Origin of the sequence: Actinoplanes xinjiangensis, assembly GCF_003148685.1 — a bacterium.
Classification (GTDB): Bacteria; Actinomycetota; Actinomycetes; order Mycobacteriales; family Micromonosporaceae; genus Actinoplanes; species Actinoplanes xinjiangensis.
This window is the reverse complement of record NZ_QGGR01000017.1, coordinates 1-56,873: the sequence shown is the minus strand read 5'-3', so window position 1 is coordinate 56,873 and position 56,873 is coordinate 1. Positions and strand designations below refer to the sequence as shown.

53 protein-coding genes and 1 riboswitch (1 of these 54 running past the window's edge) are annotated in these 56,873 nt (G+C 72.0%); of the genes, 24 read left to right on the top strand and 29 right to left on the bottom strand.

All coding sequences use genetic code 11. From position 1 onward, the window contains the following. The 3 genes from BC793_RS31690 to BC793_RS31680 form a co-directional block, all read right to left on the bottom strand. Positions 1–478 carry the 5' portion of an ABC transporter ATP-binding protein gene (locus BC793_RS31690; protein WP_239170403.1) on the bottom strand. The gene continues 1,253 nt to the left of window position 1, outside the view, so only the first 478 of its 1,731 coding nucleotides appear in the window; it begins with the start codon at positions 476–478; its stop codon lies beyond the left edge, outside the window. Then, on the bottom strand, positions 475–2,088 hold the full coding sequence (locus BC793_RS31685) for an ABC transporter transmembrane domain-containing protein (protein ID WP_109599402.1): 1,614 nt from the start codon (positions 2,086–2,088) through the stop codon (positions 475–477). Before BC793_RS31685 ends, BC793_RS31690 begins: the two co-directional genes overlap by 4 nt. 112 nt (positions 2,089–2,200) lie before the next feature. Further along, positions 2,201–3,574 (bottom strand): MFS transporter, encoded by a 1,374-nt coding sequence (locus BC793_RS31680; protein ID WP_109599225.1) that lies wholly within the window; start codon positions 3,572–3,574, stop codon positions 2,201–2,203. Positions 3,575–3,661: 87 nt separating this feature from the next. On the opposite strand from BC793_RS31680, the gene BC793_RS31675 reads away from it, so the two are divergent. Then, a complete protein-coding gene (locus BC793_RS31675; protein WP_109599223.1) occupies positions 3,662–4,681 on the top strand; it encodes an Lrp/AsnC family transcriptional regulator in 1,020 nt (339 codons plus the stop codon). Between the two features lie 187 nt (positions 4,682–4,868). Here BC793_RS31675 and prfH read toward each other — a convergent pair whose 3' ends face one another. Further along, positions 4,869–5,462 (bottom strand): peptide chain release factor H, encoded by a 594-nt coding sequence (gene prfH / locus BC793_RS31670; protein ID WP_109599221.1) that lies wholly within the window; start codon positions 5,460–5,462, stop codon positions 4,869–4,871. A 474-nt stretch (positions 5,463–5,936) separates the two neighbouring features. Further along, on the bottom strand, positions 5,937–7,046 hold the full coding sequence (locus BC793_RS31660) for an RNA ligase RtcB family protein (protein WP_239170402.1): 1,110 nt from the start codon (positions 7,044–7,046) through the stop codon (positions 5,937–5,939). Between the two features lie 331 nt (positions 7,047–7,377). Between BC793_RS31660 and BC793_RS31655 the strand changes: the two genes are divergently transcribed. After that, entirely contained in the window at positions 7,378–8,250 is an 873-nt protein-coding gene (locus tag BC793_RS31655; RefSeq protein WP_109599215.1) for a poly(ethylene terephthalate) hydrolase family protein, read from the top strand. A 263-nt stretch (positions 8,251–8,513) separates the two neighbouring features. On the opposite strand, the gene BC793_RS31645 is transcribed toward BC793_RS31655, so the two are convergent. The 7 genes from BC793_RS31645 to BC793_RS31615 all read right to left on the bottom strand — a co-directional run bounded on the left by BC793_RS31645 (position 8,514) and on the right by BC793_RS31615 (position 14,373). Then, positions 8,514–8,990 carry a hypothetical protein gene (locus tag BC793_RS31645; RefSeq protein ID WP_109599213.1) on the bottom strand — a complete coding sequence of 159 codons (477 nt, stop codon included), beginning with the start codon at positions 8,988–8,990 and terminating at the stop codon, positions 8,514–8,516. 186 nt (positions 8,991–9,176) lie between these two features. Then, positions 9,177–9,590, bottom strand: a complete 414-nt coding sequence (locus tag BC793_RS31640; RefSeq protein ID WP_109599211.1) for a hypothetical protein — start codon at positions 9,588–9,590, stop codon at positions 9,177–9,179. A gap of 162 nt (positions 9,591–9,752) precedes the next feature. Next, positions 9,753–10,604, bottom strand: coding sequence for a DUF72 domain-containing protein (locus tag BC793_RS31635; RefSeq protein ID WP_109599400.1), 852 nt, complete (start codon positions 10,602–10,604; stop codon positions 9,753–9,755). Further along, positions 10,601–11,224, bottom strand: a complete 624-nt coding sequence (gene bluB, locus BC793_RS31630; protein WP_109599398.1) for a 5,6-dimethylbenzimidazole synthase — start codon at positions 11,222–11,224, stop codon at positions 10,601–10,603. The genes BC793_RS31635 and bluB overlap by 4 nt, the downstream gene beginning before the upstream one ends. A gap of 93 nt (positions 11,225–11,317) precedes the next feature. Further along, positions 11,318–12,361, bottom strand: coding sequence for a LacI family DNA-binding transcriptional regulator (locus tag BC793_RS31625; RefSeq protein ID WP_239170401.1), 1,044 nt, complete (start codon positions 12,359–12,361; stop codon positions 11,318–11,320). A gap of 501 nt (positions 12,362–12,862) precedes the next feature. Further along, positions 12,863–13,405 (bottom strand): hypothetical protein, encoded by a 543-nt coding sequence (locus BC793_RS50350; protein WP_170167300.1) that lies wholly within the window; start codon positions 13,403–13,405, stop codon positions 12,863–12,865. After that, the gene (locus tag BC793_RS31615) at positions 13,402–14,373 is read right to left on the bottom strand and encodes a hypothetical protein (protein ID WP_109599207.1); all 972 of its coding nucleotides are present in this window, start codon (positions 14,371–14,373) and stop codon (positions 13,402–13,404) included. Before BC793_RS31615 ends, BC793_RS50350 begins: the two co-directional genes overlap by 4 nt. 485 nt (positions 14,374–14,858) lie before the next feature. Here BC793_RS31615 and BC793_RS31605 point away from each other — a divergent pair, with 485 nt between their 5' ends. Next, positions 14,859–15,779, top strand: a complete 921-nt coding sequence (locus BC793_RS31605) for an aminoglycoside phosphotransferase family protein (RefSeq protein WP_203896420.1) — start codon at positions 14,859–14,861, stop codon at positions 15,777–15,779. Continuing rightward, on the top strand, positions 15,776–16,270 hold the full coding sequence (locus BC793_RS31600) for a GNAT family N-acetyltransferase (protein ID WP_109599201.1): 495 nt from the start codon (positions 15,776–15,778) through the stop codon (positions 16,268–16,270). Before BC793_RS31605 ends, BC793_RS31600 begins: the two co-directional genes overlap by 4 nt. Here the strand turns inward: BC793_RS31600 and BC793_RS31595 are convergent. After that, the gene (locus BC793_RS31595; protein WP_109599199.1) at positions 16,219–16,881 is read right to left on the bottom strand and encodes a spermine/spermidine synthase domain-containing protein; all 663 of its coding nucleotides are present in this window, start codon (positions 16,879–16,881) and stop codon (positions 16,219–16,221) included. The two genes, BC793_RS31600 and BC793_RS31595, sit on opposite strands and share 52 nt — an antisense overlap. A 56-nt stretch (positions 16,882–16,937) precedes the next feature. On the opposite strand from BC793_RS31595, the gene BC793_RS31590 reads away from it, so the two are divergent. Next, positions 16,938–17,405 (top strand): SHOCT domain-containing protein, encoded by a 468-nt coding sequence (locus BC793_RS31590; protein WP_109599197.1) that lies wholly within the window; start codon positions 16,938–16,940, stop codon positions 17,403–17,405. On the opposite strand, the gene BC793_RS31585 is transcribed toward BC793_RS31590, so the two are convergent. Beyond that, positions 17,402–18,223, bottom strand: a complete 822-nt coding sequence (locus tag BC793_RS31585) for an ATP-grasp domain-containing protein (protein ID WP_109599195.1) — start codon at positions 18,221–18,223, stop codon at positions 17,402–17,404. The two genes, BC793_RS31590 and BC793_RS31585, sit on opposite strands and share 4 nt — an antisense overlap. Before the next feature lie 41 nt (positions 18,224–18,264). Between BC793_RS31585 and BC793_RS31580 the strand changes: the two genes are divergently transcribed. Then, positions 18,265–19,008, top strand: coding sequence for a carbon-nitrogen hydrolase family protein (locus BC793_RS31580; RefSeq protein ID WP_109599193.1), 744 nt, complete (start codon positions 18,265–18,267; stop codon positions 19,006–19,008). A 450-nt stretch (positions 19,009–19,458) separates the two neighbouring features. Here the strand turns inward: BC793_RS31580 and BC793_RS31575 are convergent, their stop codons facing one another. Continuing rightward, positions 19,459–19,971, bottom strand: coding sequence for a hypothetical protein (locus BC793_RS31575; protein ID WP_146246515.1), 513 nt, complete (start codon positions 19,969–19,971; stop codon positions 19,459–19,461). Positions 19,972–21,390: 1,419 nt separating this feature from the next. Here BC793_RS31575 and BC793_RS31570 point away from each other — a divergent pair. From BC793_RS31570 to BC793_RS31555, 4 genes are all read left to right on the top strand, one after another. Further along, positions 21,391–22,443 carry a glutamate-cysteine ligase family protein gene (locus BC793_RS31570; RefSeq protein WP_239170400.1) on the top strand — a complete coding sequence of 351 codons (1,053 nt, stop codon included), beginning with the start codon at positions 21,391–21,393 and terminating at the stop codon, positions 22,441–22,443. Between the two features lie 916 nt (positions 22,444–23,359). Beyond that, positions 23,360–23,887: a hypothetical protein gene (locus tag BC793_RS31565; protein ID WP_146246514.1), complete on the top strand. Its 528-nt coding sequence runs from the start codon at positions 23,360–23,362 to the stop codon at positions 23,885–23,887. A 207-nt stretch (positions 23,888–24,094) separates the two neighbouring features. Next, positions 24,095–24,466: an ArsR/SmtB family transcription factor gene (locus BC793_RS31560; RefSeq protein WP_109599185.1), complete on the top strand. Its 372-nt coding sequence runs from the start codon at positions 24,095–24,097 to the stop codon at positions 24,464–24,466. Continuing rightward, the gene (locus BC793_RS31555; RefSeq protein ID WP_109599183.1) at positions 24,463–24,936 is read left to right on the top strand and encodes an SRPBCC domain-containing protein; all 474 of its coding nucleotides are present in this window, start codon (positions 24,463–24,465) and stop codon (positions 24,934–24,936) included. Before BC793_RS31560 ends, BC793_RS31555 begins: the two co-directional genes overlap by 4 nt. Positions 24,937–25,257: 321 nt before the next feature. Here the strand turns inward: BC793_RS31555 and BC793_RS31550 are convergent, their stop codons facing one another. Genes BC793_RS31550 through BC793_RS31535 form a run of 4 tightly spaced genes read right to left on the bottom strand, consistent with a single transcriptional unit; the run spans position 25,258 to position 32,323 of the window. Further along, positions 25,258–26,517: a glycosyltransferase gene (locus BC793_RS31550; protein ID WP_109599181.1), complete on the bottom strand. Its 1,260-nt coding sequence runs from the start codon at positions 26,515–26,517 to the stop codon at positions 25,258–25,260. After that, complete coding sequence (locus tag BC793_RS31545) at positions 26,514–28,748, bottom strand: glycoside hydrolase domain-containing protein (protein WP_109599180.1); 2,235 nt, start codon at positions 28,746–28,748, stop codon at positions 26,514–26,516. Before BC793_RS31545 ends, BC793_RS31550 begins: the two co-directional genes overlap by 4 nt. Positions 28,749–28,757: 9 nt before the next feature. After that, positions 28,758–31,049 carry a putative bifunctional diguanylate cyclase/phosphodiesterase gene (locus tag BC793_RS31540; RefSeq protein ID WP_239170397.1) on the bottom strand — a complete coding sequence of 764 codons (2,292 nt, stop codon included), beginning with the start codon at positions 31,047–31,049 and terminating at the stop codon, positions 28,758–28,760. A 53-nt stretch (positions 31,050–31,102) separates the two neighbouring features. Beyond that, a complete protein-coding gene (locus BC793_RS31535; protein WP_109599178.1) occupies positions 31,103–32,323 on the bottom strand; it encodes an aminotransferase class V-fold PLP-dependent enzyme in 1,221 nt (406 codons plus the stop codon). A gap of 16 nt (positions 32,324–32,339) precedes the next feature. Beyond that, a riboswitch (SAM riboswitch) is annotated at positions 32,340–32,453 on the bottom strand. 74 nt (positions 32,454–32,527) lie between these two features. Between BC793_RS31535 and BC793_RS31530 the strand changes: the two genes are divergently transcribed. Both BC793_RS31530 and BC793_RS31525 read left to right on the top strand, forming a co-directional pair. Further along, the gene (locus tag BC793_RS31530; protein ID WP_109599176.1) at positions 32,528–33,313 is read left to right on the top strand and encodes a DUF1684 domain-containing protein; all 786 of its coding nucleotides are present in this window, start codon (positions 32,528–32,530) and stop codon (positions 33,311–33,313) included. Between the two features lie 9 nt (positions 33,314–33,322). Further along, on the top strand, positions 33,323–34,429 hold the full coding sequence (locus tag BC793_RS31525) for a M20 family metallopeptidase (RefSeq protein ID WP_109599174.1): 1,107 nt from the start codon (positions 33,323–33,325) through the stop codon (positions 34,427–34,429). Here BC793_RS31525 and BC793_RS31520 read toward each other — a convergent pair. Both BC793_RS31520 and BC793_RS31515 read right to left on the bottom strand, forming a co-directional pair. Further along, the gene (locus BC793_RS31520; protein WP_109599172.1) at positions 34,385–34,939 is read right to left on the bottom strand and encodes an HD domain-containing protein; all 555 of its coding nucleotides are present in this window, start codon (positions 34,937–34,939) and stop codon (positions 34,385–34,387) included. The genes BC793_RS31525 and BC793_RS31520 overlap by 45 nt on opposite strands. Positions 34,940–35,004: 65 nt before the next feature. Then, positions 35,005–35,325 carry a hypothetical protein gene (locus BC793_RS31515; protein WP_109599170.1) on the bottom strand — a complete coding sequence of 107 codons (321 nt, stop codon included), beginning with the start codon at positions 35,323–35,325 and terminating at the stop codon, positions 35,005–35,007. A 205-nt stretch (positions 35,326–35,530) separates the two neighbouring features. On the opposite strand from BC793_RS31515, the gene BC793_RS31510 reads away from it, so the two are divergent. Beyond that, complete coding sequence (locus tag BC793_RS31510) at positions 35,531–37,129, top strand: glycoside hydrolase domain-containing protein (protein WP_109599169.1); 1,599 nt, start codon at positions 35,531–35,533, stop codon at positions 37,127–37,129. Here the strand turns inward: BC793_RS31510 and BC793_RS31505 are convergent. From BC793_RS31505 to BC793_RS31495, 3 genes are all read right to left on the bottom strand, one after another. Continuing rightward, positions 37,102–38,745, bottom strand: coding sequence for a sensor histidine kinase (locus tag BC793_RS31505; protein WP_239170396.1), 1,644 nt, complete (start codon positions 38,743–38,745; stop codon positions 37,102–37,104). The genes BC793_RS31510 and BC793_RS31505 overlap by 28 nt on opposite strands. 19 nt (positions 38,746–38,764) lie before the next feature. Then, positions 38,765–40,402 carry a sensor histidine kinase gene (locus BC793_RS31500; RefSeq protein ID WP_109599167.1) on the bottom strand — a complete coding sequence of 546 codons (1,638 nt, stop codon included), beginning with the start codon at positions 40,400–40,402 and terminating at the stop codon, positions 38,765–38,767. A 100-nt stretch (positions 40,403–40,502) separates the two neighbouring features. Then, positions 40,503–40,757: a hypothetical protein gene (locus BC793_RS31495; RefSeq protein WP_109599165.1), complete on the bottom strand. Its 255-nt coding sequence runs from the start codon at positions 40,755–40,757 to the stop codon at positions 40,503–40,505. A gap of 134 nt (positions 40,758–40,891) precedes the next feature. On the opposite strand from BC793_RS31495, the gene BC793_RS31490 reads away from it, so the two are divergent. After that, on the top strand, positions 40,892–41,332 hold the full coding sequence (locus BC793_RS31490; protein WP_109599163.1) for a DUF1877 family protein: 441 nt from the start codon (positions 40,892–40,894) through the stop codon (positions 41,330–41,332). Positions 41,333–41,339: 7 nt separating this feature from the next. On the opposite strand, the gene BC793_RS31485 is transcribed toward BC793_RS31490, so the two are convergent. Beyond that, positions 41,340–41,678 carry an L-rhamnose mutarotase gene (locus tag BC793_RS31485; protein WP_109599161.1) on the bottom strand — a complete coding sequence of 113 codons (339 nt, stop codon included), beginning with the start codon at positions 41,676–41,678 and terminating at the stop codon, positions 41,340–41,342. Between the two features lie 72 nt (positions 41,679–41,750). Continuing rightward, a complete protein-coding gene (locus tag BC793_RS31480; RefSeq protein ID WP_109599159.1) occupies positions 41,751–42,116 on the bottom strand; it encodes an Mth938-like domain-containing protein in 366 nt (121 codons plus the stop codon). Between the two features lie 83 nt (positions 42,117–42,199). Here BC793_RS31480 and BC793_RS31475 point away from each other — a divergent pair, with 83 nt between their 5' ends. From BC793_RS31475 to BC793_RS31460, 4 genes are all read left to right on the top strand, one after another. Next, positions 42,200–43,057: an alpha/beta hydrolase family protein gene (locus BC793_RS31475; RefSeq protein ID WP_109599157.1), complete on the top strand. Its 858-nt coding sequence runs from the start codon at positions 42,200–42,202 to the stop codon at positions 43,055–43,057. After that, a complete protein-coding gene (locus tag BC793_RS31470; RefSeq protein ID WP_203896418.1) occupies positions 43,054–43,470 on the top strand; it encodes a MarR family winged helix-turn-helix transcriptional regulator in 417 nt (138 codons plus the stop codon). Before BC793_RS31475 ends, BC793_RS31470 begins: the two co-directional genes overlap by 4 nt. A gap of 67 nt (positions 43,471–43,537) precedes the next feature. Beyond that, positions 43,538–44,890, top strand: coding sequence for an NAD(P)/FAD-dependent oxidoreductase (locus tag BC793_RS31465; protein ID WP_109599155.1), 1,353 nt, complete (start codon positions 43,538–43,540; stop codon positions 44,888–44,890). Positions 44,891–44,928: 38 nt separating this feature from the next. Next, the gene (locus BC793_RS31460) at positions 44,929–45,579 is read left to right on the top strand and encodes a thymidine kinase (RefSeq protein WP_109599154.1); all 651 of its coding nucleotides are present in this window, start codon (positions 44,929–44,931) and stop codon (positions 45,577–45,579) included. Here BC793_RS31460 and BC793_RS31455 read toward each other — a convergent pair. Continuing rightward, positions 45,576–46,526 carry a lamin tail domain-containing protein gene (locus BC793_RS31455; protein ID WP_109599152.1) on the bottom strand — a complete coding sequence of 317 codons (951 nt, stop codon included), beginning with the start codon at positions 46,524–46,526 and terminating at the stop codon, positions 45,576–45,578. The genes BC793_RS31460 and BC793_RS31455 overlap by 4 nt on opposite strands. Before the next feature lie 85 nt (positions 46,527–46,611). On the opposite strand from BC793_RS31455, the gene BC793_RS31450 reads away from it, so the two are divergent. From BC793_RS31450 to BC793_RS31430, 5 genes are all read left to right on the top strand, one after another. Next, complete coding sequence (locus tag BC793_RS31450; protein WP_109599150.1) at positions 46,612–48,378, top strand: ABC transporter ATP-binding protein; 1,767 nt, start codon at positions 46,612–46,614, stop codon at positions 48,376–48,378. Between the two features lie 2 nt (positions 48,379–48,380). Continuing rightward, positions 48,381–50,315 carry an ABC transporter ATP-binding protein gene (locus BC793_RS31445; RefSeq protein WP_239170398.1) on the top strand — a complete coding sequence of 645 codons (1,935 nt, stop codon included), beginning with the start codon at positions 48,381–48,383 and terminating at the stop codon, positions 50,313–50,315. A 48-nt stretch (positions 50,316–50,363) separates the two neighbouring features. Further along, the gene (locus BC793_RS31440) at positions 50,364–50,696 is read left to right on the top strand and encodes a PadR family transcriptional regulator (RefSeq protein ID WP_203896417.1); all 333 of its coding nucleotides are present in this window, start codon (positions 50,364–50,366) and stop codon (positions 50,694–50,696) included. Next, a complete protein-coding gene (locus tag BC793_RS31435; RefSeq protein WP_146246513.1) occupies positions 50,696–51,466 on the top strand; it encodes a hypothetical protein in 771 nt (256 codons plus the stop codon). Before BC793_RS31440 ends, BC793_RS31435 begins: the two co-directional genes overlap by 1 nt. Before the next feature lie 110 nt (positions 51,467–51,576). Then, the gene (locus tag BC793_RS31430; protein ID WP_203896416.1) at positions 51,577–54,108 is read left to right on the top strand and encodes a M14 family zinc carboxypeptidase; all 2,532 of its coding nucleotides are present in this window, start codon (positions 51,577–51,579) and stop codon (positions 54,106–54,108) included. 75 nt (positions 54,109–54,183) lie between these two features. Here the strand turns inward: BC793_RS31430 and BC793_RS31425 are convergent, their stop codons facing one another. Both BC793_RS31425 and BC793_RS31420 read right to left on the bottom strand, forming a co-directional pair. Next, on the bottom strand, positions 54,184–54,816 hold the full coding sequence (locus BC793_RS31425; RefSeq protein ID WP_109599143.1) for a DUF2461 domain-containing protein: 633 nt from the start codon (positions 54,814–54,816) through the stop codon (positions 54,184–54,186). After that, on the bottom strand, positions 54,813–55,679 hold the full coding sequence (locus tag BC793_RS31420; RefSeq protein WP_239170395.1) for an IclR family transcriptional regulator: 867 nt from the start codon (positions 55,677–55,679) through the stop codon (positions 54,813–54,815). Before BC793_RS31420 ends, BC793_RS31425 begins: the two co-directional genes overlap by 4 nt. 156 nt (positions 55,680–55,835) lie before the next feature. On the opposite strand from BC793_RS31420, the gene BC793_RS31415 reads away from it, so the two are divergent. After that, positions 55,836–56,711 (top strand): isocitrate lyase/PEP mutase family protein, encoded by an 876-nt coding sequence (locus tag BC793_RS31415; protein WP_109599141.1) that lies wholly within the window; start codon positions 55,836–55,838, stop codon positions 56,709–56,711. The last annotated feature ends 162 nt before the right edge of the window (positions 56,712–56,873 follow it).

Here is a 56,873-nt window from a genome sequence, read left to right as displayed (position 1 = left end):
CGACGATGAGGAACACCATCTGCACGAGCCCGACGAAGATCGGTGGCAGGAAGTCGCGCAGGGCGGTGGCGACGCCGTCGACGTCGGTGCTGCCGCGGGCGGCGAGGTCACCGGCGGGGGTGCGTTCGACGACGGAGGCGGGCAGGTTGAGCACCCGGTCGAGGAAGATCTCCCGGATCCGGGCGGCGGTGCGTTCCCCGAAGCGGTAGGCGGCCGACAGCGCGTACCGGGACAGCAGGGTCTGTGCGACGGCGCAGAGCAGGACGGCGGCGGCGAGCCGGTCGACGTCGCCGATCTGTCCGCCGGCGGCGACGGTGTCGATGATGCGGCCGAGCAGCCACGGTCCGCCGAGTCCGGCGAGGGCGGCCAGCGAACTGACGGTGAGCATGCCGGTGACGGCCCGGCCGTCGGCGGCGATCAGCCGGCGGGCGGCGAGGACGACCTCGCGGGGGCTCGCGACGGGAAGCAGCGTTGTCACAGGTCGCCTCCAGGGGTGTCGCCGGCGGGAACGTCGTCGCCGAACGCGCGGGCCACGAGGGCGCGGTAGCCGGGGACGGAGGCGAGCAGTTCGCGGTGGGTGCCGGTGGCGGCGACCCGGCCGCCGACCAGGTAGTGGACGGTGTCGGCACGGTCGAGAAGTACCGGCGAGGTGGTGGCCAGGACGGTGCCGCGGCCGGTACGGGCGGCGCTGAGCCGGTCGGCGATGGCGGCTTCGGTGTGTGCGTCGACGGCCGAGGTGGGTTCGGCGGCGAGCAGCATCTCCGGGTCGGCGTAGACGGCCCGGGCCAGCCGGACGCGCTGCCGCTGGCCGCCGGACAGGTTGCGCCCACCCCAGTCGACCGGCCGGTCCAGGTCGTCGCCGACGTCGTGGGCGACCGCGGTGTCGAGGGCGCGGCGGACCCGGTCGTCGTCGGGTTCGCCGGGGCCGGCGACGACCGTGCGCAGCGGCCCGGCGAACAGGTCGGCGTCGTGGGTGGCGACGAGGATCCGGGCCCGGATGTCGGCCTGGGCGATCCCGGCGAGTGGCTGCCCGCCCCAGGTGGCGTCGCTGGGCCGGTAGCGGCCGAGCCGGTCGAGGATCTCGGCGGCGTCGGCGGGCCGGTCGCCGGCGAGCGCGGTGAACCGGCCGGGTTCGGCGTACACCCCGGATGCGGGGTCGCGCAGCGCGGCCGGGCCGGGCGGGGCGGGGTCACCGGACGGGTCGTCCTCGGGCAGCCGCAGGAAGTCGGTGATCCGGCGGGCGGCGACGACCCCGCGGGTGACGTCGAACCCCACGAAGATCATCACGTTGACCGGGATGACGAGCATGGCGGTGTAGCCGTACACCGCGACGAGCTGGCCGGCGGTGAGGTCGCCGGTGACCGCGAGCCGGGCGGCCAGCCAGATCACCACGGCGAGGAACACCACCGGCAGGCCGTCGCCGAGCGCGCCGATCCAGCTGGACGGCCCGCCGACCCGGTAGCCCTGGTCGCGTAGTTTCGCCGACTCGCGCCGGTAGCGGTCCAGGTGGGTCTCCTTGCCGCCGAGCCCGTTGAGGATGCGCAGGCCGCCGATCACGTCGACCAGCCGGCCGTTGAGTTCGCCCTGGTGGTGGCGGTATCGGCCGGCGGCCCGCTGGGTGCGGCGCAGCAGTGGCGCGATGATCAGCGCGAGCACCGGCACGCCGATCAGGACGACCGCGGCGAGCAGTCCGGAGATCTGCTCCAGCAGGAACGCGACCACGCAGAAGGCGATGATCGCGGCCACGCCGACGCCGCCGGCGTTCATGGCGCGGCCGACGGTCCACACGTCGGAGATGCCGATGGTGACGACCTCACCGGCGGTGACCCGGCGCGGCAGTGCGGCGCCGAGCCGGGTGGCGTGGGTCATCACCAGGTCGGCGGTCCTGATCGCGGCGGCCAGACGCAGGTTGGTCATGCTGCGGTGCCGCATGATGCCGAGGCCCGCGCTGGCCGCCCCGACGATCAGGACCACCGCGGCCCAGGCGAGGAGGACCCCGACGCGGCGCGGCGTGAGGCCGCGGTCGATGGCCTGGGAGATGAGGTACGGCGTGACGGCCAGACTGACGAACCAGAGCGTTCCGAACATCGCCCCGCGCACCACCCACCCTTTCACCTGTCGTGCCAGCCACCACAGATATCGGACGGGTCCGCGCGTATCCACCACGACGGCCATGCTGCCGCACCGTGACGGGGGCGTGTCACCCGATTTTCACCGGCCGTTCCGCCCCGCGCCGGCCTGTCAGCACCACGGCGAGGGCCGCCACCAGTGCAAACACCGCGCCCAGGAGAACCGCGTCACTCAATCCGCCGGCGTACGCCTTCTGCTGTGCGGAGACACCGGAGAAGACTGTGCCGAAGATCGCAACACCGAACGCGAACCCGAGCTGGCGGAACGTGTTGAGTGCCCCGCCGGCCATGCCGCTGCGCTCGTGCGGCACCGCGGCCAGGACCGCCGACGACAGCACCGGCAGCACCACCCCGGCGCCGAGCCCGACCAGGATCAGCCCAGGGATGAGGACCGCGGCGCCGTCGCCCGCCCCGACGACCGACTGTGCGAGGTCGCCGGCCGCGATCAGCAGCAGTCCCAGCCCGATCGCCGGCCGTGGCCGCAGCCGCTGGAGGAACCGCCCCGAGAGCGCCCCGACCAGCAGTGCGGCCCCGCTCAGCGGCAGCGCCCCGAGTAGTCCGGCGTCGACCGGCCCGTGCCCGAGCCCCTGTTGCAGCCAGGTGGTGGTGTACGGCAGGTAGGCGAACGCGGCCGCCTGGCACAGGAACGCGGCGACGATCAGGCCGGTGAACGCGGGCCGCCGGAACAGCCCGAGGTCGAGCATCGGGGCGGCGGACCGGCGTTCCACGGCGACGAACAGCACGATCCCGGCGAGGCCGAGGGCGAGCGCGCCCAGCACGACGGGTGCGGTCCAGCCGTCGCCGGTGGCCCGGATCAGCCCGTACACCAGGGCGGTCGCGGCGACGGTGAAGGTGACCGTGCCGGGCACGTCGAAGCGGCCGCCGTGGTCGGAGCGGGATTCGGCGACCGTACGCCGGGTGAACCACACGGCGATCACGCAGACCGGCAGGTTGACCAGGAAGATCCAGCGCCAGTCGAGGTGCTCGGTGAGCAGTCCGCCGGCCAGCGGGCCGGCCGCGGTGGCGGCGCCGTTGACCGCGCCCCAGACACCGAACGCGATCCCACGGTCCCGGCCGCGGTAGGTGACGTTGAGGATGGCCACGGTGGTGGCGAACATGGCGGCGCCGCCGACGCCCTGCAGGACCCGGGCGGCGATCAGCGTGGGCACGGTCGGGGCGAGGGCGCAGAGCAGCGAGGACACCCCGAAGACCACGAGGCCGGTGAGGTACGTGACGCGGCGGCCGTACCGGTCGGCGAGTGCTCCGGCGCCGAGCACGAGCGCGGCCAGCGCCAGGGCGTAGCCGTCGAGGATCCAGGCCAGGTCGTCGGGGCCGGCTTCGAGGTGGCCGGCGATGCTGGGCAGCGCGACGACCACGATGGTGACGTCGACGAGCAGCAGGAAGGTGCCGAGGCAGACGGCGAGCAGGGGTGACCACTTTCGCATGCGCCGAACTGTGCCGTCGTGCGGAACGGACGCGCCACGTTTTCGCCTCTGTGCGGCGGATCTCGACATCGGGCTAGGGTTCTGGGAATGGATGTCGACACGCTGGATCGGCAGATCGTGCACGCGCTGCGGATCGACGGCCGGGCCGGTTACCGGGAGATCGGCGCGGTCCTGGGCGTCTCCGACCAGACGGTGGCCCGGCGCTACCGGCGGCTGCGGGAGAACGCCGGGGTACGGGTGGTCGGCATGCCCAAACCGATCCGGCTCGGCTACGAGTCGTGGATGCTGCGGCTGCACACCTCACCGGACATGGCGGCACCGCTCGCCGACGCGCTGGCCCGCCGGCCGGACACCGCCTGGGTGAGCGTGTTCTCCGGCGGCACCGAGATCTCCTGCCTGGCCCGGCTGGCCGCGCACGCCGACCGGGAGTCGCTGCTGCACCGGCTGCCGCGTACGCCCCGGTTGGTGTCGGTGACCGCGCACTGCCTGATCCACCATTTCGTCGGCGGCGCGGTCGGCCCGGACCGCCGCGACGACGCGCTGACCGCCGGGCAGATCGCCGCGCTGACACCGGACGGGGTGCCGGCGCCGCCTCCTCCGCCGTTCACGATCGGCGGTTCCGCCCCGGCCGGCGAGCCGGTGGACGTGGCGCCGGCGCGGCTGGCCGACGGCGACGACGCGCTGCTGGAGGTGCTGTCCCGCGACGGCCGGGCCGGTTATGCCGAACTGGCGGCGGCGACCGGCTGGCCGGAGTCGACGGTCCGCCGCCGGATGCGGGAGCTGCGCCGGTCCGGGGCGATCTACTACGACGTCGAGGTGAAGCCGCAGGTGTTCGGCTTCCTCGCCCCGGTGCTGCTCTGGGTGACGGTCGCCCCGGCCCGGCTGGCCGCGGTCGGTGCCGCGCTCGCCGGCCACGACGAGGTGGTGTTCGCGGCCGCCACGACCGGGTCGACGAACCTGGTCGCGACGGTGGTCTGCACCGACATGGCGGCCTTCTACCGATATCTGACCGAGCGGATCAGCGGCCTCGACGGCGTCGACCGGGTCGAGTCGGCGCCGCTGCTGCGGCACGTCAAACAGCTCGGCGCGGTGACCGGCCGGTTGTGAACACCCCGTTACGTTCCGGCTCCGCGGGCAACCATCGGCGTGCGGGGAGCGTCTTGTTCATGAGGGCGTCACGCCCGGCAGGGTGGGCGGCTCGCGGTTCGCGGTCCCCGTTGACCCGCCGGAGCTCTTTGCGAGGGGGCGGCGGCACCGGTTCGGGCCGTGCCCCTCAGCAGGACCGGTCACCGGCTCAGGGCCGTTCGATCCGGGTCGGGTCGCCGCGCACCAGCTCGTCGTGGATCCGCCACCGGGCCGTCTCCGCGGCCTGCGCGGCGGCGGTGTCACCGGCTCGGAGCCGTTCCCGGATCAGGCGCAACGCGATGCTCCGGTTGAGGCTGAACTGCCGCTCGGTGTCGGCGACCACCACGATCCCGCTGGGCCGGTGGGTGGCCCGGACCGCGGTGCTGGCCTTGTTGCGGTGCTGGCCACCGGGCCCACCGGTCCGGGTCGGGACGATCTCCACGTCCGCCTCGTCGAAGACGGTCCGTGCGACGTCCATCGAGCACGGCTGCGCGGTCACGTACCAGTTCTTGCGCCCCGGCCCGGCCCGGTAGGGACTCGGCGCCTGCCAGCACAGCGTCCCGCTCCACGACGCGGCGAACGCGGCCGCACCGTCGCCGCCGATCTCCAGCAGCACCGACCGGAACGTCCCGGCCCGCTCCCCGGCCACCGTCTCCACCCGGCGGGTCCGGATCTTCCGCTTCGCGGCATCGGCCTCCAGCCGACCGACCAGCCGCGCCAGAGCCCACGAGCACTCTTGCGGTCCGCGTCCGGCAGAAACCATCAGATGTACGGCCGTCGCGCCCTCGTCCCAGCCGGTGCGAGGCCGGCCGCCCCCGACGGATCCGGCATCAGGCCCCCTTCCGGCCCAGTGGTCCTCCACCCCGCGGCCGGTATCGGGCCGGCCGTGTTCGCCCGGCATCACACCCACCTCCGGAACGGTGCGATCCGGCCCGTGCCCGCCGGGCGGGACGCGCTCGTGCGGCAGCCATCGGCCGATCCCGCACCGCGGCGTGGGTCCGGGCCGGTGAACACCGGACGGCACAGGCCTCCGGTGTCCGGCGCCGGCCGGGCCGCCCGTTTCCACCAGCCGATCATCGGTTCTCCCCTCCGACGGTGTGCCGCGAACCACCACGCCGGGGCGGCCGGCTGAAGAACACCGGACGGGGTGGACGGTCGGCGAAACGCCGCCACCGCAGCACCGGCACACATCCGGTCACCGCCCGCCGCGCCCCCGCACCGGACGAGACAGCCGGGCTCATCGACGGCCTCCCTTGCGCGACGTCGGTTCCGCGGTCTTGTAGGTCACCAGCGGCACCGTGCTGACGACCGGGGTGGCCAGCCCGTGCGCGACCAGGTCACCGATCACCTGCTCGATGCGTTTGTAGGCGCCGGGTGCCTCCTCGAAGAGCAACTGCCGGTCGCCGCAGACGACGATGGAGCCGACGGCCGTACGCCGAAGCTCCTCGACCGTGTGTTTGGCCCGTCCGCGCCGCAGCGCGTCGGTCCGGGACATCTTGCGCCCGGCACCGTGTGCCACCGAATGCCCGGCCTGCGGGCCGGCGTGCCCGGCCACCAGGAACGACCGGGTGCCGCGGGTGCCGGCGATGAGCACGTCGGTGCCGTCACCGGGGGCGGCGCCCTTGCGGTGCAGATAGTGGCCGTCGCGGATCTCGACGGAGTTGTGGCAGACGTCGGTGACGGGTTCACCGAGGTCGGCACCGAGGGCGTCGGCGACCCGCTCGGCCATGATCCGCCGGTTGAGGTGCCCCCACCGGACGGCGTCGTCGTGGGCGGCCAGGTAGGCCGCCGGGTCGGCGGCCGGGCCCGCGCCGTGCACCTCGGTGTGCGACCGCAGGATCCGCTCGCCGAGACCGCGGGAGCCGCTGTGCACGATGAGGACCGTGTCGCCGGCGGACAGGCCGAGCCGGCCGGCGTGACCGGTGTCGAGGACGGCGTCGACCTTGGCGAGTTCGACGAAGTGGTTGCCGCGGCCGACCGTACCCAGTTGGTCGGTGTATCCGGCCGGGACGTCGATGCCGGGCGGACCGTCCGCGCCGACCGGGCGGTCCAGGTCGGGGAAGCGGCCGGCCAGCCGTTCCGGGACGACCCGCTTGAGGCGGAACGGGAACACCGCGATGCCGCAGCCGATGTCGGAGCCGACCAGGAACGGATACAGCACGGACGAGAGCATGGCGGCGCCGATCGGTGCGCCCTTGCCGGGGTGCAGATCGGGCATTCCGGCGACGTGGATCATGCCGTCCAGGGCGGCGACCTGGTGACACTGGTCGACGGCGCCGGTTTCGATCCAGCTACCGGGTTCGGCGAAGATCGTGACGGTGGCACGCGTGAACTGCTGTTGAGACAAAACGCTTCTTCCCATGACGGTGGGGCGCGGCCCGCGGAGGCGGGGGCGCCGGGCTGAGGGCACGGTTCACGGCACGCCGACGAGGGCGGTGCCGGAGGGGCGCGGCTCGAGATGCCGCGGCGGGTGCTGGGGGAAGGCCTCAGTACGTCATGCCGTCCACCCAACCGGACGGCGCCAGTGGCGGCAACCGATTAAACGGCGCCCACAGTCGTTCACACGTCTGACATATCGCGGTAGCAGGTACCCGGCTGGGATTACCACCGTTGTTACCGGTGAGTTAACTTATCGACATCCATCGATTGCAGGAGCCCCAAAACCCCAGGGAGTTCCCATGCCCGTTCCTGTCCGTCGGAAGGCTTCCCTCCTGACCGCTCTGTGCGCCGCCTTCGTCCTGGCGTCGCCCGCACTGCCGGCCGCCGCGGCCAACCCGTACGAGCGCGGCCCGGCCCCCACCAACGCCAGCATCGAGGCGTCCCGCGGCACGTTCGCGATCGCCCAGGTCACCGTGGCACGCTCCAGCGTCTCCACGTTCGGTGGCGGAACCATCTACTACCCGACCGACACCAGCGCCGGCACGTTCGGCGCGGTGGCCATCTCCCCCGGCTTCACCGCGTCACAGTCGAGCATCGCCTGGCTCGGCCCGCGCCTGGCCTCACAGGGCTTCGTGGTGATCACCATCGACACCCGCAGCACCCTCGACCAGCCGGACAGCCGCGGCACACAGCTGCTCGGCGCCCTCGACTATCTGACCAACACCAGCTCGGTCCGCACCCGCATCGACGCCACCCGGCTCGGCGTGATGGGCCACTCGATGGGCGGCGGCGGCAGCCTGGCCGCGGCCCGCACCCGGCCCGCCCTCCAGGCGGCGGTGCCGCTCACCCCCTGGCACGGCACCAAGAGCTGGACCACGGTCCGCGTCCCCACGATGATCATCGGCGCCGAGAACGACAGCACCGCCCCCGTGTCGTCGCACGCCGAGCCGTTCTACACCAGCCTGTCCGCCGCGCCGGACAAGGCCTACCTGGAACTCAACAACGCCGGGCACTCGGCGCCCACCTCCGGCGGCAGCGTCACCGTCGCCAAGTACAGCCTCTCCTGGCTCAAGCGGTTCATCGACAACGACACCCGCTACGACCAGTTCCTGTGCCCGGCCCCGTCCGGCACGGCCATCCAGGAGTACCGGGCCACCTGCCCGCACTCCTGAGGTCCCCGCGAGGGCCCGGCCTACGGCCGGGCCCTCGCCCGCGCCGTCGTCCTCGCCCGCGCCGTCGTCCTCGCCCGCGCCGTCGTCCTCGCCCGCGCCGTCGTCCTCGCGCGCGCCGCCGTCCTCGCCCTCGCCGCCGTCCTCGCCCGTGCCGTCGTCTTCGCGGTCGCCGTCGCCGTCGCGCTTGTCCTCGCCGTCGTCGTCGCCGTCTCTCGCCCGCGCCGTCGTCCTCGCCGTCGCGCTCGCGCTTGTCGTTGTCCTCGTCAGAGGCTCATCCAGCAGTAGAGATGATCACCGGCCGCACGGGCGGCACGGGCCAGAGCGACCAGCTCGGTGAGCACCGGGACGAGCGCGTCGTCCGGAGCGCCGGACCAGTGGATCTCCTCGATCCGCACCCAGCGGGCAGCCAGCTCCGGGATCCGGTCGTCGTCGACACCGGCCAGCGCGTCCCGCACCGCGTCGTCGAGCAACTCCACCCAGGGGCCCTCATGCTCCATCAGCGCCTCCCCGTCGAGCACCGGCCAGATCAGCCGACCGCCGGCCCGGCGCCCCGCCCACTCCACGCCGACGATGAACGAGCACAGCGCATCGAGACACACCGCCGGATCCAGGCCTTTGGCGTCGACCACGGCGACAGCCCACTCGTCGATGGTTGCCGGCGAGTCGCCGTCATGCCGCTCCATCAGATCGGTGACGGTCGCGGCGTCCGGCCCGCGGAAGTAGTCACACAGCACACCCATGGCCCCGGACCCTATGTCAGAGATCATGTGGCCCGGCCGGCACCCGGGCAAACACCAGGCACGCAACCGCACCGCCACTTGGACCAGCACCTGGGGCCGGCATCCGGGCCGACAGCCGGGCCAGCCGGGCCGACAGCCCGGTTGGCAGCCGGGTTGGCAGCCGGGTTGGCTTCAGTCAGGCTGGCTTCAGTCGGCGAGCCAGGTGTGCAGGCGCCCGCCGTATGGGGTGAACGCCACCGCCGCCAGCACCAGCCACACTCCGATCGCCAGGAGCGCTCGACGGAGCCGGCCCCCGTCATCATCGCGGTGGGCGGCGACCACGGCGAAACCACCGAGGAGAACGCCGAGCGTCACTACCGGGATGACGAGCATCGCGGCCACCCGGGCGATACCGAAGAGCCACGCGAACGGGTTGGTGGCCGAGTCCCAGCCGAGCGGGATGGAGTCCTTCGGGTCGCCGAGCCGGTCGAGTCCCGGCTCCAGCAGGGCGCCCCAGTCCCCGCTGCGGACGACGGCCAGCGCGAGCACCCCGAATCCGCCGAGCAGGTACAGCGTGAGCAGCAGGAACTGGGCCACACCCAGCAGCCGCGTCTTGATCATGGAGGGCAACCTACAACCCTCCACTCAGAACAGTGCCAGCGGTCCCTCAGCAACACGAACGGCCCGACGGCGAGCCGCAACAGCGTGGCGGATCCCCACAACACGACCGACCTGGCGGCGAGCCGGCAACAGCCGGGCGAGGCCCTTACGACACGGCCCGTGTCAGAACAGGGTGGGTGGGCCCTCCGGGGCGGGCGACGGCATGGGCGGAGGTGTGGGTAGTGGTTCCAGTTCGGGTACCAGCGTGCGGACCTCGTCGTGGAAGCGGCGGCACAGTTCGGGGGCGTCGGCGTTGTCGGGGGTGTGCACGAAGAACGTCGGTGAGCGGCCCTCGCGCAGCCAGCCGGCGACGATCGGCACCCAGCGGCGCCAGCCGTCGACGGTCCGGTCGGTGGCGTCGCGGCCCAGGTAGCGGATGATCGGGCGGTCGGTGAGGGCTGCGGTGCGCAACGGCATGCGGGGCTTCTTCAGCCACGCCTCACGTTCGGCGTCACTGGTCGGGGGCGTGCGGAAGAACTCGGTCGTGTCGAACGGGACCCACTCGGCGCCGGCGGTGGTGAGCAGGTCCTCGAGACGGCGCGGCTCGTGGAAGAAGGCGGGATCGCGGACCTCTACGGCGTACCGGAAGGAATCGGGCAGGCCCCGCAGGAACCGGGAGAGAGACGGCAGGTCGCCGGGGCCGAAGGATCCCGGCAGTTGTACCCACAGGGCGTGCACGCGGTCGCCGAGCGGTTCGATCACGCGAAGGAATTCCGACATGGCGGAGACGTCGGCGAGGGCGCCGCCGTGGGTGACCTCCCGTGGCAGCTTCAGGACGAAACGGAAGTCGGGAGGGGTCTGCCCAGCCCATCCGGTCACCGTCGTCAGGGACGGCGTCGCGTAGAAGGTCGTGTTGCCCTCGACCGCGTTGCACCACCCGGCATATGACCGAAGGCGATCAGTGCCGGACGCCGGGATGAAACGGCCCTGCCACGATTTCAGGCTCCACATGGCGCAGCCGACGTGCAGTCTCATCCGGCCCACCGGTCCTCGTGGATCGCGTCGGTGACCGGGCGCCGCTGCCGCCATCCGTGGCGTTCCAGATCGGGCACCTGCTCGAGATGGCTGACCGGGCCGACGCAGAGCCAGGCGACCGGCCGGATCCCGGACGGGATGCCGAGCAGTTCCTGCAGGAAGTCCTCGCGGTAGAACGACACCCAGCCGACACCGAGGTCCTCGGCGGTGGCGGCCAGCCACAGGTTCTGGATCGCCAGGCAGACCGAGTAGAGGCCGGCGTCGGCGATGGCGTGCCGGCCGAGGACCGCGGGCCCACCGCGCGCCGGGTCGTAGGTGACCACGATCGACAGACCGGCCTCCAGCACCCCGTCGATCTTGATGCGGGCGAACCGTTCGGCGGCCGCCCCGCTCAGCGTCGCGGCGAAGACGTCCCGCTCGGTGCGGACGTGCTCGTGGAAGGCCTTGCGCACCGGCTCGGACCGGATCAGGACGAAATCCCACGGCTGGGAGAGGCCGACACTGGGGGCGGCGTGCGCGGCGGTGAGGATCCGGTCGAGGACCTCGGGCGCGACGGGCTCCCCGGTGAACTCCGCCCGGACGTCGCGGCGGCGGTGGATGACGTCGTAGAGCCCGTGAATCACCGGCCGGACGGTACCAGCCCCGCCACTGCCCGCGATCAGCCGGTCACCCCGGCCGCAGCCACCGCATCCGGCCCACCGCAGCGGACCGGCTTACCGCCGGACGGTTCCGGTGGAGGCCCGGGCCACCAGAGCCGGTACGAAGGTGGCCTGCTCGTGGACGTGGTCGGGATTGGTGGCTTCGTCCAGGACGAGGCGCGCGGCGGTACGTCCCAGTTCCTGCCGTGGCTGCCGGACCGAGGTGAGGGGCACCGCCGCGGCGGCCGCGAAGTCGATGTCGTCGAAGCCGACGATCGCCAGGTCGTCGGGGACCCGTAGGCCGGCCGTGACGGCGTGCTGGAGCAGGCCGAGGGCGAGCAGGTCGTTGGCGCAGAACGCCGCGGTCGGGCGGCGCCGGGACGGCAGCCCGGCCAGCCGTTCGCCCGCCGAGCGGCCCTCGTTGACGGTGAGCGCCTCGGTCGGCAGGTGGATCAGGTCGTCCTCGGGCATCCCGAACTCGGCCCACACCGCACGCGCCCCCTGGAGCCGCTCGCGGACCTGGCCGATGCTGGACGGACCACCGACGAACGCGACCCTTCGATGTCCGCGATCGATCAGGTGCTCGACGGCGATGCGGCCACCGAGAACGTCGTCGACGGCGACCGAGCAGTGTCCGCCGGCCCGGCTGAACCGGTCCACCATGACGAACGGCAGGCCGCGCTGGGCGAGGTCGGCCAGGTGCGGGGCGTCCGGGTCGACCGGGGTGATCAGGATGCCCTGGACACGCTGCTGCAGGAGCCGGTCGAGGTGTTTGGCCTCGCGCTCGGAGCGGCCGCTGCTGTTGCAGACGAACAGGGACAGGTCGGCGTCCTCGGCGGCGGTCTCGATGCCCTCGGCGACATCGTGGAAGAACGGGTTGCCGCCGTCGAGCATCACGTAGGCCAGGGCGCGGCTGGTACCGGCACGCAGCTGGCGGGCCGACTCGTTGCGCACGAACCCCAGGTCGGCCATCGCCCGCTCGACCCGTTCGCGGGTGGCGGTGCTGACCACGGCGGGCCGGTTGAGCACGTTGGAGACGGTGCCGAGGGAGACACCCGCGGCGGCGGCGACATCCTTCACCGAGGGGGCTCGACCGTTGCGGGGCTGCTGAGTCAACACCTGGGCCTTCCTAACCGTGGTGGTCCGGTCTAACCGTGGTGGGTCCGGTTCCACCGTGGCGGCCCGGGCGTCCTGATGGTAAGCACGACGCTTGAAACATTTCAATCCCACCAGGGGCACAAAGGTGTACCAACGTGTATACCATGGTCGCCCCTGCCCACACCGGCCCCGCCGACCCCCTCAGGCGCCCTCGCCGGGTGGTCCACGAGCGGCCGCACAAGACCATCCTCTCCGCTGCGGCGAATCGGCCAGCGTCGGCGTACCGGCCGATGTCCGCCTCGGTGACCACCCCGGCGGCCCCGGCATTCCGGCCGGTGCGGAAAGACGCACGGTAAGCGCTGGACGGCCCGCGATTGCCTCGCGCCCCGCAGTCGTTACGGGATCACCCCGCCCCGCAGCCGTTACGGGCCACCTCTCCACCCGGTGACCGTTGCGCGGTCAGTGCGGCGTGCCGCGGCCCGGGCCGTCGGTGACCGCCGGGTGGGCGGAGGGCGTGGCCTGTCACGCGGTGAGGAGGGTCGCGGCTGTAGCCAGGAGCAGCAACACGGCCAGCAGCAGGCCGGATCGCTGCACCGGGGACAGCGTCGGGCCGGCGACGATCCGGTGGAGGACCGGCCCCTCCGGCGTGGCGAGGACCTCCACCACGCGAACTGCGCCCCGCCGTCCGGATCGGGCCGGGACCAGCCGGACCGGGTCGCGTGGCCGTAGCGAGTCGCGCGGGGCGCCGGTCCGTAACGAGACCGGAACCGGCGCGCCCTCGGCCGTCCGGACGGTGAACTCCCAGACGGCGTCGGCACCACCGGTCGCCGGGAAGCGTCGGTGGGCGACGGCCACGACCGCCACCAGGACCAGCGGTACGACGATCGCGGCGGTGAGCGCCCCGGCACCGACCGCACCGGTGAGGGCCCGGCCGGTCCAGGCGGCGATACAGATCAGGGCGGCCGCGGAGACGGCGACCAGGCCTGGAGCGGATCCGCTCGGCACGGTGGCGGCGGTGATCCGCACCTGCCCGGCGACGACCCCGGCCACCGGCGCGTCGGTCATGCGGCCGGGCGCAGGTTGCGGGCGTCGCAGTGGTTCTTCAGTTCGGTGGCCGGCAGGTGCCCGAAGTGCCCGGCGCACCAGGTCCGTACGGACGCCTTGTCGGGGAAGTCGCCGACCACGAACGTCACCCACAGCGGTTGACCGGCGATCAACTGCCGCTTCCCGTAGTCGGTGCTCTTGAGCAGGATCACCGGGTGGCCGGCGTCGCCGTGTTCGGCCCGGAGCCGCTGGTGTTCGGCGAGGATGTCACTGTTCTGGAACGTGTGCGATCCGTCCGCTGCGGTCTGGTACGGGTCGCTGATCCCCGGATACTTCGAGGCGATCTGGGCGACGAGCTGCCCGTCGAACGTGACGGTCGCCAGATCCTGTTCCCGGACCGCCTCCAACTCGGCCAGCGCCTCCTCCTGCGGATCGGTGGTCGCCGTGGCCTCGGTCGAGGGGTAGTCACTCGGCGTCGGTGTCGGCGTCTCCGTCGGGGTGGGGTCGGTCGTCACCGTCTCGGTCGACGTGACCAGCGGCATCGGCTCGATGACCGGGCCACTCGCGCCGTTGCGATCCGACGACCGCATCAGGACGACACCGCCGATCGCACCGGCGATCAGCAGCACGGCCAGCGCCGCGACGATCAGCGGAAGTTTGCGGTGGCTCTGTCCCGTCGGTATCGGCTGGAGCTGCTCCGGAGCGGCCGGCCCGCTCAACGCCATGGTCGTCGGATCGAAGAAGGCATCCGACGAAGGAACCTGCCGGGTCGGCTCATCACCGGGCGGGGCATCCGGCCGGTCGCGGAACAGCGGGGGTGGCGGGCCTCCGGGTGAGGCAGCCGGGCGGACGTCGAACGAGGGCGGCGGCCGATCCCCGGACGGCGCAGCGGCCCGGGTCGGTTCGTCGGGTCCACTGGCGGGCGTCGGCACGCCGTAGAAGAGGGCGTCCTGGTCCCAGTCGCCCGGATACCGATCGTGATCGGTCACGTCAGTCCTCCAGACCCGGCCGCCGGTGTGGCAGTGATCGCCGCATGTAGATCGGTGATACGCACATCACCGACGGTAGGCGGCATTCGTCCGCCGCGAAATGCACCTTCCGGGTACGGCTGACGGCCGTCCCGGCGACCCCTTCCGTCCACAGGAGCCGGTTCCCGAACCGCCGGCGGAGGGGCGGGTCGGCGACACGGTCCGTCCACAGGCGCCGCGTCCGAGCTGCCGCCCGGCGGCGCGAACCGATGCCGCCCGGCGGCGCGAACCGATGACGGTCGGCGGCGCGAACCGATGACGGTCGGCGGTCCACGGCTGCCGGCGCACGAAGCGGGGCCGGTGGCGCAGCGGAACGGGGTGGACGGCGGCGGTAGCGGCGCAGCCGGGAAGGGGGTGGTGCGGTCGGGTGGGTGTGGTTCGTACCGCTGCGAATGGGGGTGGGAAATGCGGTGCGGCGGCGGATCGCCGGACACTATGGTCGGTCGGTGCCGAGGTTGCCGGTTGCCGGAAGTGCGGAAGCGTTCGACGCCCTCGATGAGGGTGCGCTGCGGCCGGGGGCCGACGCGCTGCTGCGCGATCTCGGGGTGGACCCGGCGGGGGCCGAGCGGTTCGCGTCCGGCTCGCTGCCCGTCTATGCCTGCGGTGAGCTGGTGCTGAAGTTGTTTCCGCAGGTCTACCGGTCGGAGTTCCCGGTGGAGTCGGCGGTTCTGCGGTCGGTTCACGGACGGCTGCCGATCGCGACGCCCCGGGTGGTGGCGGCCGGTGAGCGGGACGGCTGGGGGTACGTGCTGATGAGCCGGATGCCGGGCGTGCCGCTGACCGGGGTGTGGAACCGGATCCCGCCGGGCGACCGGGACCGTCTCGCCGACGACCTCGGGACGGCGGTGGCGCAGTTGCACGCCCTACCGCTGCCGGAGCTCGACGGGTGGTGGCCGGCCGACTGGGACGAATTCGTGGCCGGGCAGCGGGCCGGATGTGTGGCGCGACAGCGCAGCCGGGGTCTGGACGGGGCCTGGCTGGAACGCATCCCGGAGGCCCTGGACGTCGATCTGTCCGATCGGCGGCGGGTGCTGCTGCACACTGAGATCATGCGTGATCATCTGCTGGTGTCGCCGGGCCCGGACGGCCGCTGGCGGTTCAGCGGGCTGATCGATTTCGAACCGGCGATGCGCGGCGCCCCGGAGTACGAGTTCGTCGGCGTGGGCTGTTTCGTCGCCGAGGGTGACGGGCGGTTCCTCGGGCGGTTCCTGCGCGCCTACGGGCATCCGGCCGACGACGGGTTCCCGCGCCGGATGATGGCGTGGTCACTGCTGCACTACTTCAGCAACCTGCCGGCCTGGATGAAACGGCTGCCCGCGGGGTCCTCGTTCGACGAGCTGGCCGCGCGCTGGTTCGGTGTGGCGTGAGCGTGCTGCGGGATGCCACGCCCGCCGACGTCGAAGCGATCATGGACGTTCAGCAGGAGGCTTCGGTCCGGGCGCTGTCCGGGATCTTCCCGCAGGACCGTTACCCGTTCCCGCGGGCCGAACTGACGGCACGCTGGGCCGACGAGATCGCCGACCCGACGGTGCGGGTGCTGGTGATCCTCGCGCACGGACAGGTCGCCGGATACGTCGCCGTCAAAGACGATCAACTGCTTCATTTCGGTACGGCCACCAGCACCTGGGGCACCGGCCTGGCCGCGGCCGCGCACGCCGAGATCCTCGAACTGTTCAGTGGCGAAGGCCGCCTGTGGGTGCTCGCCGGCAACCGCCGGGCCCGGCGCTTCTACGAGAAGATGGGCTGGCAGGCGACCGGCCGGTGCGTGCCGGAGGACTTCCCGCCGCACCCGGAACTCGTGGAATATCACCTCCCGGCCGGATCCCGGCGGTCGTCCCCGGCACACGACGCCACGTAGACGACGTCCGGCCGGCCACGCTCCACCGGGACCCGCACCGTACGGACCGGTCCCACCAGTCGGGTCAGTGTGGCCGCGAACCCCGGCTCCGCCGACGCGCTCCCCACCGCCAGCACCCCGCCGGGCAGCAGATGTTCACGCAGCATCGCCAGGCCGGACCGCCGGTACAGCCGGGTGTCGTGGTCGAAGACGGTCCACCCCGGACCGTTGTCGACGTCCAGGCAGATCGCGTCGAAACGATCACTGGTGCCGGTGAACCACACCGCCAGGTCGGCGGTCACCACCCGCACCCGCGGATCGTCGAGCGCGCCCTCACTGAACGGCCGCAGCACCCCCCGATGCCACGCGACGACAGCCGGCTCGATCTCCACGACGATGATCTCGGCAGCGTCCGTACGCACCGCCTCGGCCAGCGAGAACCCCACCCCCAGCCCGCCGATCAGCAGGCGCGGCCGCGGTCCCGTCGCGGCCAGGGCCGCCCGCACCAGCACCCGCTCCGAACGGCCGGACCGCGTATCCATCAGGAAGACACCGTTACTGATCAGTTCGAAGTGCCCGCCCCGGCCGCGCAGGACCAGCTCCCCCCGGTCGGTGAAGACCCGTTCCTCCATGGGCGGCAAGCCTACGCACCAGATGCATCAGCGTCGATGAGATACGGTGACTCATCGTGAGCCCCGACGACGGTATGACGGTTCCCGATCACTGCGTCCAGGCCCTCGACCGGGCCCGGCGCCATAGCATCGACACCACCGGAGCCCTGGCCGTCGCCCACACCCGCGACGGCGGCACCGACCTCTACCTGCTCATCTACCCCGACCGACTGGAACTCGCCAGCACCGGCGGCCTGATGCGCACCGGAGCCGGCCGGGAACAGGTCCCCCTCACCGCCATCGACGACGTGACCGCCCGTGATCGCCTGCTCCGTTCAACCGTGGAGATCACCACCGGCGGGAACACGCTGACCTTCCGTGCCGACAGGCGCACCGCCGCCTACCTGACCGCCCTGATCCGGGACCGGATGACCGCCGCCCCCGACCACACCGCCCTGCTCCACCACCTGACCGAACTCCACACCGCCGGCATCCTCACCGACGACGAGTACGCCGCCAAACGCGCCGCCCTCCTCGGCCCCTAACCCAGGGCCGCGATCAGCTCCTCCGGCGGTGTGCTCTGGGGGCGGTCGCTGACCTGGCCGTCACCGATCTCGATGATCCGCCAGCGGCCGTCGGTGCGCAGCGCCAGATCGACGGTCACGAACGGCAGATCCACCCCGCCGAGATCGGGCAGCTCGACATCGTCCGGCGGCAGCTGCTCCGGAGTGTCCGGGTGCGCCGTGACCAGCCGGCACACCCCGCCGACCCACCACGTGCGCACTTCGGCGCCGGTGAACGACTCGAAACGGCGTACCACGAAACCACCGGTGAAACCGTCGCCCCGCAACTCCCGGAACCGGCTCGCCACCGCCCACGCCGCGTCGCTGTCGGCGATGTCCGGCAGATACGCCGCCTCGTGCCAGTAGTGCTTCATCGACTTCGTGAAGTCCCGCAGCACCGCCGGCCCGCCACCCAGCTCGGCGCAGGCCCGCCGGAACGCCTCCCGGCCGTCACCGACCGTCCACACCGACTCCGGAGTGTCACCGGCGACCGCCGCATACCAGCCGGGCAGCTCGTGCGCCCGCCGATACTCCCCCGGCCCGGTACGCAACGTCACCCCGCGGGCGGCCAGTGCCCCCGCCATCGCGGCATACCGGTCACCGTCCAGCATCCAGCCCCGGTAGACGGCGTCGGCACCGGCGGGAACCCGCGCCACCCCGCCGTCGGCGTCACCACCCGCCACCGCGTCATGGTCGACGAACGCGACCTCCATCCCGGCGTCCCGCGCGGCCCGGGCCTCGTCGGCGAAATGCTCGTCCGGGCGGCGCGGACGCAGAACATCAGAGGGCACCAGCAACATCACCCGAGCATCATGCCGGATCCGCCGGTTAGCCTGCGCCCATGCGGCGGACCCTGCGCGTCGGCGCCTGCCAGACACCGGAACTGCTCGGCGACGTCCCGGCGGCACTCACCCTGATCGAGTCGTTCGCGGCCCGCCCCGAGGCGGCCGGTCTCGACGTGCTGCTGTTCCCGGAATGCTTCCTTCAGGGCTATCTGCCCACACCGGAGCACCTGTCCCGGACCGCGTTCGACCTGGCATCCCCTGAGTTCGCTACGATCCTGGCCCGGCTCGCGCCGATCCGGCCGACCCTGATAATCGGCATGATCGAACGACGGGACGGCGCCTGGTTCAACACGGCCGCCGTGATCGCCGGCGGAACAGTGCTCGGCGCCTACCGCAAAACCCACCTCATCGACGGTGAGCGGGCCTTCACGGCGGGCACCGGCCATCCGGTCTTCGACGTCAACGGGGTCCGCTTCGGCATCAACATCTGCTACGACACCCGCTTCCCGTCAGCGGCAGCAGCGGTCGCCGCCCAGGGCGGCCGGGTCCTGCTCGTCCCGTCCCAGAACATGTTGCGCCACCCCTCCGCCGAACAGTGGAAACCACTGCACAACACCATCCGCGCCGAACGCGCCCGCGAGACCGGCATGTGGGTGATCTCCGCCGACGTCACCGGGCGGCGCGGCAGCGAACGCATCGGGTACGGGCCGACCAGCGTGATCAGCCCGTCCGGCGCGGTCGTCGCGCAGGTCGAAACCCTCACCGTCGGCATGGTCACCGCGGAGATCCCCCCGGAGTGAACCGCCGCCGGAACGCTCCTGGCCGGGCGGGTGCAGAAGGCCATCGGGATTCGGGGGCGGCGACCGTCGCCCAGTCATCGAACCCACGGTGAGATCTCGCCGTCGGTCCCGGCCGCACCTCAGCCACCGCATTCCACCCGCAGGAGTTCTGCCGCGGTTCGGGTCATCCACGCCACACTCAACCCTGACCCGGTTCTCCTGCGGCCTGATCAAAACCGGCCGTCATCGCGAATTCCGCGAGGCCCAGCAACAGGCCGCTGCCCGCGACGCCCAAGGCCTCAAGGCGTAACCGGCTGGGAATCGGCCGGGCCTTCTGTGCCGGGCCGGACGGAACGCAAGGACCTGACGGGGTCGCACTGACCGGACTGCCACACGGACCGAACGGGACGCAGACCGTAAGAGTCCAACGGCCGAGCCGGTTGGGGGCGGCCAGCTGGTGGACCGGACGGTTCAGGCGCGGACGGATGGGCGGGCCAGTGGGGCGAGAGCGGCGAGCAGGATCAACGCGGCCGGTGCCAGCGAGTCGGCGTCGATGAGCATCGCCGCGATACCCGCGCCGAACAGCAGCGGACTCCAGGCCGGGGCGCGCCGGGCCGCGACCAGCAGGCCGAGGATGGTGAGCATGCCCAGCGCGAAGAGCAGCGGCCCGGCGATGCGCACCGGTGTCGGTGCCGCCTCACCCGCCGCGGTCGAGAGGAGCCCGGTGACCGTCCAGACGAAGCAGACCGCACCGGCGACGGTTGCGACGGCGGCCAGCGCCGCCACTGCCCGGGCACCGGACGGCACCAACGGCCGAACCGCCGCCGCCAGCACCCCGAACAGGACCATCGAGGCGAACAACGCCGGGAGAGCGAGATTCCACGCAAGACCTTGACGGTACGTGCCGTCGAGGCCGTCGAGCAGCCGCAAGAGGCCATACGCCATCAACAGGATCGGCGCGCCCACAGCCGCACGGCGAACCATGGCGCTGCTCCCCGTCGTGTAAACGCGCGAACCCACGCCGCCACCGGGACTCACGTCACCTCCCGACGCCCGGACACCCCCCGGACTCTGCGCCTCGCCCGACTCCCGAAAGGGGCCTGGGATTTGGGTGTTGTCCGAAGCCCGAAGCGGGCCCGAGATCCCGACACCGTCCGAAGCCCGAAGCGGACCCGGCGCCCGGAGACCGTCCGAAGCCCGAAGCGGGCCAGGAATCCGGAGGCCACCTGAACCCCGAAGCGGGCCCGGGACCCGGAGTCCACCTGAAGCTCGAAGCGGGCCCGGCGCCCGGAGACCGTCCGAAGCCCGAAGCGGGCCAGGAATCCGGGGGCCGTCCGAAGGCGTGAAGCCGTTCGAAACCGTGCCGGTGTGCGGGATCGTGACCCTGCCCGGAACCGTGGCGGTACCCGGGATGGTGCCGGCTTCGAACGGCTTCACGCTGTCCGGAACCATGACGCTCTTCGATGGCCTGGTCCGACTCGATGGCATGCTCCCGACCGTACGGCCGGGCGGCAAATCCCTGGTTCCGGCGCTTTCCCTGGCGTTACCCCGGTTCCCTTCTCAGGGCCACACCCCACAACCCCTAAGGCATCCTAGAACCCATCCTGAATCTTCCAGTCATCCCGCATCTTCAGCCTTCGAGCCGCTCCCCGACATAGCGGATCGCCGGGGCGGTGAAAGCGCGAGATCGGCAGATATCCGGGCCCGACAGACAGGCGGAAGCAAAGGGTCACCGACAAGGGCGCATGAACGAGGTGAGGCAGACCCACAGAAGAACGAGCGAAGCGGACGAACGGCGAGGCGACAACGAGTCAGCGGAGAGACCCGGCGGGGCAGTGCGGAGCAACAGGCCGACGGAGACATCCAGCAGGCACAGCATCGAACAACGAGTCAGTGGAGCGAGGCGGCGGCCACAGCAGAGAGCAACAAGTCAGCGGAAAGGCCCAGCGGCCGAAGCAGGGAGCAACAAGTCAGCGGAAGAACCCGGCGGCCACAGCAGGGAGCAACGAGTCGCCGGAATGACCTGGCGGCCACGGCGGGGAGCAACGAGTCGGCGGAAAGACCCGGGGCGCGGCATGGAGCAACAAACATCCAGCAGGCACAGCATCGAGCACCGGGTCAGCGAAGACCCCCGCCCTCCTCGGCGGCTGCGGCGGCAACGCAAGCACGGCATCGAACAACGGGCTTGGCGGAGAGACCAGGAACCGCCGGACGAAGCAGGGAGCGACGCGTCGGCGGGGAACCGGCGGCGAAGCGAGGAGGGCGAGCAGGCGGTGGAGCGGCCGGGCGGTGCGGGGCTTACGCCTGAATGGAGAGCCTTTCCCCACCGCGAACACCTTCTCCTAGTAGGCAGATAGGAATGATATGCTCGGCGCTTCCTCGGTGAGAAGGAGTGAGGCGGGCGTGGGCACCCTTAGCGAGCAGGCAGCCGAGGAGTACGTAGCGGCGCGGGCGTTCTCGCCGGGGCTGCCCGGGTTCGTCGGGATAGCTGTGGATCTGCTGGTCGATTCGGCTTGGGCGCCGTCCGGGCGGAGGCCGCTGCGGCATGGGTTCCTGGACACCCGCTCGCCGCGGGTGGTCGTGGTGAGTGGGCCGCCGTCGCCGGGGATCGAGGTGGCTCTGCGCCGGATGAGTGACGACCTGGCCGCCTCCGGGAGGATCGTCGACAGGCACCGGCTGACGGTTCTGTCGCAGGCCGGCGGCACCGTGCATCCGGACGGGCCGGCGCATGCCCTCGGCACCGGGACGGCGGGCATCCGGGTCGGTCTGGAGGCGGGGCTCGACGGCGGTGGGCCGCTCGGGCTGTCACGCCGCTGGGAGTTGGCGCACACGCTGGCGCCGGTGCTGGCGGCCGCTTTTGCGAACTCGCCTCTGCGGCACGGCCGGCCCGCCGGGTGGCGCAGCGTGCGCCAGGCACTCCGCCGTGACGCGCCGGTTCGCCCGTTGCGCGGGGGGCCACGGGAGGGTTGGGCGGCGTACGTCATGGATGCTCCGGGAAACGCCGGGCTCACGCCGCGGCAGAGGATCCGGGCCGGTGGGCGCCTGACCGGCGCCGACCTGGACCGGCACATCGCCGGGCTGCGGCCGCCGGTGGCCGCTCGCGGCCATCTGGAGATCGACGCCGTCGACGGGCAGCCCGGGAACGGCTGGCGTATTCCGGCCGCGGTGACGGCGGTGCTCCTGGATGATCCGCGTGCCGCCGAGGAGGCCGCCGAGGCTACTGCCCGGCTTACCGGCGAACCCGCGTTGTGGGAGCGGGCGGCACGCGACGCGCTCACCGATCCGGTGCTGGCGGCGGCCGCGCGGGACTGCTTCCTGGCCGCTTATGCGGCCCTCTCCCGGCAGGGTGTCTCCCGCGAGTTGCGCGATGCGGTCGCAGAATTCACCGAGAGGTACGTGTGCCGCAACCGCTGCCCCGCCGACGACATCCTGGACGGCGTGGTCGCCCATCCCTGACCACGGCTGCTACCCCTTGCCACGCAGCCAACGGCACCGCAGTCGCGGGACGCAGGATGGGTTCGGTCCGGTTTGTCGCACGGTCGCTGTCCGGTTGATCCCACCGGGGCGGGTCGCCGTCCGGGGTGCCGCTCGGCGTCCGTGGCGCCGGTCACGATCCGCCGATGGCTGGCGCCCCTGCCCCGCGTCAGCAGCGACAGCAGCGACAGCAGCGACAGCAGCGACAGCAGCACACACCAGGCGATCGTGTGCCCGGATCGTCGCTATCACGTAGCTGGAAGCACACGAGCCGCCGATCGTGACCGCTCATCGGGGCTATGACCAGGGCGAGAGCACACGTAACGCGATCGTGGACGCTGGACGTCGCCACCACGCGACCGGAAGCGCCGGAGCCGCCCACCGTGATCGCTCATCAGGGCTACGGACAGCGGCGAGAGCACACGCAAGGCGATCGTGGACGCTGGTCATCGCTATCACGGGGCTAAAAGCGCACGAGCCGCGGATCGTGATCGCTCATCGAGGCTTCGACAAGGGCGAGAGCACACGTAACGCGATCGTGGACGCTGGTCATCGCTATCACGGGGCTAAAAGCGCACGAGCCGCGGATCGTGATCGCTCATCGGGGCTATAACCAGGGCGAGAGCACACGTAGCGCGATTGTGGGCGCTGGTCGTCGCTGCCGGCGCTGATCTCCCCCTGATCACCGCTCATGGAGGCGTTATGCCACGGCAGCGGATGGCAGTCCGGTGACCGCTATGGCGTGGACGCCAACTCCGGACGCGAACCTGGGGCGGCTTCCAGCGGTGCGATGGGCGGCGGAGATGCCTCGGCCTGCTCTCCGGCAATGACGGGCAGCGCGTGCGAGGACACGGCCGGCGGCGCGGACGGGTGGCGCGGGTTGGCGGAAGAAGGAACCGTGGCCGCCGCGGACCCGGTGACAGCTGGGGAGTGGGTGGCCACCGAGGGCAGGACGGCGCCCGAAGAGAAAGCGGCCCCAGAAGAGCACGTGGCGACCGAAGACAAAGCGGCACCCGAAGAGCAAGTAGCGCCCGAAGACGGAGCGGCGGCCGAAGAGGAGGCGGCGGCCGAAGACGGAGCAGCGGCCGAAGAGAGGGCGGCGGCTGAAGAGCAAGTAGCGGCCGAAGACAGAGCGGCGGCCGAAGAAGGGGCGGCGGTTGGGGCCACGGTGCGGGTCGCCTCGGTGGCGAAGTGGGCGGCTACCTCGATGGCGCTGACCACGGTGGCGTGGCGTTCGCCGGGCCGGACGCGGCGGGAGGCGGCCAGGTGGGCGCGGAGTTGGAGCATCCGGGCGATGCAGTCGTCGAACAGAGTGAGCATCTCGTCGTGCACGTGGACATCCCTCCCGTTCCGGGCGGGCCGCCGGGCAGCAACGATCCAGGACGGGTCAGGGAAGCGTGCCCCGCGACGCGGCGAGTGGGTCTGATCGTAGGTTCCGCAGTGACCGGCAGGCGCACAGTTCGGTAACCACCTGTCGAGAATACGTTTACGGATCGTTTTCCGGGGCAGCACTGTCAAGTTTTGGGATGGTCGGACCAAAGCCCGCAGGACCAGCTCTTTAAACCTCACGGTTGACAGTCGCCGGCGAGCGGTATACGTTGGGTTTCAACCAGGAAGTTGAAATGAGGGGCTGATGTCGGCGGACACGATGGAACGGGTCTTCGGCGCTCTCGCCGACCCGACGCGGCTCGACATGGTGACCCGCCTCGCCGGTGGCGACGCGACCGTCAACCAGCTCGCCGAGCCGTACCGGATGTCACTTCAGGCGGTCTACAAACATCTGCGCGTCCTCGAAGAGGTCGGTCTGGTGAGCCGCCCACCCGGCCCGCAGCCCCGCGTGGTGCGCCTGGAGACGGAGGTGTTCGACCGGATGGAAGCGTGGATCGAGCGATACCGGCGGCGGGCCGAGGAGCGCTACTCGAGGCTCGACGCCGTGCTGGCGGAGATGAACGCGGAGACGGACGACGACAGCAACACCACAACCGAGAGAGAGGACCCGTCATGACCGAGACGACCATCGAGGCCGACCCGAAGCTGCCGATCATCCGGCTGACCCGCGACTTCGCGGCGACCCCGGCGCAGCTGATGCGGGCGCACACCGATCCGGAGCTGTTCGCGCTCTGGGTCGGCCCGGACTCGCTCGTCAGCAAGATCGACTACTGGGACGCCCGGAGTGGCGGCAGCTGGCGCTACGTGGCCGGCCGCGACGGCGAGGAGTTCGCGTTCCACGGCTCGTTCCACCACGTGGGGACCGACCGGATCGTGCAGACCTTCACCTTCGAGGGCCAGCCCGAGGATGTCGCCCTGGAGACCCTGTGGTTCGAGGACCTGGGTGACGGCCGGACCCGCCTGCACGCTCAGTCGCTGGTGGACAGCTTCGAGGGCCGGGACGCCTGGCTCAAGAGCGGCATGGAGGTCGGCGTCGAGGAGGGATACGCCAAGCTCGAGCGGCTGGTGGCCGAGGACCGCATCTGAGCGGCCGCGTCCTCCGCCTCGTGGCGGACCAGGACGGCCCGGACGTCGAGGAGCTGATCGGCCCGCTCCCGGGCGAACCGGTCACGTTCCCAGCCGGGCACGGCACGCACGGCGGCGAGCTCGGCGTCGACGTCGGCGACGGCCATCCGCAGCGGGTTGGGCGCCGGGTCGACACGCTCGTTGAACCAGGCACTGATCCACTTGAACATGCTCATCCCCCGATACGACCGCTCCACAGCGGAGGCGACCATATCGGAGATCGTCGTCACAGTGAACACCGGGACGGGGGCGCGTCGGATCGATCGGCGCGCCCCGTACCGATTAAAGGGGTTTTGCCGCGAAGAGCTGGTCGAAGACCGCGACCCGATCGAAGGTCATCGCATGCTCGCGTGCCCGGATCTCCAGGTCTCGCCGCTCTTGCGGGGACATGTCCAGAACGACCCGGTCCACCGCGTCGGCGAGCCCCGCGATGTCGCCGGCCTCGACGATGACCGCGGCGTCGCCGACCGCTTCCAGGACACCACCGGTCGTGGTCGTGATGATCGGCCCGCCGCCGGCGAGGCCCTTCTCGGCCAGGGCGATGCCGAACGTCTCGACGAAGTCCGGCTCCGGTTTGGTGGGCAGCGCGTACGCCGCACAACCCGCCATCAGCAGCGTCTTCTCGTCGTCGTCCACGTCGGTGAGGAACACGATCCGGTCGTCCTCCTTGGCCATCGCCTGCACGTGCTCCAGCGCCGGGCCGGTGCCCGCGACCACCAGTTTCACGTCGTCGCGGCAGCGCATCTGGCCGTACGCGATGATCAGGTCGTAGATGCCCTTCGCCCGGGCCACCCGGGACAGGAAGAGGACGTAGCGATCGCGTTTCAGGCCGCGCCGTTCGAGGGCCGCGTCGACGGCCGCCGGGTCCGGGTCGACGAACGCGGACGAGTCGATCGGCGGGTAGCTGACGGTGACCCGTTCCCGGCACTGGCGGGCGAACGCGGTGCCGCAGTGCGCGTCGACCTCCTCGGCCGAGGCGATGATCTCGTCGCGGGTGTACTCCGAGACCGCCACCACCTCGTCGCTGGCGAGGAAGGTGGTGAGCAGCACGGTCGCCGCGCCGAACCGGCCCTCGCGCAGGCAGTTGCGGATGACGTTGGTGACGTCCGAGCCGACCGCCTTGGCGATCGTGTGCACCTGCGGGTCGAATCCGGCGGCGCGGGCCGCGGTGACCGCATCGTTGATCACCTGGGTGTGCGGCACCAGGTACATCGACAGGCAGACGGTGGGCACCGGCTCGGCGAGCAGCTCGACCAGCCGGCCGGTGAGCCCGGCCAGGTGGCGGCCGTCCGGCACCCGGTAGTCGCCGACCGCCTCGGGGCGCTCCACGGTGATGCCGGGGCTGTACGGCAGGAGGCGGTCGAGTGGCTTGAGGGGCAGGCCGGCCGCCTGAAGGGTGGGGATCGGCCAGGTGAGCAACCGCACGTCGTCGAAGCCACGGGTGAGGGCCACCTCGGCGAGGTTGCGTGCCTCGCCGGAGTGCCCACAGATGACCGGATCGGCGCGTACCGCGATGACCAGGCGGCGGGTCGGTCGGCTCATCGTTGTTCCTTAGGGTGGGAATCTGAGAGGGATGGCGGCCGGATCCCGTGTCCCCAGGTGGAGGGCTCGGGGCCCAGTCGCAGGTGCAGCCGGCCGCCTTGATGGACGTCGGCGGCGTTCAGGTGGGTGGCGTGCAGGGGTCTCCCGTCGAGGGTCGCGGACTGAACGTACTGGGGCGCCGGTTCGCGGTCGATCCCGTCGACACCGATCGGTGAATCTCGATATCCGGAGGTCTCGATCACGAACTCACCGCCCTCCACCTCGATGGCGGCGCGCTCGAAGGCGGGAGCGTTGACCAGGAACAGGTTCTGGCCGGCGACCGGGAACAGGCCCAGTGACGCCCAGACGTACCAGGCGCTCAGGCCACCCGAGTCGTCGTTACCCGGCAGGCCGCCCGGGCCGGTGCCGAACTGCCAGGTCAGCGCCGAGTTGACGATCTCGGCGGTACGGTCCGGGCGCCCCGAGTAGTGGTACGCCCAGGGCGCCTCCATGTCCGGCTCGTTGTTGAGGCCCTCGAACCGGTTCAGTGCGTAACCGGCGGCCATCTCGGCCGGGTCGGGGCACCGGCCCGGCTGCTTGACCGGGGCGGCGCCGTAGCCGAAGAACCGGTCCAGCATGAAACTGAACGCGGCGTCGCCACCGGCCAGCCGGATCCGGCCGGCCATGTCGTGCATTAGGCGGAACGAGTAGTTCCACTTGCCGCCCTCGTAGAACTCCGAGTCGCGCAGCAGGCCGGTACCCGGGTCGAACGCGTTCACCCAGTCGCGGCTGCGCCGCTCCAGGTCGGCGGCGAGACGGTGGTCGTTGAGGGCGCGGGCCACTCCGGCGGTGCAGTGGTGGGCGTACGACAGGTCGAGGGTGTGCGTGATCGGGTGCACCACCCCGTGCTCCCAGAAGTCCTCGCCGTAGAGCCGCCGCAGGTCGTCGACCATGTGCACGAGCGCCCACGTCCAGTCGATGCCGGGCCGTCCGAGCGCCTGCATGTCGGCGAGAGCGGTGTGGGCCAGCGCGCTGGCCTGCCGGAAGAACCGGTCGGCGCCACGGGCCATCCGGTAGCCGATCGGGAAGTTGCCCTCCTCCTCGCAGACCCGGATCAGCGACTCCAGGATGGCGGCGTAGCGGTCCGGCGCGATCGCCGACAGCAGTGGCATCTGCGTCTTGTAGATGTCCCACATGGTGCAGATGTCGAACGCGTACGGGCCGGGGTCGGGCCAGTTGGGGCTCTCGTCGTCGGCGATGCACGGCTTGATCAGCGAGTGGTAGAGGGCGGTCGCCATCACGGTGCGCCGGTTTTCGGTGCCGCCGTCGACCCGGATCCGCCCGAGGTGCTCGCGCCAGCGGTCCCGGGTGCGCGCACGGACGGTCTCGAACGCCGGCTCCCCCGAACCGCACTCCCGTTCCAGATTGGCGCGGGCCTGGTCGCAGCCGCGCAGCGAGAAGCCCATCCGGACCTCGATCGTCTGCCCGGCCCGGGACGGTCCCATGAAGAGCATCCCGAACGGGCGCAGCGTGGTGTGCCGGATGCTGTCGAAGTCCAGGCGGGTGCCGCCGGGGATGAGCCGCCGGTCGTACCAGAGCATCTGCCGCCAGCCGGGGCTGTCCACCTCGATGTGGACCGACAGCGGGATGCCCTCCATGACCACGGTGCCCTGGGCGCGGCCGTGGCCCATGCTCTCGGCCTGGGCGCGCAACGGGACGGTCCGGCCCAGATCTATCGCCAGGCCGCCGCAGGACAGGTCGATGACGACCCGGGCGCTGTGGTGGTCGGGGAACGTGTAGCGGTGGACCGCGACCTTCTCCCCCACGGTGATCTCGCAGCGCACACCGGTGTCCAGGTTGGCCGCGTAGTACCCGGCCTCGGCCCGCTCGTCCTCCAGCGGCCACGACTGGCCGAGGTCGTCGAGCGGCTGGACCATCGGGGTGACCCGCACGTAGTTGTAGTACTTGCGGATGGCCCCGGTACCGGACTGCTGGAAGTGCGTGAACCCGGAGGCCTGGTGCCGGTCGAACATCTCCTCCGGCACGCCCTCGGTGTTCTTGGCGTACCGGCCGTAACCGGTCGGGTACGCCCCCGAGTACGCGCAGGCCGAGACCATGCCGAGGGGGGAGGTGGCCCCGGGATGGGTGTTACCCACCTGCGGTTTCGGCCACCACCAGGTGGCGGCCAGACCGTGTGCCCGGGGCAGGTCGGTGGCCGCTGTACCGATGAATGGATCAACATTGTCGAGGATGGCCGGACTCTAACCGGCCATTACCGTCCCCATGGTTTCACGCAGGTGAACTCCCTCGAAGGTGGCTTTCTCGAAGGACTTGCGCAGCATCACGTCGAACTCCGCGGCCGGTAGCGGCCTGCTGAGCAGATATCCCTGCACGGCGGGGCATCCGGCGGCTTTCAGCGCGTCCCAGTCGGCGGATTCCTCCACGCCCTCGGCGATGGTGGACATCCCCAGCGAGTGGGCCAGCCACAGCACGGCCTGGATGATCGACGCCTTGCGCTGGTCCTCGGCCAGGCCGGCCACGAACGAGCGGTCCAGCTTGACGATGTCGGCGGGCAGCGACTTGAGCCAGGTCAGCGAGCTGTACCCGGTGCCGAAGTCGTCCAGGGCGATACGCACGCCGAGCTGCTTGAGCGAGGCGAGCCGCTCGCTGACGTCGACGGTCGAGGAGAGCAGGGCGGTCTCGGTGATCTCCAGGACGATCCGGGACGGGTCGAGCGTGGGCACCCCGGCCAGCACGCTCGCGACCATCGGCACGAAGTCGGGCTCGGCCAGCTGCCGGGGGCTGACGTTGACCGAGACGTAGCCGAGCCGGCCCGACCAGTGCAGCAGGTGGTCGATGGCCGACCGCAGCACGTGTTCGCCGAGCGGCACGATCAGGCCGGTCTCCTCGGCCGCGCCGATGAAGTGGAACGGGCTGAGGATCTCCCCCTCCGGGGTGCGCATCCGGACCAGCGCCTCGGCACCGGCGATCCGGCCGGTCACGGTGGAGACCACCGGCTGGAACCAGAGCGGCAGGGTGATCCGGGGGTCGCCGGCCAGGGCGCGGCGGACCCGCGCCTCGGCGGCGATCCTCTGCTGTACGGGCACGCGCAGCTCGTCGGTGAACACCTGGACCCGGTTGCCGCCGGCCCGCTTGGCCGCGTACATCGCGGTGTCGGCGGCCAGCACCACCTCGTCGGCGGAGATCGCGCCGGACGCCGTGGTGACGCCGACGCTGCAGGCGACCGGCAGCTCGTAGACGCCGACCGCGAGCGGCTCGGCCAGGGCGGCCAGGATGCTGTCGCCGACCCGTACGCCGGTGCCGGCCGGCCCGGTCAGCGCGACGATGAACTCGTCACCGCCGAGCCGGGCGAGCAGCGCGCCGGACGGGACCACCTGGGACAGCCGGCTCGCGAGGGCGCGCAGCACGTCGTCGCCGGTGGTGTGCCCGGCCCCGTCGTTGATCGACTTGAAGCGGTCCACGTCCAGGTAGATGACGCTGACCGGCTCGCTGCCGATGGTGAGCATCTCGGTCAGGTCGTGCTCGAACGCCTTACGCGACAGCAGGCCGGTCAGCGAGTCGTGCCGCACCTGGTGGCGCAGCTCGGCCTCGTGGTCGCGGACCGCGGTGACGTCCATGCAGTGCACGAAGATCAGCCGCAGGCTGCCGTCGCGGTCGTAGAGGCCGGTGGCGTGGGTCTGCGCCCACATCAGGGCACCGGTGTCGGTACGCAGGTACTGCCGGGTCACGGTGACCGGCTCGCGGCTGCGGGAGAGGATCTCGCCCATCCGCGGCTCGTCCGGCATCATCGGGCGCAGCGGCAGGTCACCGACGGAGAAGTCGGCGGGCAGTTCGGCGGGCAGCCGCAGCCAGCCGCGGTAGGCGCCGTTGCTGCGCAGCAGCCGCCCGTCCGGGCTGAACATGGCCATCGGCACCGGCGTCTCGTCGAAGGCGACGCTGAGCTGGGCCTGGCTCTCGCTCAGGTGCTCCTCGGCACGCTGCTCCTCGATCTCGTTGAACCGCCACGCGACCAGCTGGAAGGACGCGGCGGCCAGCACGGCCGCACCGTGCAGCAGCGCCCACACCAGCGGGTGCTGCTGCGCCGAGTCGTGGCCGAAGGTGTGGTCGGCCTCGACCAGCCCGAATCCGGCGTGGTGCAGCGTGGTGCCGACCAGGAAGCCGCCGAACGGCGCCCAGTCCCGGTAGAGGGCGAGGGCCGGGATCAGGATGAAGAACGCGAAGTGTGCCTCGGTGAGGCCGTGGCACAGGGCCACGAACCCGCCGCAGGCGGCCACGAAGCCGAGCGCGACCGCGAGTGACCGGGCCCGCCGGTGGCGCAGCACCGCGGCCGCGACCACGGCGGGCAGTACCAGCCCGTCGGTGATCAGCAGCTCCGTCGCGTACTCGCCCTTGAGGACGCCGAACACGGTGAGGAACACCATGCACAGGGCGAGCAGCACCGTCAGCAGCCGATGCCGGCCCGCCCAGTCCTCGTCGTTGAGTCTCCCACCGGTCGGAAGCCGGTCGCGGAGCCTCGCCATCCACGTCGCCACGAGTGCAGCATCGGCCGCCGGGGGTGCCGATCACAGGATCGCCGGGTTGTAGGTCAGGTGCGAACCGTCCCGAGCACCGCGGCCAGCGCCGTGACGGCCCGGTCCACGTCCTCGCCGGTGCTGCCCACGCCGAGACTGATCCGCAGCAGGCCGGGCCCACCGTCGCCGCACGTGCCGGTCCGGTCCGTCCCGGTCAGGCGGCGCACCAGCGGGTGTGCGCAGAACTGGCCGGCCCGTACGCCGATGCCGTGCTCGCGGCCCAGCCGCCGGGCAACCTCGGCCGGGTCGTGGCCGGGCAGCGCCAGCGACACGATGCCGACCCGCGGGTGGTCCGGCCCGAACAGGCTCACCTCGACCGCGCCGGGCACACCCGCCAGCCCGTCCCGCAGCCGGGTCAGCAGTCGCTGCTCGTGCTCGTGCAGGGCGGCCCGGCCGGCGCCGGTGAGCGCCTCACAGACCGCGGCCAGGGCCACGGCACCGAGCAGGTTCGGGGTGCCGCCCTCGTGCCGGGCGGCACCGGTGGCCCAGGTCAGATCGCCCGGGCGGTCCCCCACCGCGGCGCTCGCGCCACCACCGGCCAGGTACGGCTCGGCCACGTCCAGCCAGTCGGAGCGGCCCACCAGCACCCCGGCGCCGAACGGCGCGTACAGCTTGTGGCCGGAGAAGGCCAGGTAGTCGGCGCCGAGGTCGTCGAGGTCGACCGGGACGTGCGGGGCCAACTGGGCGGCGTCGACGATCACCCGGGCGCCGTACGAGTGCGCCACGTCGGCCAGTTCACGCACCGGCCACACCTCGCCGGTCACGTTGCCCGCCCCGGTGACGGTGAACACGACCGGCCCGGTCAGCCCGTCCAGTGCGGTCTTGAGGGCGATGACCAGGTCGTCTGGTGAGCAGGGGGCGGACGGGACGGGCAGGCGCAGCGGGTTCGGCCAGGGCAGCAGGTTGGCGTGGTGCTCGCCGTCGAACTGCACGGTGGTGGTGCCCGGCGGCAGGGCGCGGGCGAGCAGGTTGAGGGCGTCGGTGGTGTTGCGGGTGAAGATGACGGTGTCGCCGGAGCGGGCGCCGGCGAACTCGGCGACCACGTCGCGGGCCAGCTCGTAGGCGAGGGTCGACGTCTGCGACCGCACCCCGGTGCCCCGGTGCACGCTGCCGTACCGGGGAAGGAGCCCGGCGACGGCGTCGGCGGCCGCCCGCACACACGGGGCGGACGCCGCGTAGTCGAGGTGGACGAAGTCGTCGTCGTCACCGATCACGTCGAGAGGGGAAGATGGCATGACCGCGCCTCCACGGGTTCGCCGTTTGCCGCTGCCGGACGGCAGCGGCCCGGTCCTCACCCGGGGCACCCCGTCGCGAACGGAGGGTTGCCGGCCAGCAAGCCGGGGCTACGCGCTGGCACTCATGACCTGCAGCCGAAATTAGCAGACGTCACGTCCGGCGTCCATTTCCCACGCTGAAAGTAGGGATTACAGTCTTGATCCATGACGACCTCGTTCCAGCAGCGGTGGGACCAATGGCACACCGAGCACGAGAAGCGGCGCGCCGATCCGCACGGCTTCCTCGCCATCACCGGCCTGCACTGGCTCACCGGGACGCCGCAGAGCTTCGCCGACGCCCCCGGCGCGTGGAGCACCGGGCCCTCCGGGGTCACCGTCGCGCTCGGTGCCGGTGAGTCACTGGTCACCGATGCCGGGACGATCACCGGCACCCACACGTTCGAGCCTCTGGCGGAGCGCGCCGACCGGGTCGTCGAGCACGGCGACGTCCGGATCGAGATCGCCCGGCGCGGCGGCTTCGACGTGGTGCGGCCGCGGAACCCGGCGAGCCCGGTGCTCGCCGCCTACACCGGCACGCCCGCCTACCCGGCCGACGAGAAATGGGTGGTGACCGGGCGTTACCTGCCGTTCAGCGAACCGGAGCCGATCACCGTGGGTTCGGTGGCCGAGGGCATCGAGCACGTCTACGAGTCGCCGGGGCGGGTCGCGTTCGAGATCGGCGGGGAGCCGCTCACGCTCACCGCGTTCAACGGGACCACGCCGGGATCGCTGTCCGTGCTGTTCACCGACGCGACCTCGGGGCTGACCACCTACGCGGCCAACCGGAGTCTGGCCGTCGCGGCGCCGGCCGCCGACGGCACGGTCACGCTGGACTTCAACCGGGCCACGAACCTGCCGTGCGCGTACACCGAGTTCGCGACCTGTCCGCTGCCGCCGGCCGGCAACCGGCTGGCCGTCGCGATCGAGGCGGGCGAGCGACTTCCGGCGTAGGGTCCCTCCATGGAGGAGCTCGCGGAGCTGATCGCGATCCGCTCGACCGCGGATCGCCCGGACGAGCTGCGGCGTGCGCTCGACCTGCTGCTCACGGTCGCCGGTCCCGATTTCGGGGTACGCCGGTTCGAGTCCCGTGGCAGGCCGAGCGCCCTGCTGACCGTCCCCGGCCGGGCCGGCCCGCCGCGGGTGATGCTCAACGCGCATCTGGACGTGGTGCCCGGCGAGCCGCACCAGTTCACCCCGCGCCTGGACGGCGACCGCCTCTACGGCCGCGGCGCCCACGACATGAAGGCCGCCGCCCTGGTGATGACCCGGGTCTTCCGGGACCTGGCCGCCACCCTGCCCTACGGCCTGGCGTTGCAGCTGGTCACCGACGAGGAGGTGGGCGGCTTCGACGGCACCGGTCACCAGGTGGCGCAGGGCGTCCGGGCCGGCTTCGTGATCATCGGGGAGCAGAGCGGGCTGCGGGTGGTCACCGAGTCGAAGGGGATCATCCGGGCCCGGCTGTCGGCGTCCGGCCGGACCGCGCACGCCGCCTACCCGTGGCTCGGGTCGAACGCGCTGGTCGCGGTGACCGAGGGCGTGCGCCGGCTGCTGGACCGCCTTCCGTCACCGGCCGCCGAGGCGTGGGTGACGACCGTCAACGTGGCCCGGATCGACACCCCGAACCAGGCCGCCAACGTGGTCCCGGCGGAGGCCACCGCCCTGCTGGACATCCGGTTCCCGCCGTCGGACACCGAACTGGCCGGGCGCGGGCCGGACGAGGTGGCCGCGTTCCTCAGCGAGGTCACCGGCCTGACGGCGACGGTCGAGGCGCTGGGTGCGCCGCACTACGCCGATCCCGGCGGTGCGGAGGTGCTGCTGCTCCAGCGGGCCGCCCGGGACGCCGGGTTCGACGGGTCGCTGCTGCGCAAGCACGGGGCGGCGGACGGGCGTTTCTACTCGGCCGTGGGGGTGCCCGCGGTGATCTTCGGGCCGGGTGGCGACGGGCAGCACGGTCCGGAGGAGTATGTCGATCTGCGCACGCTCACGCCGTACTGCAAGGCGCTCGAAGGTTTTCTGAAGGGTCTAGACGGCCAGCAGGTGCTCGACGCGGGCGGCGATGGCCCGTAGGTAGGGGCGGCGGTCGGCGCCGACCTTCGCGTTCCAGGAGCAGGGGCCCTGGCGGTGCAGCATCTCCGCGTAGCGCGTCTCGGTGTCGACCCGGACCCCGGTCGGGCCGACCGTCTGGTCGGCGTAGGTGAGCGCGTCGGCCATCAGGCTGCGCTCGTCGGGGAACACCGCCATCTGCTCGCCGAGGCCGCGGGCGGCACCCACGAACCGGGCGCCGGAGTGGTAGGCGACCAGACCGGCGATCCGGGCCGGCCAGCCCTCGGCGCTCAGGTGCACGGCGCCGTCCAGCGGATGGAAACCGGTCAGTGCGATCGGCGCGGCGTAGCCGACGTCGTGCAGCCACGCGGCGGCCACCAGGACGTCCGGGTCGAGGTCGAGCCGGTCGGCGAGCTCGGCGGCCCGCTGCGCCACCCCGGCCGTGTGCTTCCACCGGTTGCCGCTGTCACCGATCAGGGACTCGGCGACGGACCGGGCCAGCAGGGCGCGGGTGGGAGCGAGAACAGCGGTCATCGCCGGATGCTACGTCTCCGCAGGTTAACGGCGGATGGACGGATGATGACCGCTGACCGAAACCGTCAGCCGAGGCGCAGCCGCTGGGCCGGAAGGCCCGCCGCGGCGAGCTGGGCGGCCAGCGGGCCGCTGGGATTGTCGACGAAGACGGCGACCTGATGGTCGTCACCGAGACTGCACGCGGCGACCACCGAACCCAGATTGATCGGATCGAGTTCGCGGACGTACGCCAGGTCGACGATCAGCCGCAACGGCCGCACCCGGCGCACCGTGTGCACCAGCAGCTGCCGGAGTTCCACCGCCTCGTCCGGGCCGACCGCACCGTGCGGCTGGATCACCACACTGCCGTCCGCGCTCGTGCTGACCTCGAGAACCGAGCCTCGCATCGCACTTGCCTCTCGTTAACCGTGCGTTCAGGCGCGAGACCACGATAGGCGCGGCCTCGCGTTCACCCGGCACAACGGGACATGGACATCGGGTGAACTGTCGGGCGCGGGCGCACGCCCCGGAAAATGCCCGAACAGTCAATTTCCGGGCGCCGGCATGTCTGTTTACCTCTATGGGCCCTCCGTATCGACGAAGTAGGTCTCCATGCTGCGAAAGTTCACCGCCGGAATCGTCAGATACCGGAGGCGGCTACTCGCGGCAGTGGTCGTGACGGTCTCCATCGCCCCGTTGGCGCTGATCAACGGCAACGCCGGGGCCGCCACCGCGCTCGCGCCGCAGCCGGGCAACTTCACCGGGCTCGGGTTCGACGCCTGCACCGCCCCGTCCAGCGACACGATGGCCGCGTGGCTCAGGTCGTCGCCGTACCGGGCGGCCGGCATCTACTTCGGTGGTAACAACCGCGGCTGTACGCAGGCCAACCTGACCGCCGACTGGGTGCGCGAGCAGATCACCCGCGGCTGGCGGCTGATCCCGCTCTACGTCGGCCCGCAGGCCAGCTGCACCACGCTGACGAAGCGGAACCTCATCGACAACGCCACCGCGGCCGCGCAGGGCCGGGCCACCGCCGAGGACGCGGTCCGCCAGGCCGTCGCGCTCGGACTGTCGAAGGAGAGCGTGCTGATCTACGACATGGAGTCGTACGACAGCAAGAACATCGCCTGCCGCGACGGTGTGCTGACGTTCATGAACGCGTGGACCGCCCGCCTGCACGACTTCGGCTACTTCTCCGGCTACTACAGCAGCGCCGCCACCGGCATCGCCGACATGGTCGCCGTCTACCACCGGCCGGGGTACGTGCGGCCCGACTACATCGACTTCGCCCGCTGGGACCAGGTCGTCACGGTCACCGACAAGGTGATCCCGGCGAACCACTGGGCCCCGCAGCGGCGGATGAAGCAGTACCGCGGCGCCCACCAGGAGACCTGGGGCGGCGTCACCATCAACATCGACAACGACTATCTGGACTTCGCCCGGCTGCCGTCGGCGAAGCTGGCCGACTGGAACCGCAACGGCTGGTCGGACATCATGGCCCGGACCTCGTCGACCGGCAACCTGTTCGCCTACCCGGGCAACGGCACGTGGGTCTCCGAGGGCGGCCGGACCCACGTCGGCGTCTACCCGTCGGCGAACGCGCTGCTGCGGATGGACCTCGACCGGAACGGCCTGACCGACCTGATCGTGCGGACCAGAGCCGGTGCGGTGTTCTTCTACCCCGGCCTGAGCAGCGGGAAGTTCGGCGCCCGCAAGCAGCTGTACAAGAACTTCGGCCACATGCGGGAGCTCACCGCGATCGGCGACTTCAACCGGGACGGCTACCCGGACATGCTCGCCGCGCAGACCAGCAACGGCAACGTCTACCTCTACCCGGGGATGAAGGGCGCCAGGTTCGGCAAGCGGACGGCGCTGGCGTACGGCGACTGGAACAACCGCAGCGAGTTCGCCGGCGTCGGCGACTTCAACCGGGACGGGTTCCAGGACCTGCTGGTCAAGCTGAACAGCACCGGGGCGCTGTACCTCTACCGTGGGAAGACCGGCGGTTTCCAGGCGGCCCTCAAGGTCGGCACCGCGGCCGGGCTGCGCGACCTGCTGGGCGCCGGCGACTTCGACCGGGACGGGTGGACCGACCTGGCCGCGGTCCAGTCGTCGACCGGCCACCTGATGGTCTACCGCGGCAACGGCAAGGGCTTCGTCGCCGGACTGCGCGTCAGCACCGGCTACAAGGGCCGGTCACCGCTGTTCTGACCGTCCCGCTCGGGCAGGGTGAACAGCACGGTGGTGCCACCGCCGGGCGTCTCGTCGACCCGGATGTCGCCACCGTGCCGCTCCACGATCCGCCAGCAGGTGGAGAGCCCGATCCCGTGTCCGCCGGCGGTGCCGGTGCCGAGCCGGGTGAACATCTCGAAGACCCGCTGCCGCTGCTCGGACGGGATGCCCAGGCCGTTGTCGGCGACCGCGACGGTCCAGCCGGCCGGGCCGTGTCCGGCGGCGACCGTGACCCGGCACGCCCGGGACGGATCGCGGTACTTGATCGCGTTGCCGATCAGGTTCTGCAGCAGCTGCCGGATCAGCACCGGATCACCGTCGGCGACGGGCAGCGGGCCGGCCGCCTCGACCGTCGCGCCGGCGGCCTCGGCGGCCGGGCGCAGATCCGTGCGGACCTGCTCGAACAGGTCGGCCAGGTCGGCGGTCGCCCGGCGGACCGGCGCGCTGCCGGCCTGCGCGTATCCGAGCAGCGACCCGATCAGGTCGCGCATCCGGGTGACCGCCCGGGACGCCGCCTGCGCCCACTGCTTCGGCCTGCCGTCCACCTCGTCGCCGATCAGCTCCAGGTAGCCGCCGACCGAGGTCAGCGGCGCGACCAGGTCGTGGCTGACCGCCCCGGCGAAGTTGCTGAGGTCGGCGTTCGACCGGCGCAGGTCGGCGTTGGCGGCGGCCAGCTCCCGCCGGGCCTCCTCGATCGCCCGCTGCTGGGCCCGGGCGCCCGTCACGTCGTTCATCGCGACCACCGCACCGCACCGGACGCCACCCGGCCCGGCCAGCGCCCGGCCGCTGACACTGACGTGCAGCGGTTCCCGGCCGGGCCGCTCGATGATCATCTCGGCGTCCTTGACGCCGCCTTCCCGCAGTGCGCGCCGCAGCGGCTCCCGTTCCGGCGCGAGCGGGGTGACCCCGTCGGTCTCGAGCAGCCGATACCGGCCGGCGGGACCGTCCAGCCCGTGCCACTCCCGCGCGGCCCGGTTGAACAGGGTCGGCTGCCCGTTCCGGTCGGCCGCCACCACCGCCACGTCGATCGTCTCCAGCAGCGTGTCGGTCCACCGCTGCCGTTCCTCGGCCAACGCCGCCAGGTCGGCGTTGATCCGTGCCTGCCGCCGCCGCTCGAACAGCGCCAGGATGATCCCGGCCAGGTCCTCGAGCCGCTCGATCTGCTCGCCGTTCAGCTCCCCCGGCTCGTCGTCGAAGACGCACAGCGACCCCAGCGCGTGCCCTTCCGGCGTGACGAGCGGAAACGACGCGTAGAAGCGGACACCGGCCAGCACCCCGGTGACCCACGGATTGTGGCGGAAGACCGGGTCGGTGCGGGCATCCCTGACGTAGGTGGTCCGGCCGGACTCGAAACGGACCGCGCACATCGAGTCGGAGCGGTCCGAGTCGCCGCCCTCGAAGCCGACGGTGGTGAGCTGGCACTGGCGGTTCTCGTCGATCAGGTTGAGCGTGGCGTTCGGTACCCCGGCCACGGTGGCGGCGACCCGCACGACGGCCTCCAGCTCGTCCCCGGCCGGCGCGTCGAGCAGGCGGTACTCGTGCAGCGCGGCAAGTCGCCGGCGCTCGCGTTCCGACAGGCGTTCAGCCAGATCCACCCCTGTCCGATCGGCACCCCTACCGGCGAACTGACCATTTCCCGGGCAGCGTCACCGTCACCGTGACGCCGCCGCCCGGCGTGTCCCCGATCGTGATCGTCCCGCCGTGCCGCTCGACGATCCGCAGGCAGCTGGACAGTCCGATGCCGTGCCTCCGCGCGGTCTGCCCGTCGACGCGGGCGAACATGCCGAACACCTCCTCGCGGCGCTCCGCCGGGATGCCGGTCCCGTTGTCGGCGATCCGCACGGCCGGGCCGTCGGCGGTGATCTCGGCGTGGGCCGGCCGGTCCGGGTGCCGGTACCTGACGGCGTTGCCGATCAGCTCCCGCATCAGCTGCCGGATCAGCACCGGGTCGCCGGTCACCTCCGGCAGCGGGCCGGGCACGCTGACGCGTGCACCCGCCGCGGTGATCTCCGGGTCCAGGTCGTGCAGCACCTCGCCGATCAGATCTCCCAGCGGTACGGCAAGCGCCCGCACCGGAGCTCTGCCGGCCCGCGCGTGGTCGAGCAGCGCGTCGATCAGGTCCCGCATCCGGGCCACCGCCCGCGCCGCCGCCGCGACCCACTCGGCCACCCGCGGCTGCTCCGGCACCTCGTCCGGGTCACCGAGCAGCTCCAGATATCCACCGACGGCCGCCAGCGGAGCGACCAGGTCATGGCTGACCGCCCCCGCGAAGTTGGCCAGATCGGTGTTGGAGCGGCGCAGCTCGGTGTTGGCGGCGGCGAGCCGCTCGTGGGCCTCCTGGAGAAGCCGCTGCCGGGCGTGTTCGGCGGTGACGTCGTGCAGGGCGACGACGGCGCCGTGCACCGTGCCGTCGGCGGTCCGTAGTGGCGCCGCGTTCGCCAGCATCGACCGCGGGCTCCGGCCGGGCGCCTGGATCATCAGCTCCCGACCGGTGACCGGCACGCCGTCGCGCATCGCGACGACGAGCGGCACCTGATCGTCCGGGACCGGGGTCCGGCCGTCCGGTTCGTACAGCCGGTAGCGTGCCGCCGCCCCGTCCGGGCCCGCGGTCAGGCCGGCGTCCGGGTGCAGGGCGTGGGCGGCCCTGTTGATCAGGATGACCCCGCCCGACGGGTCGACCGCGATCACCGCCTCGTCGATGCTGTCCAGCACGGTACGGGTCCACTGCTCCCGGGCCCGGATGGTCTCCTCGAGCCCGGCCGACAGGCGGGCGAGCCGGCGCCGTTCGAAGAACGCGACCACGATCCCGGCCAGGTCCCGCAGCCGGCCGATCTGCTCCCGGGTCAGCCGCCGCGGCCGGTCGTCGAAGACGCACAGCGTGCCCAGCACGTGGCCACCCGGGCTGATCAGTGGCGCCGAGGCGTAGAACACGATCCGGCCCAGTTCACCGGTCACCCACGGGTTGTCCCGGTAGTCCGGCTCCTCCCGGGCGTCCGGCACGTGCACGAAGACGCCGCGGTCCAGGCGTACCGCGCACATCGAGTCGTCCCGGGCGCACTGCCGCCCGGCGACGCCGACCGTGGTCAGCTGGTACTGCTTCACGTCGTCGAGCAGGTTCAGCGTCGCGGCGGGCACACCGGCGACCGTCGCGGCGACCCGGACCACGGCCTCCAACTCGGCGGACGGCGGAGTGTCGAGGAGGTGGTACTCCCGCAGGACCGCGACACGCCGCCGTTCCCGTTCGCTCCCCACCTGCCACCTATCGGCACCCGGCCGCGACAGTTGACCGTTTCACCCACCGGCCGGGGCCGCGCTCGGCCGGCCCACGCGGGGCCCGGGGCCGGTGGCCGGCTCAGAACCAGCGGCGCCGGTAGTGGCCGTGGTGGCGGTAGTGCCCGTGATGCCGGTAGTGGCCGTGATGCCCGTACGCCCCCGGACGGCCGTAGGCACCGGGATGCCCGTACGCCCCGGGGTGGTGGCCGTGGCCGTAGAGCCGGTGGTTCACCTCGCGCAACAGGCCGTCGGCCAGGGGGTTGTGCCGCTTGTGGGACATCCGCTGAAGCTTCGACGCGACCATCGAGAGCACGAACCGTTTGACGAAGCCCACCGCACGTCTCCTCCGCATGCCCGGCCCGCGCCCCGCGTGCCGTCCGGATTCCAGGGTAGGCCGCCGACTCCACCTCTGAGCTGTGCGTTCGCTGTCCGTTTCCGGTCCCCGGCCCGGACCGGCACAATGCGTCGATGAGCGTGATCACCTACTTCCGGCGGACCGGGCCGGACGCCGTCGCCGAGTTGCGGCGGCTGGCCGGCGACGATCCCGGCAGGGCACGGGAGTACGCGGAGGGGCTGCCCGGCACGCACACCGACCGGGCCTGGGCCGGTCTGCACTTCCTGCTGCTCGACCTGAACCCGCCGGTCGACGTCTTCGCGGCGGGTGACCCGTTCCTGATCCTGACCGCCGGCGAGGTCCGGGCCGCGGCCACGTTCCTGGAGGCGACCCCGTTCACCGCGCTGGCCGCCGGCTACGACCGGCCGCTGATGGAGTCGATCGGTGTCTACCCGGAGGATCTGTGGGAGGCGGACTGGGCGCTGTCGTATCTCGAGGACGCCTGGGTGCGGCTGGTCCCGGTGTTCCGCGCCGCGGCGGCCGCGGGCGAGCAGGTGGTGGCCTGGCGGGCGTGACCCGCGGTCAGAGGCGCTCCAGTTGCTCCTCCAGGTGGAAGACCTGGTCGAGGACGAGCATGCCCTCGTCCGGCCGGGCCTCGCCGAGCGCCGGGAAGAACCCGGCCATGGCGGCCTGCCAGCGTGCGTTCACCTCGGTGCGCGCCATCGCCTCCTGGGCGGCCGCGAAGTCGTCGGTCCGGAGGGTGCCGACGAGCAGGCCGTCCGGGCGCAGGAAGAGCCGGTAGTCACGCCAGCCGGTCTCGTGCAGCGCCCGCAGCATCTCCGGCCAGACGGCGGCGTGCGCCTCCCGGTAGGCGTCGAGCCTCGACGGGTCGACCTGGAGCGTGAAGCACACGTACGTCATGCCGCCATCCTGCCGCCCCGGCCATAACGTTTCAATCCCTCAGCGCCGGCCCGGACCGGCACCGGGACCGGATCAGCAGGTCGAGTGGAACAGGCCGCCCACCGCCTCGGTGCCGGCCAGCTCGTTGTAGAGCCGGACCGCCTCGGTGGTCTCCGCCTCGTGCACGGTGACGTCCCGGTCGCGCAGGAACGCCAGGGTGGCCGGGTCGATCTCGAGCCGCTCCTCCATGCCGCGGGACAGCACGATCACGGTGGCGCCGTTGTCGAGCAGCTCCTCGACGTCGGCGGGCTGGACTCCGGGGCTGTGCTGGGTGCCGGTCTCCCGCCAGTCCCACGGCCGGCCGCCGCCGGGCCAGAGCTTGAAGTCCTTGCCCGGCTCCAGCCCCTCGATCTCCATCGTGCCCCACACGACCGACGTGATCCTCGGCGATCCCGCCATGTTCCCTCCTCAGGTGGTGACCGCCTCACCCTCCCACGGGCCCGGGCTACCCGCGCGGGGCCCGCGGCGCTATTTTATGTCGCATGCGAAATACCTCGATCGAGATCGGCCCGCTCGCCGGGACGCTGTTCGAGCCGGACGGGGAGCCGGTCGCGGTGCTGGTGGTGCACCCGGCCACGGCGACGCCGGCCGGGTTCTACACCGGGTTCGCGTCGTTCCTGGCGGAGAACCGGATCGCCGCGGTCGTCTACGACTACCGGGGCACCGGGCGGTCCGGATCGCCGCGCGACCACCGGGAGGTGGGCATGCGCGACTGGATCGAGCAGGACGTGCCGGCGGTGACCGGGTGGGCGGCCGGGCGGTTCCCGGGTCTGCCGCAGCTCGCGGTCGGCCACAGTATCGGCGGGCACGCCCTCGCGCTCGGGCACGGCGGGCCCGGCCTGACGGCGTTCGCGCTGGTCGCCTCGCACGTGGCGTCGATCGGCGCCATTCCGGACCGGGCCGAGCGGCTGCGCGTACGCCTGGTGCTGTCCGTGCTCGGCCCGGCGCTCGGCGCCGTTCTCGGTCATGTCCCGGCCCGCCGCCTGGGTCTCGGCGAGGACATCCCGGTGGCGGCCGTGCGGCAGTGGGCCCGTTGGGGAGGGCTGACGGAGTATCTGTTCGACGATCCGGCGATGAGGGCGGCCGAGCGGGCCGCCGCGGTCACCGGGCCGGTGCTGGTGATCGGGCTGAGCGACGACCCGTGGGCGACGCCGCCGCAGGTCGACAAGCTCGCCGCCCGCCTGGTGAACGCGGCGGTGGAGCGCCGCACCCACACCCCGGCCGAGGCGGGCGTGCCGCGGATCGGCCACCATGGGTTCATGCGCCGAACCGCCCGCGACACCCTCTGGCCCGAGTTGCTGACCTGGCTGCAGAAGCAGATCGCCAACGCGGCGCGATGAGCGGCCACCGCCTCGTCTTCGAGATGATGATCGCCGAGCGCTCGGTCCGGCGGTGGATCGACGCGCGCTCCGGTGACAGCGGCATCGGCGCGGCCGGGGCGGGTGTGCTGTTCCATCTGGCCGGTCACGACAACGCGCTGGTCGGCGACGTGAGCGCGGCCCTCGGCGCGTCGCCGTCCGGGATCAGTGGCCTGGTGAGCCGGCTGGAGAAGGGCGGTTTCCTGGTCAAGACGCCGGACTCGGCCGATGCCCGGGCGGTGCGGCTGCGCCTGACCCCGGCCGGGCGGGAGGCGGTCGCGACGGCCAAGGACGTCGTGAAGGAGCTGAACGCCGAGATCTCCGACGGATTCACCGGCGAGGAACTGGACGTGGTGGCCCGCTGGCTGGGACAAATCACACAGCGCCTGAGCTGACGGTACTTCCCCTGGAGACCGGGGCATACCAAGCTGGTTCCGGGTGCCCTGAGGTGAGGGAGTACTGATGAGTCATCGAGTGGTAGTCGTCGGGGCCGGTTTCGGCGGCCTCTTCGCGATCAAGGCGCTGCGCCGTGCGGACGTCGAGATCACCCTGATCAACGGTACGGCGTACCACCTCTTCCAGCCGCTGCTCTACCAGGTCGCGACCGGCATCCTGTCCGAGGGTGAGATCGCGCCGCCGATCCGTGAGGTGCTGCGCCGGCAGAAGAACGTGGACGTGCGCCTCGGCTGGGTGCAGGACGTCGACGTGGAGCGCAGGATCGTGTCGGTGGCCGGGCCGGGCATCGACTACACCGTGCCGTACGACACGCTGATCGTCGCGGCCGGCGCGTCGCAGTCCTACTTCGGCAACGACCAGTTCGCCGACCACGCGCCCGGTATGAAGAGCATCGACGACGCCCTGGAGCTGCGGGCCCGGGTCTTCGGCGCGTTCGAGGTCGCCGACCTGCACACCGATCCGGAGACGATCGAGCGCTGGATGACGTTCGTGGTCGTCGGTGCGGGCCCGACCGGCACCGAGATGGCCGGGCAGATCGCCGAGCTGGCGCACCGTACGCTGCGCGGGCAGTACCGGCACATCGACTCCCGCAAGGCGCGGATCCTGCTGGTCGACGCGGTCGGGGCGGTGCTGAACACGTTCGGTGACCACCTCTCCGCGCGGGCCGCGGCGCAGCTGGACAAGCTCGGCGTCGAGGTCCGGACGAACACGATGGTGGTGGGCGTCGACGCCAACAGCATCGAGGTGGAGTCGAACGGCGAGCGCGAGCGCATCCCCACGATGACGAAGGTGTGGGCGGCCGGGGTGGCGGCACCGCCGCTGGCCGCGAAACTCGCCGCGGCGGCCGGGGCGAAGACCGACCGGGCCGGCCGGATCGAGGTCGAGCCGAACACCAGCCTGCCGGGCCACCCGGAGATCTTCGTGCTCGGCGACATGATGAACCTGGCCGGCAAGGACGGCAGGCCGCTGCCCGGGGTGGCCCAGGTGGCCATCCAGAGCGGCCGGCACGCCGCCGACCAGATCAAGCGCCGTCTGGCCGGTAAGGAGACCGGTCAGCCGTTCCGGTATTTCGACAAGGGCAGTCTGGCGACGATCTCCCGATTCTCGGCGGTCGCGAGCATCGGCAAGGTGCGGCTGTCCGGCTTCCCGGCCTGGGTCGTCTGGGTGGCGGTGCACCTGTTCTACCTGGTCGGCTTCAAGAACCGGGTGACCGCGGTGCTGCACTGGTTCGTCAGCTTCCTCGGCCGGGGCCGTTCGGAGCGGGTCGCCACCCAGCAGCAGGCGTTCGCCCGCCAGGCGATCCGGGCCTACGGCGACCCGTTCCGGCGGGCTGCGGAGGAGGCGGAGCAGGTCGGGTAGCGTGTAGCGGCCCGCGAAAGTCCTGAGGAAGGCTCACCTTGGTCCCGGTCACCGTCAGCACCCCCGTCGTGTCCCGCGCCAGGGCCCTCGCCCCGGTCTTTCACGAGCTGACCCTCTTCCACGGCAGCATGGGTGCGGGCAAGTCGACGCTCGCGCTGCAGAACGCGTACAACCGCCGGCAGGCGGGCCGGCCCGGGGTCCTGCTGACCAGCATGGACCGGGCCGGCTCCGGGGTGATGTCGTCGCGGCTGGGGGTGGAGGCGGACGCGATCGAGGTGACCGACGGCACCGAGCTGACCGTGCTGATCGCCGACGAGGTCCCGGCCGGCGGTTTCGTGATCGTCGACGAGGCGCAGTTCCTCCGGCCGGAGCAGGTGGAGCAGCTGGCCTGGGCGGTCGACGAGCTGTGCGTGGCGGTGGACTGCTACGCCATCTCGACCGACTTCATGTCGCATCTGTTCCCGGGCGCGCAGCGGCTGCTGGAGCTGGCCGACAACATCGTGTCGCTGCAGGTCGAGGTGACCTGCTGGTGCGGGCGCCCGGGGCGGCAGAACGCGCGGATCGAGGACGGCCGGGTGGCCCGCTCGGGCGCCCAGGTGGCGGTCGGCGACACGTCGGACGCGGCCGAGGTCACGTACCGGGTGCTGTGCCGCCGCCACTGGCGCAACGGCGACGCCGGGCCCGCCTAGGCCCCGGCCTGGGGATAGATCATCCAGGCGCGCAGGTCGCCGTGGACGTCGAAGAGGTATCCGCCGTCGCCGACGCTGTGGTTGGCCGGGTCGACGTTGGTGAAGATCGGTTTGGTCAGGCCCCAGTACTTGTGGGTGGCGGTGTTCTGCCCCTTGCCGACGTGGACGTAGACGTCGCCGCCGGCCGGGACCACGGTGCCGGCCGGGAACGTGTAGCGGCGCAGCCCGGAGTCGCGCACCCACCAGCCGGCGATCGGCACGCCGGTGGCCGACGGGTTGTGGATCCGGAAGTACTCGCCGTTGAGGTTCTTCTCGTCGACACCGTCGGCGTCCGCGTTGACGGCCAGGGTGAGGCCGCTGTTCTGGGCCGGGCCGGACTTGCAGCTGTCGGTGTCGTACAACCCCCGGCCCTCGGCCGCGGCCTGCTGCGCGGCCCGGTGGTAGACCCCGTCCATCGCCCATTCGCCGGGCCACGCCTGCCAGAGCGCGTAGCCCCCGCGGACCATCTGCTCTCCGAGGTCCTGCCACTGCCCGCCGATCTTGACCGCGACCGAGCGCAGCGGCCGGCCCTCGCTCTTGCTGGACGCCTTGAGCGAGGTGAGCCGCACGGTGTTGCCGCCCGCGGCGAGGAGTTGCTCGAGGCGGAGGTTGGCGGCGACGGCGTGGCAGTCGCCCTTACGCCGCTCCGGGTAGTGCGAGTAGGTCTTCATCTCCATCGCCTGGATGCCCAGGATCCGTACCGAGACCACGTTCCTGGTGCCGTCTCCGGCGAGGTCGACGCGGATCGTGTCGCCGTCGGGAGCCCAGTCGACCTTGCCGGTCCACACCTGGCAGCGGGGGCTGCCGGCGTCCGTACGGCAGGCGGTGGTCGCCCCCTGGGCGGGGGTGGCGAGACCGGTGACGGTGAGGGTGGTGGCGGCGGCGAGGGCGCCGAGGCGGCGAAACATGCCGCTTCCATCGACCGGCGGAGGACGGGCTTGAGAAGACACGATAGTTAGCTAGGCTAAGCACATCCTTCGTGAGGAGCACCGCTTGACCGCCGCCGCACGCCGGGCCCCCAAGGCCGGCATCGACCCGGACCCCACGAAAAGTTGGTTACGCCGCGCCCGGCCCCTCGTCCGCGCCCACCGCGCGCTGCTGATCACCTCGCTGACGCTGTCGTTCATCGGCCTGATCGTCCAGGTGCAGATCCCCGACCTGGTGCGGATCGGTATCGACCGGGCACTCGTCGACCGGACCGAGGGCCTGGAGAAGTACGTCTGGCTGATCGCCGGGCTCGCCATCACCCAGGGGCTGATCAACTTCCTGGCCCGCCTCTACCTGCTGCGCACGGCGTACGAGATGGAGTACGACCTGCGCAACCTCGTCTTCGGCCACCTGATGCGGATGTCGTACGGCTTCTACGACCGGGTCCAGTCCGGTGAGCTGATCTCCCGCGCGACCAGTGACATCCGCGCCGTGCAGATGTACCTGGCGTTCGGTCCGTCCATCCTGGTCCAGTGCACCATCGCGGGCATCGCGTTCGCCCTGATGGTGTCGATCAACGCGCCCCTGGCCGTGGTGGCGATGCTGACCATGCCGGTCATCGCGGTGCTCGGCGTCCGGATGCGCAAGGCGATCTTCCCGGTCTCCTGGCTGATCCAGTCCCGGCTGGCCGGGGTGGCGACCGTGGTCGACGAGAACATCCAGGGCGTCCGGATCGTGAAGGCGTTCGCGGCCGAGAAACGGCAGATCGGCACGCTCACGCGGGCGGCCGACGGGCTGCGGTGGGCGTATACCACCGACGCCCGGATCCGCAGCCGCTGGATGCCGGTGATGGACAACCTGCCCCGGCTCGGGCTGGCGATGGTGCTGCTGGTCGGCGGGCTGATGGTCCTCGACGGCGACGCCACCGTCGGCACGATCGTGGCGTTCAACTCCTACGTGCTGATGCTCCAGCCGCCGTTCCGGATGCTCGGCATGATCATCATGATGGGGCAGCGGGCCGCCGCGTCCGCGCAGCGCATCTACGACATCCTGGACACTCCCGCGGAGCTGACCGACCCGGCCGAGCCGGTGGTCCCGCAGCCCCGGGGCGACGTGCGGTTCGAGGGCGTGCGTTTCACGTACCCCGATGGCACCGTCGGTCTCGAAGGTCTCGACCTGCACGTCCGGCCGGGTGAGACGGTGGCGCTGGTCGGCGCGACCGGCAGCGGCAAGAGCACGGTGGCCCGGCTCGCCGCACGGTTCTACGACGCCGACGCGGGGCGGGTGCTGATCGACGGCGCCGACGTGCGCGACTACCCCCTGGCGACACTGCGTGGCCGGGTCGGCATCGTGCCGGACGAGCCGTTCCTGTTCTCCCTCTCCCTGCACGACAACATCGCTTTCGGACAGCCCGCGGCGACCCGCGAGCAGGTGGTCGCCGCCGCGGTCGCGGCCGGCGCCGACGGTTTCATCCGGGACCTTCCCCAGGGGTACGACACGGTGGTCGGCGAACGCGGCTACACCCTCTCCGGCGGGCAGCGGCAACGCGTCGCCATCGCCCGGGCGCTGCTGGTCAACCCGCCGGTGCTGATCCTGGACGACGCCACCAGCGCCGTCGACGTCCGCGTCGAGCACGAGATCCACGAGGCGCTCCGTGACCTGATGCGCGACCGCACCACGATCATGGTGGCGCACCGGCTGGCGACGATCGGCCTCGCCGACCGGGTCGTACTGATCGAGAACGGTCAGGCAGTGGCGACCGGAACCCATACCGAACTCTTGGCGACCGAACCCCGATACGGGCGGGTCCTGGCCACGGAGGTCAACGCGTGAGCATGTTCGGAGGCGGTTTCGGCGGGCCCGGCGGCGGACCGGGGTCGGGGGCGATCGCCGGGATGGGCGGCACCGGCACCCGCCGTCAGGGCAACACACCGTTCGCCGGGGTACCACCCGAGCTGGCGGCCGGTGTCACCCTGATGGAGGCGAGCGAGCCGGCCCACCCCGAACCGGAGGTGACGTTCAGTCACTCCCCCGACAGCGGCCGGCTCACCCTGTGGTCCCTGCTGTCCGGCCGGCGCGCGCTGCTCGTCACCGCGGCCGTCGCCGTGCTCGTCGAGGCGCTGCTGCTGCAGTCCGGGCCGTACCTGGTGCAGGTCGGCATCGACCACGGCATCATCGCCCGAGACGTGCCGGTCCTGGTGTTCGCCGCCGTCGCGTTCCTCGCCTCGGTGGCACTGACCGCGGCAGCCACCGCCGTGCGCATCCGCACCAGTGGCCGGCTCGCCGCCTACAGCACCCGTGACCTGCGGGTGCGCGTGTTCACCCAGTTGCAGCGGCTCAGCCTCGACCACTACACGACGGAGAAGGCCGGCGTCACCATGACCCGGATGACGTCCGACGTGGAGGCGCTCCAGCAGCTGCTCCAGGAGGGGTTCGCGCAGTTCCTGATCCACGGTCTCACCATGGTCGTGGTCACCGCGGTCCTGATCCACTACGACGCGGGTCTCGCCGCGATCACGCTGCTCCTGGTGGTTCCGCCCCTGCTGCTGCTCACGCTCTGGTTCCGCGGGGCCGCCGACGTCGGCTACCAGCGGCAGCGCGACACGATCGCGGGACTCTTCACCCACCTGACCGAGAGCCTGAACGGCGTACGCGTCATCGCCGCCCACAACCAGCAGGACCGCAACGTGATCGCCCACCGGGAGGTGGTCGGCGCCTACCGCGACGCCAACGACCACACCGGCCGGATCAACGCCGTCTACGGCCCCGGCACGTCGGTGATCGGCCTGCTCGGCCTGGCCGCGCTGCTGCTGATCGGCGGCCGGATGGTCCTGCGGGGCACCCTGACGATCGGTGAGCTGACCGCGTTCGTGCTCTACCTGAACGCGTTCTTCCAGCCCGTGCAGCAGCTCGTCCAGCTCTACACCAACTATCAGCAGGCCCGCGCCGCCCTCGGCAAACTGCGCGGCCTGCTCGGCACGGCGCCCGCGGTCCGGGAGAGCCCCGGGGCCCGGCCGCTGCCGCCGGCGTCCGGCGGGATCGAGCTGCGGGAGGTCACCTTCGGGTACGACCGGGCGCGCCCGGTTCTGCGCGGGGTGAACCTGCGGATCGCACCCGGCGAGACGATCGCCTGTGTGGGCCCGACCGGCGCCGGCAAGTCCACCCTCGCCAAACTGGTGTCGCGCCTCTACGACCCGGACGCCGGAACGGTGCTGATCGACGGCCACGACCTGCGCGACGTCACCCTCGACTCGCTGCACCGTCAGGTCGGGGTGGTCCCGCAGGAGCCGTTCCTGTTCGCCGGCACCCTCCGCGACAACATCGCCTTCGCCCACCCCGGCGCCCCCGACGAACTGGTCGAGGCGGCCGTCGACGCGGTGGGCCTGCGCGACCTGGTCGACCGCTCCCCCGGCGGCCTCCGGACGATCCTGCACGAACGCGGCCAGTCGGTGTCCTCCGGCGAACGTCAGCTGATCGCCCTGGCCCGCGTCTTCGTCGCCGAGCCCCGGGTGGTGGTCCTCGACGAGGCCACGTCGAGCCTGGACCTGCGCTCGGAGCTGCGGGTGGAGGCCGCGATCCAGCGCCTGCTGGAGGGCCGGACCGCCATTCTGGTCGCCCACCGCCTGTCCACGGCGCGCCGCGCCGACCGGGTGATCGTCGTCGACGACGGCGACATCGTCGAACAGGGCACCCACGACCAGCTGCTGGCCGCCGGCGGCCGGTACGCCACCATGTACGCCACCTGGGAGTCCCACACCGCCACGAAATGACCGCATCCGGGGGCACACTGGAGCACGGGGGCTATGTAGAGTACGAGTATGCCCAAGCTGACCTTGCAGGTGCGGCTCGTGCTCGCGATGCTGGCCGCCGAGCCCGACCGACAGCGATACGGACTGGAGATCGTCGAGTCGACGGGACTCCTCCCCGGCACCATCTACCCGATCCTGGCACGGCTGGAGCAGGCCGGATGGCTGCACAGCCAGTGGGAGGAGGCCGACGAGAGTGTGGTGGGCCGGCCACGACGGCGCTACTACCGGCTGACCCCCGACGGCGCGGCGGCGGCCGCGGAGGCGCAGGCGAGGGCCGAGCAGCGAGCCGGCTCGCGGGTGCGGCCGTCATTCGGCGGGCTCCTTCCCGGAGGGGCGCACTGATGCGGATGCTGCGCGCGCTGCTCGCCGTCGCGTCGGCGCTGCTGCCACGGGCTCACCGGGCCCGCTGGCGCGAGGAGTCCCTCGCCGTACTGGCCGGGGTGCACGGCGCCCGGCGCTGGTGGTTCGCGATCGACACCGTGGTCAAGGTCCCCCTGCTGTCCCGGCAGGTGCGGCAACCGGTCCCGCCGCCGGGACGGTGGCCGGCGGCCCTGTCCGGCCTCGGGCTCCTCGGCGCCTCGGTGGCCGTCGTGATCGCGGCCCTGAACCCGTTCTCCCTCTCCGAGGACGCCGCCGAGTTCCTGTTCCTGCTCGCGCCCTGCGCCATGGCCGGGGTGGTCGCCGTCCGGTCCGTCCACGCCGCCCGCGCACACGGCGGCGGGCCGCTCGCCTACCTGGTCGCCGCCCTGGTCACGGCCGGAGCCGGGACCGGCCCGGTCGCGGCCGGCGCTCTGTCCGTGGCCACGGACACGGCCATGGTCGCGCTGATCGGCGCCTTCCTGCCGGGAACATGGCTGCTCGCGGTCAGCGGCACCGCCCTCGCCCGGCGGACCAGCCCACCGGCGCTCGCCGTGCTGGGCGCGCTCACCGGCGCCGGACTGCTCGGAGTCCTGCTCGGCCTGCAACTGGTGACGCATGTGCCCGCGGCCCGCGGCCCGGCCTCGGCGCTCACCGTCGTCTCCGTGGTGCTGCTGATTCCGGCGTGGACGGTGTGGTCGGTCTGGACCGGCTGCCGGCTCATCCGGGGGCGCCCCGCGCAGCGGATGATCTGACCGGTCCGGGCGGGGGATGACCGCAACGGTATGGCGACACGCCCGTATCGATGATTGCGCATACAGCGATCGGGCGGGGAGGGTCGGGGCATCCCAGACGGAGGTGCTTTGTGGACCTGTCACGAACGCTGGCCGGAGTCGGTGCCGCGTTGCTCGCCACGGCTCTGCTCGCCAACCCGGCGTCGGCGGCGCCGGGCGACACCCCATCCACCCGTGACTTCGGAAACGGGCCCGAACGCAACGAGATCGCCGCGATCGACAGCAGTGCGATCGATGCGCTGTCGACACGGGTGCTGTCCGCTGAACGACCGGCGGCCGGGTGGAGCCTCACGACCCGGCGAGGCTTCCCCCGGCAGAACCGGCTGCCGGTCTGGCCGGTGAACCCGGAGGACCGGTCGATCAGGCTGGGCCTCGTCCCGTACCACTCGATCGCTCCGAGATTGAACGCGTTGCAGGCCGCCTCGGACCGGGTCTCCGCGGAGATCGTCGGGAGATCGGCCGGCGGCCGGGATCTCTATCTGGTGACGGTGACCGCGCCCGAGTCGGGCGCGGAGGCGGCCCGGCAGGACCGCTGGCGCGAACTGATCGAGGAGGACCCGGGCGCCGCCAAGCGGGACCGGCACCTGCGGGCCGGGTACAAGACGCCGGTCTGGATCAACGCGAACATCCACGGCAACGAGTGGGAGGGCACCGACGGCGCGCTGCGTGTCATCGAGCGCCTGTCCACCGCCACCGACGCCGCGACCAGGGACTTCCTGAAGCGGAGCCGGGTGTACGTGACGGTCACCAACAACCCGGACGGGCGGGTCGCGGGAACCCGGGCGAACGGTGCCGGGTTCGACATCAACCGGGATCACGCGACCAGTTCGCAGCCGGAGTCCCGGGCGGTACGCGACGTGATGATCGCGACGCAGCCGTTCCTGATGCTCGACGAACACGGCTACACGGGGACGACGCTGATCGAACCGGCGACGCCGCCGCACGGGCAGAACTACGAGTACGACCTGTACATCAAACACGCCCTGCCGAACGCGCTCGGTATGGAGAAGGCCATCCAGCGGCTCGGGCACCCGGAGACGACCCGCGCCGACATCCCGTTCCGCGACTACGCCCCCGGTGACTGGGACGACTGGCCGCCGATCTTCACCCCGATGTACGCGATCTACCAGGGCGCGGTCGGGCACACCGTGGAGATCCCGCTGCGGGTCAACAACGCGGCGTACGACACTCTGCCGGTCGAGGAGCTGCAGCGCCGGGCCCGGATCAACACCGATGTGGCCGCGGCGACGATCGAGGCGGCCCTCACCTACGCCGACACGAACCGGGGCACACTGCTCGCCGACCAGATCGAGCAGTTCCGCCGCGGCTGGGCCGGCGAGCCGTCGCCGGTGATCCCGGACGGTTTCGTCGACGGCTTCGGCCCCGAGGACCGCTATGCGACGACGTTCCCGCGCGCCTACGTCATCCCGGCCGGCACGCCGGCCGCCGCGCGCCTGGTCGACCACCTGATCTCCCATGACGTGCGGGTCACCGCAGCCCGCTCCGACTTCCGGGCGGGCGGTCGCCACTACCGCAAGGGCACCTACCTGATCGACATGCACCAGCCGAAACGCGGCCTGGCGAACGTCCTGCTCGAAGCGGGGCGGGACATCTCCGGCCTGGTGCCGCAGATGTACGACATCTCGGGCTGGAGTCACGGCCTGCTGTGGGGCGCCAGGGTCGACAGCAGCGTCCGGTCACTGCCGCGGGTCCCGGTCGTGAAGATCTCCCGGGCCGTGCCGACCGGTTCCGTCGACGCGCCGCGCGGACGTGACCTCAGCCTGTCGCTGCGCGACGGCACCGATGTGCGCGCAGTCAACGAGCTGCTCGCCCGGGGTGTGAAGCTGCGGCGCACGGACGCGGCCACCGTCGTGGTCCCGGCCGAGGCGCGTCCCGACGCCGTCGCTCTCGCCACAACGCTGGGGGTACGGTTCACCACCGCCCCCCGTCGCGCAAGAGGCGACGTGTTCGACCAGCCCGTGGTGGCCGCGGCGGTCTCCGCCGACGAACTGTTCGCCCTGAAGGAGATGGGCTTCGCGGTGCGGCCCGTCTCCACGGCGATCCTCAACGCCGGTTTCGACCTGTCCACCGTCGACACCCTGATCGTGTCGTCCGGCCTGTCGTACCCGGCTCTGAACCCGGCCGCCCGCGCCTCGGTCGACGCGTTCCTGGCCCGCGGCGGTGGTGTCCTCACCCGCGGCGCCACGGGTGCCGCCTTCAACGCCGCCGCCCGGGTGCTCCCGGTCACCGCGACGGCCGGCCGCGCCGACGCCAACGGGGTGGTCTCGGTGACCAACGAGGGCCGGATCGTCGGCGCCGGCTCCCCCGCGCACTCGTTCGTCTACTCCCCGATCTGGTTCACCGGCACGGGCGTGACCGTCGAGCAGCGTTACGGCACCACCCCGCTGGTCGCCGGCCACTGGCTGCCGACGGAGGCGGGAACCGACGGCCCGGCCCAGGCCGCCGGGCAGCCCGCCGTCGTCTCCGGCACCACGGCCGGCGGCGGCCACGCGGTCCTCTTCGGCACCGAGCCCCTGTTCCGCACCCACCCGAAGGGCCTGTACGCCCAGTACGCCCGCGCCCTCCTCTGGACCGCGGCCTAACCCCCGGAACGCCGTGGCGGGCGGGACTCGTGTCCCGCCCGCCACGGTCCGGTCCGGTCCCGCCTCGCCCGAGGTTCACGGTGCGGGCGGGCCGACGTGGTGGTCCAGCCACGCGCGCAGCGGGCGGCTCAGGCGCAGGAAGTCGACGATCCGGTCGCGGGCCGCGGCGGTGCCCATCCACGGGGCCGGCTCCCACTCCTGCCAGGTGGTCAGGCCCTTGTGGCGGAGCAGGCCGATGCGGGGATGGTCCTTCGGGAAGCCGCGCGGGGCCGTCTTCAGGGTGCCGTGGCCGTGCACCGCCACACCGGCCGCCTCGATGCCCGCGATCAGCTTCTCCAGCGACGGCCCGAGACGGTCGTCGGCGATCGTCCGGCGATAGCGTTCCAGCTGGTCGGGAGCCATCTGATACATGCCACAGCCGGCCGCCAGACCGTCCGCCCCCAGCTGGACGTAGCCGCCGAACTCCAGCCAGATGCCCAGGTGGTCCTTGTAGGGCGTCTTGTCGTGACTGAACCGCACGTCACGGTACGGCCGGAAGACCTTGCCGGGACCGAACTCCGGCTCCAGGTCGGCGAGCAGGGCCAGCGCCGGCGCCTTCACCCGGTCCTCGTAGACCGGCAGGTGCGCTGTCCAGTACGTCTTCGAGTTGTCGGCGGCGAGGCCCTCGTAGAACTCCAGGGCCTCACTCGGCCAGCCACGGAACGTCACCCCGGCAGTCTGCCACCGGTCGTCACCCGGATGTCGCGGGCCTCGCGGACCACCGCCGCGGCGAGACTCCGCGGCCGGTGGCCGAGCTGGGCGGAGATGCGGCCGGCGGCTGCGAGGAGGTCGGTGACGGCCGGCCCGGACTCCGGCGTGAACCGCAGCTCCGGCCCGGCCAGGCTGATCACGGCGACCACCCGGGCGTCGTGGTCGAAGATCGGGGCGGCGATCGACGCGGTGCCGGCCTGACGTTCGCCGTGCGACGTCGCGTACCCCCGCTTCCGGATCTCGGCCAGGTCCGTGCGCAGCCCCGCCGGGTCGACGATGGTCCTGTCGGTGACCGCCTGGAGGGGGTGCCCCTCGAAGTAGGCCTCCACCTCGAAGTCCGGCAGGAACGCCAGGAACGCCTTGGACGAGGCGCCGGCGTGGAGCGGGAACGGGATGCCGAGGCTGACTTCGAGGCGCAGCTCCTGGTCGGGGACGACCTGGTCGACGTAGAGCCGGCTGTCGCCGCGCCGCAACGACAGCGTCGCCGTCTCGTGGTGGCGCTCGGACAGCCGCCGCAGTTCGGGGGCGGTCATCATGCGCACATCCGTACGGGCCAGGTAGGCGCGGCCCAGCGCGACGGCGGCGGGACCGAGGGCGTAGCGGCGGGTGGCCGGGTCGACGGTGATCAGCTCGCGGCTGCGCAGCGCGGTGAGGATGCGGTGCACGGCCGCCTTCGTCAGGCCCAGGGCGGTGGCGATCTCGGTCACCCCGAGGTCCGGCTGGTCGGCGCGGCCGAAGTGGAGGAGCACGTCCATGGCCCGCTCGACGGCGGCGATGGAGCGCGACTGGCTCTCCTCCTCCGGGGACGACGGCGTTGACACAGCGAAACCCCCACGGAACCGGAACGGAACGGACTCTGCCGAACTTTAACCCGCTATTTCGCACAGCGGAACGCCGTGCCGATCCGCTGTCGGCACGGCCTCGCGGCGTCGCTCCCGCGGGCGGGGACCGGGTGGCGCGACATGGGAGGCTCAGTCATGACCGCTTCCGCATTGCGCGCGATTCTCGCCTCCGACCGGGTCACCCACGTGCCCGGCGTCTACGACCCGGTGACCGCGGCGCTCGCGGCGGCGGCCGGCCATCGGGCCGTGTATCTGTCCGGGGCGGCCGTCTCGGCGATCATGCTGGGCCCGCCCGACCTCGGTTTCGTGCACGGCGCCCAGATCGCCGACCGGGCGTCCACTCTGGCCCCCGCGCTGGACGGGATCCCGCTGATCGCCGACGCGGACACCGGCTACGACGATCCCGTGCCCGCGGTGTGGACGGCTCTGGCGTACGCCCGGGCCGGCATCTCCGGGCTGCACCTGGCGGACCAGGCCGGGCCGGGCCGTGGCGGGCGGCCGGCCGGAACGGAGCTCGCCGACATCGGCGCGACGGCCGCGAAGATCACCGCGCTGGCCGATCAGGTTCCGCAGATCGTGGTGATCGCCCGGACCTGCGCCCACCCGGTCCGCGGTCTCGACGAGACGATCGTGCGCTGCCGGGCCTACGCCGAGGCCGGGGCGGCCGCGATCCTCCCGGAAGGCGTGGACACCCTGGAGGAACTCACGCTGGTCCACGCGGCGCTCCCGGGCGTACCCCTGGTGATCAACCGCAGTGAGGCCGGCGGCGCGCGGCCCGTACTGTCCGATGCCGACCTGGCCGGGGCCGGTGTCCGCCTGGTCCTGCATCCGGTGGCGGCCCTGCTCGCCGCCATGCGGGCGGCCTCGCTCGCCTACCGCGCCATCGCCGACGGCGGCACCGCCGAACCCGTCGACCGGATGCCGTGGGCCGCGTTCACCGCCCTCGCCGCCCGGGACGACAGCACCGCCGACCTCGACGCCCGCTACGTTCCGCGGGGATTGCAGACGTGAGCCGCCTCCCGGTCGCCGGTACCGGATCGGCCGCCACGGCAGGGCGCCCGCCACCGTCTGCGCCCTCCTGACCGGAAAAACACCTTGACCACGGCCTTGTTTGGGCATGGGTGATCACCGGGTCGGTCTGGTCGACAGGCCGGCTCGGTGGGGAGATTGTCA

Bases quoted from the DNA above. Each gene is read 5' to 3' on its own strand.
- BC793_RS31465 (WP_109599155.1), top strand. From the start codon at position 43,538: ATGAGTCATCGAGTGGTAGTCGTCGGGGCCGGTTTCGGCGGCCTCTTC.
- BC793_RS31635 (WP_109599400.1), bottom strand. From the start codon at position 10,604: ATGAGACTGCACGTCGGCTGCGCCATGTGGAGCCTGAAATCGTGGCAG.
- BC793_RS31415 (WP_109599141.1), top strand. From the start codon at position 55,836: ATGACCGCTTCCGCATTGCGCGCGATTCTCGCCTCCGACCGGGTCACC.
- BC793_RS31655 (WP_109599215.1), top strand. From the start codon at position 7,378: ATGCCCGTTCCTGTCCGTCGGAAGGCTTCCCTCCTGACCGCTCTGTGC.
- BC793_RS31455 (WP_109599152.1), bottom strand. From the start codon at position 46,526: ATGTTTCGCCGCCTCGGCGCCCTCGCCGCCGCCACCACCCTCACCGTC.
- BC793_RS31640 (WP_109599211.1), bottom strand. From the start codon at position 9,590: ATGATCAAGACGCGGCTGCTGGGTGTGGCCCAGTTCCTGCTGCTCACG.
- BC793_RS31485 (WP_109599161.1), bottom strand. From the start codon at position 41,678: ATGACGTACGTGTGCTTCACGCTCCAGGTCGACCCGTCGAGGCTCGAC.
- BC793_RS31550 (WP_109599181.1), bottom strand. From the start codon at position 26,517: ATGAGCCGACCGACCCGCCGCCTGGTCATCGCGGTACGCGCCGATCCG.
- BC793_RS31480 (WP_109599159.1), bottom strand. From the start codon at position 42,116: ATGGCGGGATCGCCGAGGATCACGTCGGTCGTGTGGGGCACGATGGAG.
- BC793_RS31535 (WP_109599178.1), bottom strand. From the start codon at position 32,323: ATGCCATCTTCCCCTCTCGACGTGATCGGTGACGACGACGACTTCGTC.
- BC793_RS31575 (WP_146246515.1), bottom strand. From the start codon at position 19,971: ATGGTTCGCCGTGCGGCTGTGGGCGCGCCGATCCTGTTGATGGCGTAT.
- BC793_RS31680 (WP_109599225.1), bottom strand. From the start codon at position 3,574: ATGCGAAAGTGGTCACCCCTGCTCGCCGTCTGCCTCGGCACCTTCCTG.
- BC793_RS31520 (WP_109599172.1), bottom strand. From the start codon at position 34,939: ATGACCGCTGTTCTCGCTCCCACCCGCGCCCTGCTGGCCCGGTCCGTC.
- BC793_RS31530 (WP_109599176.1), top strand. From the start codon at position 32,528: ATGACGACCTCGTTCCAGCAGCGGTGGGACCAATGGCACACCGAGCAC.
- BC793_RS31510 (WP_109599169.1), top strand. From the start codon at position 35,531: ATGCTGCGAAAGTTCACCGCCGGAATCGTCAGATACCGGAGGCGGCTA.
- BC793_RS31470 (WP_203896418.1), top strand. From the start codon at position 43,054: ATGAGCGGCCACCGCCTCGTCTTCGAGATGATGATCGCCGAGCGCTCG.
- BC793_RS31580 (WP_109599193.1), top strand. From the start codon at position 18,265: ATGCGGCGGACCCTGCGCGTCGGCGCCTGCCAGACACCGGAACTGCTC.
- BC793_RS31645 (WP_109599213.1), bottom strand. From the start codon at position 8,990: ATGGGTGTGCTGTGTGACTACTTCCGCGGGCCGGACGCCGCGACCGTC.
- BC793_RS31440 (WP_203896417.1), top strand. From the start codon at position 50,364: ATGCCCAAGCTGACCTTGCAGGTGCGGCTCGTGCTCGCGATGCTGGCC.
- BC793_RS31475 (WP_109599157.1), top strand. From the start codon at position 42,200: ATGCGAAATACCTCGATCGAGATCGGCCCGCTCGCCGGGACGCTGTTC.
- BC793_RS31445 (WP_239170398.1), top strand. From the start codon at position 48,381: ATGTTCGGAGGCGGTTTCGGCGGGCCCGGCGGCGGACCGGGGTCGGGG.
- BC793_RS31515 (WP_109599170.1), bottom strand. From the start codon at position 35,325: ATGCGAGGCTCGGTTCTCGAGGTCAGCACGAGCGCGGACGGCAGTGTG.
- prfH (WP_109599221.1), bottom strand. From the start codon at position 5,462: ATGGTTTCTGCCGGACGCGGACCGCAAGAGTGCTCGTGGGCTCTGGCG.
- BC793_RS31560 (WP_109599185.1), top strand. From the start codon at position 24,095: ATGTCGGCGGACACGATGGAACGGGTCTTCGGCGCTCTCGCCGACCCG.
- BC793_RS31585 (WP_109599195.1), bottom strand. From the start codon at position 18,223: ATGTTGCTGGTGCCCTCTGATGTTCTGCGTCCGCGCCGCCCGGACGAG.
- BC793_RS31555 (WP_109599183.1), top strand. From the start codon at position 24,463: ATGACCGAGACGACCATCGAGGCCGACCCGAAGCTGCCGATCATCCGG.
- BC793_RS31525 (WP_109599174.1), top strand. From the start codon at position 33,323: ATGGAGGAGCTCGCGGAGCTGATCGCGATCCGCTCGACCGCGGATCGC.
- BC793_RS31490 (WP_109599163.1), top strand. From the start codon at position 40,892: ATGAGCGTGATCACCTACTTCCGGCGGACCGGGCCGGACGCCGTCGCC.
- BC793_RS31675 (WP_109599223.1), top strand. From the start codon at position 3,662: ATGGATGTCGACACGCTGGATCGGCAGATCGTGCACGCGCTGCGGATC.
- BC793_RS31435 (WP_146246513.1), top strand. From the start codon at position 50,696: ATGCGGATGCTGCGCGCGCTGCTCGCCGTCGCGTCGGCGCTGCTGCCA.
- BC793_RS31685 (WP_109599402.1), bottom strand. From the start codon at position 2,088: ATGTTCGGAACGCTCTGGTTCGTCAGTCTGGCCGTCACGCCGTACCTC.
- BC793_RS50350 (WP_170167300.1), bottom strand. From the start codon at position 13,405: ATGACCGACGCGCCGGTGGCCGGGGTCGTCGCCGGGCAGGTGCGGATC.
- BC793_RS31595 (WP_109599199.1), bottom strand. From the start codon at position 16,881: ATGGAGGAACGGGTCTTCACCGACCGGGGGGAGCTGGTCCTGCGCGGC.